Source organism: Stenotrophomonas sp. BR163, from assembly GCF_047520985.2.
Taxonomy (GTDB): domain Bacteria; phylum Pseudomonadota; class Gammaproteobacteria; order Xanthomonadales; family Xanthomonadaceae; genus Stenotrophomonas; species Stenotrophomonas sepilia.
Map to the genome: position 1 here is coordinate 1 of NZ_JAXBRE020000016.1, position 53712 is coordinate 53712.

General features: G+C 67.5%; 55 protein-coding genes, 1 pseudogene and 1 riboswitch (1 of these 57 only partly in view). Of the genes and pseudogenes, 27 read left to right on the forward strand and 29 right to left on the reverse strand.

Annotated elements, in window-relative coordinates; translation table 11 throughout:
- Positions 1–109: 109 nt before the first annotated feature.
- Complete coding sequence (locus tag ACM0PY_RS13795; protein WP_111176809.1) at positions 110–997, reverse strand: hypothetical protein; 888 nt, start codon at positions 995–997, stop codon at positions 110–112.
- Positions 998–1090: 93 nt separating this feature from the next.
- On the opposite strand from ACM0PY_RS13795, the gene ACM0PY_RS13800 reads away from it, so the two are divergent.
- Entirely contained in the window at positions 1091–2386 is a 1296-nt protein-coding gene (locus tag ACM0PY_RS13800) for an acetyl-CoA C-acetyltransferase (protein ID WP_180884882.1), read from the forward strand.
- 113 nt (positions 2387–2499) lie between these two features.
- Here ACM0PY_RS13800 and ACM0PY_RS13805 read toward each other — a convergent pair whose 3' ends face one another.
- The 3 genes from ACM0PY_RS13805 to ACM0PY_RS13815 all read right to left on the reverse strand — a co-directional run bounded on the left by ACM0PY_RS13805 (position 2500) and on the right by ACM0PY_RS13815 (position 5690).
- Positions 2500–3795, reverse strand: a complete 1296-nt coding sequence (locus ACM0PY_RS13805) for a heme biosynthesis HemY N-terminal domain-containing protein (RefSeq protein WP_180884881.1) — start codon at positions 3793–3795, stop codon at positions 2500–2502.
- Between the two features lie 6 nt (positions 3796–3801).
- Positions 3802–4776 carry a uroporphyrinogen-III C-methyltransferase gene (locus tag ACM0PY_RS13810; RefSeq protein ID WP_180884879.1) on the reverse strand — a complete coding sequence of 325 codons (975 nt, stop codon included), beginning with the start codon at positions 4774–4776 and terminating at the stop codon, positions 3802–3804.
- A gap of 104 nt (positions 4777–4880) precedes the next feature.
- Complete coding sequence (locus ACM0PY_RS13815; RefSeq protein ID WP_111201243.1) at positions 4881–5690, reverse strand: uroporphyrinogen-III synthase; 810 nt, start codon at positions 5688–5690, stop codon at positions 4881–4883.
- A 35-nt stretch (positions 5691–5725) separates the two neighbouring features.
- On the opposite strand from ACM0PY_RS13815, the gene ACM0PY_RS13820 reads away from it, so the two are divergent.
- The 5 genes from ACM0PY_RS13820 to ACM0PY_RS13840 all read left to right on the forward strand — a co-directional run bounded on the left by ACM0PY_RS13820 (position 5726) and on the right by ACM0PY_RS13840 (position 8811).
- Complete coding sequence (locus ACM0PY_RS13820) at positions 5726–6193, forward strand: YiiD C-terminal domain-containing protein (protein WP_005407593.1); 468 nt, start codon at positions 5726–5728, stop codon at positions 6191–6193.
- 32 nt (positions 6194–6225) lie between these two features.
- A complete protein-coding gene (locus tag ACM0PY_RS13825; RefSeq protein WP_061479368.1) occupies positions 6226–6651 on the forward strand; it encodes a hypothetical protein in 426 nt (141 codons plus the stop codon).
- Between the two features lie 57 nt (positions 6652–6708).
- Positions 6709–7146, forward strand: coding sequence for a rhodanese-like domain-containing protein (locus ACM0PY_RS13830; protein ID WP_005420930.1), 438 nt, complete (start codon positions 6709–6711; stop codon positions 7144–7146).
- A gap of 100 nt (positions 7147–7246) precedes the next feature.
- Positions 7247–7765 (forward strand): protein-export chaperone SecB, encoded by a 519-nt coding sequence (gene secB / locus ACM0PY_RS13835; RefSeq protein WP_005407596.1) that lies wholly within the window; start codon positions 7247–7249, stop codon positions 7763–7765.
- Between the two features lie 20 nt (positions 7766–7785).
- Positions 7786–8811, forward strand: coding sequence for an NAD(P)H-dependent glycerol-3-phosphate dehydrogenase (locus tag ACM0PY_RS13840; protein WP_065195990.1), 1026 nt, complete (start codon positions 7786–7788; stop codon positions 8809–8811).
- A 122-nt stretch (positions 8812–8933) separates the two neighbouring features.
- Here ACM0PY_RS13840 and ACM0PY_RS13845 read toward each other — a convergent pair whose 3' ends face one another.
- Entirely contained in the window at positions 8934–9389 is a 456-nt protein-coding gene (locus ACM0PY_RS13845; protein ID WP_111201241.1) for a YybH family protein, read from the reverse strand.
- Between the two features lie 136 nt (positions 9390–9525).
- On the opposite strand from ACM0PY_RS13845, the gene ACM0PY_RS13850 reads away from it, so the two are divergent.
- Positions 9526–10200 carry an Ivy family c-type lysozyme inhibitor gene (locus ACM0PY_RS13850; protein WP_134972311.1) on the forward strand — a complete coding sequence of 225 codons (675 nt, stop codon included), beginning with the start codon at positions 9526–9528 and terminating at the stop codon, positions 10198–10200.
- A gap of 13 nt (positions 10201–10213) precedes the next feature.
- Here the strand turns inward: ACM0PY_RS13850 and ACM0PY_RS13855 are convergent, their stop codons facing one another.
- The 5 genes and pseudogenes from ACM0PY_RS13855 to ACM0PY_RS13875 all read right to left on the reverse strand — a co-directional run bounded on the left by ACM0PY_RS13855 (position 10214) and on the right by ACM0PY_RS13875 (position 13413).
- Entirely contained in the window at positions 10214–10588 is a 375-nt protein-coding gene (locus ACM0PY_RS13855) for a hypothetical protein (protein ID WP_134972316.1), read from the reverse strand.
- 489 nt (positions 10589–11077) lie between these two features.
- Positions 11078–12109, reverse strand: a complete 1032-nt coding sequence (arsB, locus tag ACM0PY_RS13860; protein ID WP_134972312.1) for an ACR3 family arsenite efflux transporter — start codon at positions 12107–12109, stop codon at positions 11078–11080.
- Positions 12110–12122: 13 nt separating this feature from the next.
- Positions 12123–12626 carry an arsenate reductase ArsC gene (locus ACM0PY_RS13865; RefSeq protein WP_043034987.1) on the reverse strand — a complete coding sequence of 168 codons (504 nt, stop codon included), beginning with the start codon at positions 12624–12626 and terminating at the stop codon, positions 12123–12125.
- 36 nt (positions 12627–12662) lie between these two features.
- Positions 12663–13124: pseudogene (gene arsN2 / locus ACM0PY_RS13870) on the reverse strand (arsenic resistance N-acetyltransferase ArsN2); the annotation flags it as partial.
- A complete protein-coding gene (locus ACM0PY_RS13875) occupies positions 13084–13413 on the reverse strand; it encodes an ArsR/SmtB family transcription factor (RefSeq protein ID WP_134968525.1) in 330 nt (109 codons plus the stop codon). The pseudogene arsN2 and the gene ACM0PY_RS13875, both read right to left, overlap by 41 nt.
- Before the next feature lie 17 nt (positions 13414–13430).
- Between ACM0PY_RS13875 and arsH the strand changes: the two genes are divergently transcribed.
- Positions 13431–14159: an arsenical resistance protein ArsH gene (gene arsH, locus ACM0PY_RS13880; protein ID WP_134968524.1), complete on the forward strand. Its 729-nt coding sequence runs from the start codon at positions 13431–13433 to the stop codon at positions 14157–14159.
- Between the two features lie 15 nt (positions 14160–14174).
- Here arsH and ACM0PY_RS13885 read toward each other — a convergent pair whose 3' ends face one another.
- The 3 genes from ACM0PY_RS13885 to ACM0PY_RS13895 all read right to left on the reverse strand — a co-directional run bounded on the left by ACM0PY_RS13885 (position 14175) and on the right by ACM0PY_RS13895 (position 16498).
- Positions 14175–14861 (reverse strand): L,D-transpeptidase family protein, encoded by a 687-nt coding sequence (locus ACM0PY_RS13885; RefSeq protein ID WP_134972315.1) that lies wholly within the window; start codon positions 14859–14861, stop codon positions 14175–14177.
- Between the two features lie 156 nt (positions 14862–15017).
- Positions 15018–15290, reverse strand: a complete 273-nt coding sequence (locus tag ACM0PY_RS13890; protein WP_005420910.1) for a hypothetical protein — start codon at positions 15288–15290, stop codon at positions 15018–15020.
- A gap of 218 nt (positions 15291–15508) precedes the next feature.
- Entirely contained in the window at positions 15509–16498 is a 990-nt protein-coding gene (locus ACM0PY_RS13895; RefSeq protein ID WP_235646827.1) for a DUF2268 domain-containing putative Zn-dependent protease, read from the reverse strand.
- A gap of 161 nt (positions 16499–16659) precedes the next feature.
- On the opposite strand from ACM0PY_RS13895, the gene ACM0PY_RS13900 reads away from it, so the two are divergent.
- The 3 genes from ACM0PY_RS13900 to ACM0PY_RS13910 all read left to right on the forward strand — a co-directional run bounded on the left by ACM0PY_RS13900 (position 16660) and on the right by ACM0PY_RS13910 (position 18981).
- Positions 16660–17235 carry an OmpO family porin gene (locus tag ACM0PY_RS13900; protein ID WP_414609421.1) on the forward strand — a complete coding sequence of 192 codons (576 nt, stop codon included), beginning with the start codon at positions 16660–16662 and terminating at the stop codon, positions 17233–17235.
- A 268-nt stretch (positions 17236–17503) separates the two neighbouring features.
- Positions 17504–18478 carry a Dyp-type peroxidase gene (locus tag ACM0PY_RS13905; RefSeq protein ID WP_180884877.1) on the forward strand — a complete coding sequence of 325 codons (975 nt, stop codon included), beginning with the start codon at positions 17504–17506 and terminating at the stop codon, positions 18476–18478.
- A gap of 86 nt (positions 18479–18564) precedes the next feature.
- Positions 18565–18981: a hypothetical protein gene (locus tag ACM0PY_RS13910; RefSeq protein WP_134972387.1), complete on the forward strand. Its 417-nt coding sequence runs from the start codon at positions 18565–18567 to the stop codon at positions 18979–18981.
- A 96-nt stretch (positions 18982–19077) separates the two neighbouring features.
- Here ACM0PY_RS13910 and pnuC read toward each other — a convergent pair whose 3' ends face one another.
- The 5 genes from pnuC to ACM0PY_RS13935 form a co-directional block, all read right to left on the reverse strand.
- Positions 19078–19650, reverse strand: a complete 573-nt coding sequence (gene pnuC, locus ACM0PY_RS13915) for a nicotinamide riboside transporter PnuC (RefSeq protein WP_134972386.1) — start codon at positions 19648–19650, stop codon at positions 19078–19080.
- 8 nt (positions 19651–19658) lie between these two features.
- Positions 19659–21848, reverse strand: a complete 2190-nt coding sequence (locus ACM0PY_RS13920) for a TonB-dependent receptor (RefSeq protein ID WP_134972385.1) — start codon at positions 21846–21848, stop codon at positions 19659–19661.
- A 69-nt stretch (positions 21849–21917) separates the two neighbouring features.
- Positions 21918–22013: riboswitch (TPP riboswitch) on the reverse strand.
- 98 nt (positions 22014–22111) lie between these two features.
- Positions 22112–23236: a phosphotransferase enzyme family protein gene (locus tag ACM0PY_RS13925; protein ID WP_180884875.1), complete on the reverse strand. Its 1125-nt coding sequence runs from the start codon at positions 23234–23236 to the stop codon at positions 22112–22114.
- A gap of 128 nt (positions 23237–23364) precedes the next feature.
- Positions 23365–23757 (reverse strand): glycine zipper 2TM domain-containing protein, encoded by a 393-nt coding sequence (locus tag ACM0PY_RS13930; protein WP_180884873.1) that lies wholly within the window; start codon positions 23755–23757, stop codon positions 23365–23367.
- A 466-nt stretch (positions 23758–24223) separates the two neighbouring features.
- Positions 24224–24862: a response regulator gene (locus ACM0PY_RS13935; protein ID WP_005420808.1), complete on the reverse strand. Its 639-nt coding sequence runs from the start codon at positions 24860–24862 to the stop codon at positions 24224–24226.
- A 75-nt stretch (positions 24863–24937) separates the two neighbouring features.
- Between ACM0PY_RS13935 and ACM0PY_RS13940 the strand changes: the two genes are divergently transcribed.
- Complete coding sequence (locus ACM0PY_RS13940; RefSeq protein ID WP_180884871.1) at positions 24938–28537, forward strand: ATP-binding protein; 3600 nt, start codon at positions 24938–24940, stop codon at positions 28535–28537.
- Here the strand turns inward: ACM0PY_RS13940 and ACM0PY_RS13945 are convergent.
- Positions 28531–28932, reverse strand: a complete 402-nt coding sequence (locus tag ACM0PY_RS13945; protein ID WP_053497753.1) for a c-type cytochrome — start codon at positions 28930–28932, stop codon at positions 28531–28533. The genes ACM0PY_RS13940 and ACM0PY_RS13945 overlap by 7 nt on opposite strands.
- A gap of 65 nt (positions 28933–28997) precedes the next feature.
- Positions 28998–30674 (reverse strand): electron transfer flavoprotein-ubiquinone oxidoreductase, encoded by a 1677-nt coding sequence (locus tag ACM0PY_RS13950; RefSeq protein WP_065195996.1) that lies wholly within the window; start codon positions 30672–30674, stop codon positions 28998–29000.
- A 257-nt stretch (positions 30675–30931) separates the two neighbouring features.
- Here ACM0PY_RS13950 and ACM0PY_RS13955 point away from each other — a divergent pair, with 257 nt between their 5' ends.
- On the forward strand, positions 30932–32095 hold the full coding sequence (locus tag ACM0PY_RS13955) for an acyl-CoA dehydrogenase family protein (protein WP_024956299.1): 1164 nt from the start codon (positions 30932–30934) through the stop codon (positions 32093–32095).
- Between the two features lie 334 nt (positions 32096–32429).
- On the opposite strand, the gene ACM0PY_RS13960 is transcribed toward ACM0PY_RS13955, so the two are convergent.
- On the reverse strand, positions 32430–32909 hold the full coding sequence (locus ACM0PY_RS13960) for a tRNA (cytidine(34)-2'-O)-methyltransferase (protein ID WP_134972445.1): 480 nt from the start codon (positions 32907–32909) through the stop codon (positions 32430–32432).
- Between the two features lie 69 nt (positions 32910–32978).
- Positions 32979–33455 carry an XAC0231 family protein gene (locus tag ACM0PY_RS13965; protein ID WP_180884869.1) on the reverse strand — a complete coding sequence of 159 codons (477 nt, stop codon included), beginning with the start codon at positions 33453–33455 and terminating at the stop codon, positions 32979–32981.
- Between the two features lie 416 nt (positions 33456–33871).
- On the opposite strand from ACM0PY_RS13965, the gene ACM0PY_RS13970 reads away from it, so the two are divergent.
- The 4 genes from ACM0PY_RS13970 (at position 33872) to ACM0PY_RS13985 (ending at position 39408) form a co-directional block, all read left to right on the forward strand.
- Positions 33872–36721, forward strand: coding sequence for a M16 family metallopeptidase (locus ACM0PY_RS13970; RefSeq protein ID WP_088496701.1), 2850 nt, complete (start codon positions 33872–33874; stop codon positions 36719–36721).
- A 219-nt stretch (positions 36722–36940) separates the two neighbouring features.
- A complete protein-coding gene (locus ACM0PY_RS13975; RefSeq protein WP_005407628.1) occupies positions 36941–37258 on the forward strand; it encodes a DUF4156 domain-containing protein in 318 nt (105 codons plus the stop codon).
- Between the two features lie 102 nt (positions 37259–37360).
- Complete coding sequence (locus ACM0PY_RS13980) at positions 37361–38377, forward strand: 3-oxoacyl-ACP synthase III (protein WP_005420782.1); 1017 nt, start codon at positions 37361–37363, stop codon at positions 38375–38377.
- Positions 38378–38517: 140 nt separating this feature from the next.
- A complete protein-coding gene (locus tag ACM0PY_RS13985) occupies positions 38518–39408 on the forward strand; it encodes an alpha/beta fold hydrolase (RefSeq protein WP_180884867.1) in 891 nt (296 codons plus the stop codon).
- Positions 39409–39484: 76 nt separating this feature from the next.
- Here the strand turns inward: ACM0PY_RS13985 and ACM0PY_RS13990 are convergent, their stop codons facing one another.
- Entirely contained in the window at positions 39485–39916 is a 432-nt protein-coding gene (locus ACM0PY_RS13990; RefSeq protein ID WP_029380125.1) for a YkgJ family cysteine cluster protein, read from the reverse strand.
- 104 nt (positions 39917–40020) lie between these two features.
- Here ACM0PY_RS13990 and oleC point away from each other — a divergent pair, with 104 nt between their 5' ends.
- The 3 genes from oleC to ACM0PY_RS14005 all read left to right on the forward strand — a co-directional run bounded on the left by oleC (position 40021) and on the right by ACM0PY_RS14005 (position 42905).
- Complete coding sequence (oleC, locus tag ACM0PY_RS13995; protein WP_180884865.1) at positions 40021–41679, forward strand: olefin beta-lactone synthetase; 1659 nt, start codon at positions 40021–40023, stop codon at positions 41677–41679.
- Entirely contained in the window at positions 41676–42668 is a 993-nt protein-coding gene (gene oleD, locus ACM0PY_RS14000; protein WP_414609481.1) for a 2-alkyl-3-oxoalkanoate reductase, read from the forward strand. Before oleC ends, oleD begins: the two co-directional genes overlap by 4 nt.
- An 81-nt stretch (positions 42669–42749) precedes the next feature.
- A complete protein-coding gene (locus tag ACM0PY_RS14005; protein WP_005407633.1) occupies positions 42750–42905 on the forward strand; it encodes a DUF1328 domain-containing protein in 156 nt (51 codons plus the stop codon).
- A gap of 76 nt (positions 42906–42981) precedes the next feature.
- On the opposite strand, the gene ddlA is transcribed toward ACM0PY_RS14005, so the two are convergent.
- A complete protein-coding gene (ddlA, locus tag ACM0PY_RS14010; protein WP_180884863.1) occupies positions 42982–44076 on the reverse strand; it encodes a D-alanine--D-alanine ligase in 1095 nt (364 codons plus the stop codon).
- A gap of 402 nt (positions 44077–44478) precedes the next feature.
- On the opposite strand from ddlA, the gene ACM0PY_RS14015 reads away from it, so the two are divergent.
- Positions 44479–45114 carry a ubiquinone biosynthesis accessory factor UbiJ gene (locus ACM0PY_RS14015; protein WP_134971951.1) on the forward strand — a complete coding sequence of 212 codons (636 nt, stop codon included), beginning with the start codon at positions 44479–44481 and terminating at the stop codon, positions 45112–45114.
- Complete coding sequence (ubiB, locus tag ACM0PY_RS14020; RefSeq protein WP_134971948.1) at positions 45111–46766, forward strand: ubiquinone biosynthesis regulatory protein kinase UbiB; 1656 nt, start codon at positions 45111–45113, stop codon at positions 46764–46766. Before ACM0PY_RS14015 ends, ubiB begins: the two co-directional genes overlap by 4 nt.
- Positions 46767–46818: 52 nt before the next feature.
- Here ubiB and ACM0PY_RS14025 read toward each other — a convergent pair whose 3' ends face one another.
- From ACM0PY_RS14025 to ACM0PY_RS14040, 4 genes are read right to left on the reverse strand one after another with little or no spacing between them, the layout of a single operon-like run.
- A complete protein-coding gene (locus ACM0PY_RS14025) occupies positions 46819–47604 on the reverse strand; it encodes a YaiO family outer membrane beta-barrel protein (protein ID WP_134971946.1) in 786 nt (261 codons plus the stop codon).
- A 4-nt stretch (positions 47605–47608) separates the two neighbouring features.
- Positions 47609–48214: an LbetaH domain-containing protein gene (locus ACM0PY_RS14030; RefSeq protein ID WP_069138105.1), complete on the reverse strand. Its 606-nt coding sequence runs from the start codon at positions 48212–48214 to the stop codon at positions 47609–47611.
- Complete coding sequence (locus ACM0PY_RS14035) at positions 48201–49340, reverse strand: glycosyltransferase family 2 protein (protein WP_180884861.1); 1140 nt, start codon at positions 49338–49340, stop codon at positions 48201–48203. The genes ACM0PY_RS14030 and ACM0PY_RS14035 overlap by 14 nt, the downstream gene beginning before the upstream one ends.
- Positions 49340–49951, reverse strand: coding sequence for a PIG-L deacetylase family protein (locus ACM0PY_RS14040; protein WP_049413625.1), 612 nt, complete (start codon positions 49949–49951; stop codon positions 49340–49342). The genes ACM0PY_RS14035 and ACM0PY_RS14040 overlap by 1 nt, the downstream gene beginning before the upstream one ends.
- 165 nt (positions 49952–50116) lie before the next feature.
- Here ACM0PY_RS14040 and ACM0PY_RS14045 point away from each other — a divergent pair, with 165 nt between their 5' ends.
- Both ACM0PY_RS14045 and ACM0PY_RS14050 read left to right on the forward strand, forming a co-directional pair.
- Complete coding sequence (locus tag ACM0PY_RS14045) at positions 50117–50704, forward strand: O-methyltransferase (protein ID WP_134971944.1); 588 nt, start codon at positions 50117–50119, stop codon at positions 50702–50704.
- A 107-nt stretch (positions 50705–50811) separates the two neighbouring features.
- Positions 50812–51579 carry a pseudouridine synthase gene (locus ACM0PY_RS14050; RefSeq protein ID WP_414609480.1) on the forward strand — a complete coding sequence of 256 codons (768 nt, stop codon included), beginning with the start codon at positions 50812–50814 and terminating at the stop codon, positions 51577–51579.
- Positions 51580–51654: 75 nt separating this feature from the next.
- Here ACM0PY_RS14050 and ACM0PY_RS14055 read toward each other — a convergent pair whose 3' ends face one another.
- Positions 51655–52188: a DUF2059 domain-containing protein gene (locus ACM0PY_RS14055; RefSeq protein ID WP_005420757.1), complete on the reverse strand. Its 534-nt coding sequence runs from the start codon at positions 52186–52188 to the stop codon at positions 51655–51657.
- Between the two features lie 133 nt (positions 52189–52321).
- On the opposite strand from ACM0PY_RS14055, the gene arfB reads away from it, so the two are divergent.
- The 3 genes from arfB to dcp all read left to right on the forward strand — a co-directional run.
- Positions 52322–52753: an alternative ribosome rescue aminoacyl-tRNA hydrolase ArfB gene (gene arfB, locus ACM0PY_RS14060; RefSeq protein ID WP_005420755.1), complete on the forward strand. Its 432-nt coding sequence runs from the start codon at positions 52322–52324 to the stop codon at positions 52751–52753.
- A gap of 4 nt (positions 52754–52757) precedes the next feature.
- Entirely contained in the window at positions 52758–53360 is a 603-nt protein-coding gene (locus ACM0PY_RS14065; protein WP_180884859.1) for a lysophospholipid acyltransferase family protein, read from the forward strand.
- A 111-nt stretch (positions 53361–53471) separates the two neighbouring features.
- Positions 53472–53712 carry the 5' end (the start) of a peptidyl-dipeptidase Dcp gene (gene dcp, locus ACM0PY_RS14070; RefSeq protein ID WP_134971942.1) on the forward strand. The gene runs 1916 nt beyond the window's last position, so 241 of the gene's 2157 nt are visible here — the first part of the coding sequence; it begins with the start codon at positions 53472–53474; its stop codon lies beyond the right edge, outside the window.

Below are 53712 nucleotides of genomic sequence, written 5' to 3' on the forward strand. Positions count from 1 at the left end.
AGGGCATCTACGAGCAGTTCCTGATGCGCCAGCGACAGATGGCCGCGGTGCTGGAAGCACATGGCGTGCCGGTACTGTTCGTGCACTGCGAGGCCGGCACTACCCGACTTCAGCGCGCCAGCAGCTCGCGTGCGTCCTGACCGGCCTCGCAGTGCACGAACAGTACCGGCACGCCATGTGCTTCCAGCACCGCGGCCATCTGTCGCTGGCGCATCAGGAACTGCTCGTAGATGCCCTTCAGGCGATCGCAGTCGTTCTTGCTGTGGCTGTAGTGCGCGCACCAACCGGCCGGGTCGAACAGCGCCATGCGTGCTTCGCCATGCGTATAACGCAGCAGCGGCTCGGGCGCGGCATTGAGCCACTCGTCCTCGCCCGGCGCCATGATCGCGGTCTCGATCAGCGGCCACAGTGCGGCCAGGCCCTGGTTGTCGTACTGCATCGACATCATCGCGGCCAGGTCGTTCACAGTGAAATAGCGCGCGTGCTCGATGCGGGCACCGAAGGTGTTCTGCGCCATCAGCGCGGTGTCGGCATGCGCCATGCCGTTGGCCAGCAAGGTTTCTTCCAGCGCATCGGCGACCGCGTTGGTGGTGGCCACATCGCTGCCGGTCAGCAGGAACGGCACCACGCGCAGGCCACCGCCCACCAGGGTGGCATCGGCCTGGAACGGCAGTGGCACGTCACCCTCGGCATCGGTACCGAAGGCCAGCAGGCGCGGGCCCTGGTTGCGGCCCGGGGCACGCATCTGCAGCTCTTCCAGGCGGCGATGGATCGGCCAGCCCGGGCGCAGCACTTCGGCCGGGTCGAAATGCGCGGCGGCGAACACCAGGTCCAGCTCGGCGACCTGCGGCACCAGCTTGGCCAGGTCACGGCCGACGCGTTCGGCCAGTTCACCGGCCTGTTCAGCGCTGAGCACGGCCTGGCGGGGGATTTCGCCGCCGGCCAGTTCCAGGGCCAGCACGCCAAGGGCATTCATCGCGGGGTCGGGTTTGCTCATGGTTCCACGGTTGGCCCATCACAGGGCGGCAGCTACACTTGGCTCCATTATGCCTGCTCCGTCGTGCAGGCCATGTTGCAGACACCCTCATCCATGCCAGGTATCTCCATGCCCAACGCTCGTCCCGTCGCCATCCTCGGTGGCGTCCGCATTCCGTTCTGCCGCCAGAACACCGCGTATTCGGATGTCGGCAACCTCGGCATGTCGGTCCGTACGCTGGGCGCGCTGGTCGAACGGTTCGGCCTGCATGGCCAGCAACTGGGTGAAGTGGCGATGGGCGCGGTGATCAAGCATTCCAGCGACTGGAACCTGGGCCGCGAAGCGACGCTGTCGTCCGGCCTGTCGCCGCTGACCCCGGGCATCACCCTGCAGCGTGCCTGCGGTACCTCGCTGGACAGCATCATCACCGTGGCCAACAAGATCGCACTGGGCCAGATCGAATCGGGCATCGGCGGTGGTTCGGACACCACCTCCGACGTGCCGATCGTCTACGGCAAGAAACTGCGTGCACGCCTGCTGGCGGCCAACCGCGCCAAGAGCACCGGCGACAAGATCCGTGCGCTCACCGCCGGCTTCAAGTTCTCCGAGCTCAAGCCCGAGTTCCCGGGCGTGGCCGAGCCGCGCACCGGCAAGAGCATGGGCGACCACTGCGAGGACATGGCGAAGGAGTGGAACATCTCGCGCGACTCGCAGGATGAGTGGGCGGTGTCGTCGCACAAGAAGCTGGCTGCCGCCTACGAGCGTGGCTTCTTCAACGACCTGATCGCACCGTTCCGTGGCGTCGAGCGCGACAACATCCTGCGCCCGGATACCTCGCTGGAAAAGCTGGCGACGCTGAAGCCCGCGTTCGACAAGGTTTCAGGGCGTGGCACGCTCACTGCCGCCAACTCCACCCCGCTGACCGACGGTGCCGCTGCGGTACTGCTGGCCAGCGAAGAGTGGGCACGCGCGCATGGCCATGAACCCCAGGCTTACCTGCGTGACGCGCACGTGGCCGCGGTGGACTTCGTGCACGGCGAAGGCCTGCTGATGGCACCGACCATCGCGGTGCCGGAGATGCTCAAGCGCAACGGCCTGACCCTGCAGGACTTCGACATCTACGAGATCCACGAAGCCTTTGCCGCGCAGGTGTTGTGCACCCTGCGTGCGTGGGAGAGCGAGGATTACTGCCGCAACCGTCTGGGCCTGGACGTGCCGCTGGGCCGCATCGACCCGGACAAGATCAACCTGCTGGGCTCGTCGCTGGCCACCGGCCACCCGTTCGCCGCTACCGGCGCACGCGTGATCGCCACGGCAGCCAAGCAGCTGGCCGAACGCGGCGGTGGCCGCGCACTGGTGTCGATCTGCACCGCCGGCGGCATGGGCGTGGTGGCGATCGTCGAACGCTGAGCATCACGGTAGTGCCGGCCGCTGGCCGGCAGCGCTGGTACGAAAACGCCGCCCAATGGGCGGCGTTTTTGTTGTTGCTCCGGTGGATGCCGGCCAGCGGCCGGCACTACCCATCAGGGCAACCGCGGGTTGCCGAACTCGTCGCGCTCTTCGTTGGCGTCATACACCGGCGGCTGTGCAACGATGGGCTGCTCCTCCACCGTGGCGCGCAGCGGCGTCTCGGTGCCATGCACCAGTTCCACGCTGTCCTCGCCGCGCTGCAGGCGCAGCGCATTGGCCAGGCACTGCGCGGCCAGCGCGTGTTCGCCACGCTGGGCGAACACTTCACCCAGCGCTTCCCACGCCGGTGCACCGGCGCCCGCGGCGATGGCCTCGTGCAGGAACGCATCGGCGGCATCCCATTGCTGCTGGCCCAGGGCCACGCGGCCCTGTGCCAGGCGCAGCGCGGCCGAGCCGTCATGCACGTTGCGCCAGCGCGCCAGATTGGCCTGGCGGGTGGCCAGGCGCTCGGCGGGCAGGCGGCCATACAGCGCCACCAGATCGTCATTCCAACGCTGGTCCAGTGCCTGTTCCAGCGCCAGCAGCGCCGGCTCATCCCAGTCCAGCGCCACCGCACGGCTGGCATAGGCGCCCACTACGTCCGGGGTGGGGCGCAGTGCCTTCGGCGTGGCCTCCCACTGTGCGGCCAGCGCGTTGACGTCGGCCGCTTCCAGTAGCGCCTGTGCGGCCAGGCGTGCTTCCAGTTCGCTGTTCGCGTCGGCCGGCAGCACCTTGCTCTGGCGCAGCGCACCCAGCTGGCCATACGCTTCGTGGGCGCGGCCGGCCTGTGCCAGCGCTTCGGTACGCAGCCACAGGCCGCGCGGCGGCAGCGGCTGGATCGCCGCTACGTCCAGCGCATTGATCGCATCGACCGGCAGATCGCGCGCCAGCAGCTGTTCGGCGCGCAGCAGCGCCTGCAGGGTGGCGTCGCTTTCACCCAGGCGCTGCAGCAGCGCCTCTCCGGCGGGGCCATCGGCCCGTGCCTGCGCGCTGCGCACGGCGGTGGTCAGTGCCACCGCGCTCACTTCCGGGTCCTTGGCGGCGCCGTCCAGCAGCTTCTCCGCACGCTGCCACTGGCCATGCTCGTAGGCCTGCAGGCCGTCGATCAGGCGCACCCGGCCCTGCTTGCGGCGGTAGCGGCCCCAGGCACGGAACGGTGCAGCGATCAGGCTCCACAGCAGCCACAGCACCAGCACCGTGATCACCGCCAGCAGCGCTACCTTCGGCAGGTTGCTGTGATAGTCGTAGCCGCCGTAGCGCAGGGTCACTTCGCCGAAGCGGTTCAGGTCATCGGCGCCGAGCCATTGCGCGGCGACCACGCCGATGGCCACGGCCAGCAACAGCACGACCAGGGATTGCAGGGGTTTCATGCGGGCTTACCTCCGGTCGGTCTGGGTGCGCAGTTGTTGCAGGGTGCTGCCAAGGACAGCGTCGTTGGCTTGCAGCGGCAGCTCGCGCAAGGCCTTCAGTTCAGCACGTTGCGCGCGCAGGGCCGGTGAATCCGGCCAGCGCCGCTGTGCCCACTGCTCCACGCGGTCCAGAGCGGTGTTGCGGCCCGCGCGGTCGCCGCGCTCGATCGCGGCGCGCGCCAAGGTCAGTTCCAGCTGCAGTGCATCATCGGCGTTGCGCTTTTCGGCGGCCGTCAGCGGGCCGTTCTGGCGGCTCGGGGTGATGTCCATGAACGGTGCCAGCGTGGCCTGCCACCAGGGCTTGGCGGTGCTGCTGCCGGTCGTGCCGGTGATCTGCGAGGGCAGGCCCTGCAGCGCCCGGGCCACAGCATCCAGGCGCTGCAGCGACTGCACGCGCGGGCCGCTGCCCAGCGCATCCAGTGCCTCGCGCTCCTGCACCAGCGCCTGGCGCAGGTTCAGGCCGTCGGCGTCGGGCAGATCGGCCAGCGCGGTGGCGGCCTGTGCATACAGGCGGCGTGCGCCGTCCACGTCGTCGGCGTAGTTCAGGCGCTGCGCAGCCTGGGTCAGCAGCAGCTCGGCCTCATCGCGCTGCACCGCCTGGCGGCCCTGGTTGGCACTGTCGGCCAGCTTGGCCACGTTCTCTTCCAGCAGCGCGCTGCGCTGTGAGAGTCCCAGCATCTCGTCGCGCAGCACGCGGTTGGTGGTCGCCGCATCCTGCAGGCGCTGGCTGGTCGCGCGCTGGTCACGGCGCAGCGCATCCAGCGTGGCCTCCAGGCCCTTCAGCTGTACGGCCGTGGTCTGTGCCTGCGCTTCCTGTTCGCGCTGTTGCTGCTGCCAGACGTACCAGCCGGCATAGCCGCCCGCGCCGAGCACGACCACGGCGGCCAGCGGCAGCAGCCAGCGCACGGGTCGATGGGGCGGGGATGGCGGAGTATCGTTCATCGGGCTTCCTTGTCGGCAACGTCGCCGGTCGGGGGCCGGCAGGCCGCGTTGTGCACAGCATCACCGTTGCCGACGACAGCGGCAAGCGTGACCCACGTCCCTGTTCAGGTCGCTGCCGGGACGGTGAGCGTGGCGTGTGCGGCCGCCACCAGCTGCGCAGCGGTGGGGCCGGCGCTGCGTGTGATGCGCTGCAGGCCGAGCGCTTGCGCCTGTTCGCCGAGGCGGTCACTGGCAACCACCACGCGGGCAGACGCCCGCAGGCGCTGCTGCCCGGCCGGCGGAAGCTGTTGCCAGAAATGCTGCAGCGCTTCGCCACTGCTCACGGCCAGTACCCACGGCTGTGCTGAATGCGCCAATCGCGCCAGCGTTCGCGGGGGCAGTCGCAGCAGGCGACGCTTGTAGACGTCGGCACGTTCGATCGTGGCGCCCGCCGCCTGCAGCTGCGCGGCAATCAGGCCACGCCCGCCGGGCGCGGTCACCAGTCCGATGCGCAGGCCCTGTACGTCGGCCAGCACCGGCAGCGCCAGCAGGCCTTCACTGTCCATCCGCTGCGGCGCGTGCACCTCGGTGATGCCATGTGCCTGCAATGCGCGCGCAGTGCCTTCGCCCACGGTCAGCCACGGGCTGCGCTGCACGCCGGCCAGCGGCAGCAGGGACGCGGCTGCGGCAACGGCGGCCGGGCTGGTGAACACCACCCGGTCGCAGTTCAGCGCGCGTTGCAGCTGGCGCACCACAGCCGTGCCCTGCAGGCGCTGCAGGCGCCAGGGCGCCAGGGCCAGGACATTCCCGCCCAGCCCGGCAACGGCGCGGCGCAGCGCCACGTTCTGGCCCCGCGGGCGCAGCGAGATCAGGGTCCAGCGCGGGCCGGAACGGGTGGCGCCAGTGGGTATCGTATGGTCGACCATTGCCTGCATTATGCGGGCCCTTCGTTGTCGTGGTCGCTGCTCCGATGTCCGTTGATGCCCTGACTTCCTCGTTGGCCGCCCTGCAGGACGTGCTGGACTGCATGCCGGCGGTCCGCGCCATGCAGATCCAGCTCGACGGCTATGCCGATGGCGTGCTGCGCATCACCGCGCCGCTGGCGGCCAACGTCAACGACAAGGGCAACGCCTTCGGCGGCAGCCTGGCCTCGGTGCTGACCCTGTCCGGCTGGGCGCTGGTCAGCCTGCGCCTGCGCCTGGCCGGCCACGATGCCGAGGTCTATGTGGCCGACAGCAACCTGCGCTATCTGGCGCCGGTCTATGAGGACCTGCACGCCCACGCCGAAGCGGCCGAAGCCACCGGCTGGGACGCCTTCCTGAATACCTTCCGGCAGCGCCGCAAGGCCCGCATCAGCATCATCGCCACCCAGCCCGGTGCCGATGGCAAGCCCGCGGCCGAATTCAGCGGTCGCTTTGTTGCCTTCGCCAAAGGGTAGGATGGCAGGCTGACGTTCTGGGGAAACCACCGATGCGCCGCCTCATCCAGTTCCTGATGTATTCCCTGCTGCTGGCCAGTGCCGTGGCCTCGGCCGACGACCTCAGCCGCAAGCAGCGCAAGCTGCTGGAAGAGACCCAGATCGCCTACGGGGCGACCATCCGCTGGGGCAGCATGGACGATGCCATCGGCTACCTCGACCCCAAGCTGCGCAAGGAAAAGCCGCCGACCGAGTTCGAGCTCAACCGTTACGCGCAGCTGCGCGTGTCGTCCTATCGCGAGCGCAGCAGCGCCTCGCTGGACGGTGGCCTGGTCGAGCGCCGGGTCGAAATCGGGGTGATCAACCAGAACACCCAGGCCGAGCGCACCGTGGTCGTGGTCGAGCGCTGGCGCTGGGACCCGGAGGCCAAGCGCTGGTGGCAGACCGCCGGCCTGCCGGACCTGTGGAAGGGGCAGTGACGGGCCGCGTCCGGCTTGTGCGACAATCGGCGCCCGCTTAATCGACCCGTGACCTGAGTGAATTACGAAGAGTTGCTGGCCTTTGCAGGCCGAAACCCGATGCTGTCCGCGGCCCTGGTCGGCCTGACCGTGGCCATCATCGTCACCGAGATCCGCCGCCTGTTCCGGGGCTTCAAGGGCATCAAGCCCGCCGAACTGACCCAGCTGATGAACGCGGGCGGCACGGTGGTGGTCGACCTGTCGGCCAGCGGTGACTTCGAGAAGGGCCACATTGCCGGCAGCCGCAACGCCCAGGCCAGTGCCTTCGGACCGGAGCACAAGCTGGTGGCCAACGCCAAGCAGTCGCCGGTGGTGCTGGTGTGCCGCAGCGGCAACGCTTCGGAAACCGCCGCCAAGGCGCTGAAGAAGGCCGGTTTCGAGAAGGTCTACGTGCTCGACGGCGGCATCCCCGCCTGGCAGCAGGCCGAGCTGCCGCTGGTCAAGGGCCGCAACTGATTGTCGCAGGTGGCGGATCCGGCCTTGTCTGGGCCGGGTCCCGCCCCCATCGCAGTAGTTCGACCATCGTTTTCATTGCATTCACCTGGAGTTACTGGAAATGTCCGAAGAGATCACCAACGGCGCCGCTGCGCCGGTCGATGCCGCTACCGGCCCCGCTTTCACCGTCGAGAAGATCTACGTCAAGGACGTCTCCTTCGAGTCGCCGAACGCACCGACCATCTTCAATGACCAGGTGCAGCCGGAGCTGCAGCTGAACCTGAACCAGCAGGTGCAGCGCCTGGGTGAGAACGCCTTCGAAGTCGTGCTGGCCGTGACCCTGACCTGTCAGGCCGGTGAGCGCACCGCCTACGTGGCCGAAGTGAAGCAGGCCGGCGTGTTCGGCCTGGTCGGCCTGGACCCGCAGTCGATCGACGTGCTGCTCGGCACCCAGTGCCCGAACATCCTGTTCCCCTACGTGCGCCAGCTGATCAGCGACCTGATCCAGGCCGGCGGCTTCCCGCCGTTCTTCCTGCAGCCGATCAACTTCGAAGGCCTGTACGCAGAAACCCTGCGCCAGCGCCAGGAGCAGGGCGACGCACCGTCGCTGGCTGACTCCGAGCCGGCCGGCAACGCCTGATTCCTGCCGCGACGTCACGGATGAGCACTCCCGCTGACAAGATCGCCGTGCTCGGCGCCGGTTCCTGGGGAACCGCGCTGGCCAGCCTGCTCGCACGGCACGGTCACCCGACCGTGCTGTGGGGGCGCGATGCTGCCGTGGTCGAGGCCATCGACCAGCGCCACGAGAATCCGCGTTACCTGCCGGGCATCCCGCTGCCGGACAGCCTGCGTGCTACCACCGACCTGGCGTCGGCGGTGCAGGGCGCGGCCTGGATCCTGGTGGTGACCCCCTCGCATGCCTTCGGCGAGACCGTGCGTGCGCTGGCGCCGCTGCGTCCTGCCGGTGCCGGCGTGGCCTGGGCCACCAAGGGCTTCGAACCCGGTTCGGGCCGCTTCCTGCATGAAGTGGCGCGCGAAGTGCTGGGTGAGGACGTGCCGTTGGCCGTCGTCACCGGGCCGTCGTTCGCCAAGGAAGTCACCCAGGGCCTGCCGACCGCGATCACCGTGCACGGCGACGTGCCCGAGTTCGCGCAGACGGTGGCCGAGGCGATGCATGGCCCGGCGTTCCGCGCCTACACCGGCGACGACATGGTCGGTGCCGAGCTGGGCGGCGCGATGAAGAACGTGCTGGCCGTGGCCACCGGCGTGGCCGATGGCATGCAGCTGGGCCTCAACGCCCGTGCCGGCCTGATCACCCGTGGTCTGAACGAGATGCTGCGCCTGGCCGCTGCGATCGGCGCCAAGCCGGAAACGCTGATGGGCCTGGCCGGCCTGGGCGATCTGGTGCTGACCTGCACCGGCGACCTGTCGCGCAACCGCCGCCTGGGCCTGGCCCTGGGCCGCGGCCAGACGCTGCAGGATGCCGTGCGCGAGATCGGCCAGGTGGTCGAGTCGGTGCAGACCGCCGACGAAGTGATGCGACAGGCGCGCCGTCATGGCATCGACCTGCCGATCTCCGACGGTGTGCGTGCCGTGCTGCATGGCGAGCAGACCCCGGAAGAAGGCTTGCGCGCACTGCTGGCGCGGGAACAGAAACCGGAGTATCCGGACACGCTGTTCAAGTGAATCGAAAAACCCCGGCCTGGTGCCGGGGTTTTTTGTGCGCGCCCCATCCACGCATGGCGTGGATCTACGACGGACCCCGCTTCTGGTAGCGGCCAACCTTGGTTGGCGCCCGGCGGCAGCAATCACCGCGCCCGCGGCGGCGCGCTGGTGTTGTCCATGTCCGAAAAGATCAACCACGGCCCATCGTCCACGCGCTTCAACGTGAGCGTGAACTTGCCGGTATCGCCCACGTTGTTGCCGTAGCTGTACGCACCGATGATGTAACCCGTGTTCCCTTCCACCGCATACGCCAAGGCACGCAACCGCAACGGACTGCCGCCCTGTCCGGCATATGCAGCCTCGATCGCAGTGCGCCCGCGCACGGGTGGCTGGTTGCTCTGCAGCACAAAGCCATCCTCGGTGAAGAGCGCAGCCAGTGCCCTGGCATCACCCCCGCGCCACGCCTGCTCGTAGTTGCGCAGCACACGGTCCAGCGGTGCGGGCAGCGCTGCGTCCGGGAGAGGCTGCACAGGCTTCGCGTTTTCTGCATCGTGGGCAATCGCCGGCGATGCCAGCAGCAGAGCACTGCAGAAGATCATGGCGAGTCGTGTGCGGCGCATGCGTCCAGGCCCTGGCGATGATGGGAAGACTTCAGACGCATCCTAGCGCGCCGCTGGTTAGAATCACGCGGCCGCCGATTCGGTGGATGCAGCGCAGATCAGACAAGGACACGCGATGAAGACGCGAATCACAGGGATGGCGATGATGGCCGCGCTGCTGGCAGCCTGCGGACAGGCACCGGAGAAGACTGGCGAGGCCGCGCCTGCTGCGGCGCCAGCACCAACCACCGAAGCTCCGGCCGCCACGGCCACGGTGGTCGAGAAGGAACCGTCCGCCGAAGACGGCGTGGCCCCCTCGGTGTGGGACAACGAAGGCGAACCGGAAGACCCGGGCGCCGGCGGCGAACTGACCTGCGCGGACAACCCGCTGGCGACCCACTTCTTCACCCTGGTCGGCGGCAGTACCGTGGACGACTGCGGCCGCAAGGACCCGAAGGTGCTGGCGGCCTTCAACAGCCTGATGAAGGGTACTTCGGCAGCCGAATCCAGCGACAAGGAGATTCCCTCGCTGCGCCAACGCCTGTTGAGCGGACCCAGCGGCCCTGGCGAGCTGGTAGTGCTGCAGGGCGAGCCGTGGTGGTTCTACACCGCCTGCCAGGTCCACGACTGCCCCGGCACCGCGTTGGCGATGCTGTACTCACCCACGCAGGCGAAGATGGTCGGCCGTCTTACCGCGCGCTGCCGTGTGTGGTGGCTGGGCGAGCCGACGGCGGAACAACGTGAGCAGATCGAACAGCGCCAGCCACTGCAGGATGCCGCGTTGAAGGAAGACAGCGCGCTCTGCGAGTGATGTGGCGCCGGCGTCACCCGTCCGGCTGCATGCGCGCGCTGGCCTGTGCGTTCATCGTCAGGCACGCCATGATCAGCCCTTCCATCACCCGGTCGCCCACGTACTCGGCCTCCGTGCCGTTCTGACGCACGCGCTCGGCCGCCAGCAGCAGCTCCAGCGTCACGCGTTGGCCGGCCAGCGCACAGTCCGCATCGGCCAGCGCCATGCAACGGCCCGGCATCTGGTGACGCTCCGGCCAGGGTTGGCCATCGGCGGCCGCGCCTTTGCCGATGCGGCGAAGCGTGGCGATGAAGGCATTCGGATCGGTCGCAGGCGCGTGCTCTGATGGCTCACCGTCAGTGGCGGATGTGCGATGCGGATGCAGGCGGGGGAAGTCCGGTGAGGTCATGGCAGTGCTCCGTGCAGGACAGACGGCAGCCGCCACGTAAAGGTGGCGGGCGGAGACGTGGCTCGAAAACCGGGAGATCACGAACAAGACCGGCAGGCGCAAGGCCTCCACGCTCCGCCCGCCATAGCCGGCAGACGGAATGCCAGCCGGCGCCACGCGGGGTGACGCCGGCTGGCAAGCGCAAACAACGTTCGTGATCTAACGGGTTTTCGAGGCCCGACCACCGATTTTCCGGTGGCCCGCCATCTGTACCGCTGTCGCTGCGCAACGCCAATCAGACGAGTTGCAAACAGCGTTTGATCGAAGACGCTTTCAGCATTCTTGCATGCTGCTAAGCCGTCGCTGACGCAGGTGCCGCAACGTCCGTAGCAGCATGGGGAATATGCGACATGGGTCGAAGTTGATGACGTGGCGTACGGGCACCCCACCAAGTCGATGACGACAGTGCGGGGCGAAGAACGCAATTCGACTCCCGCACACTTTGATCTGTCAGTGCTCTTCGCGTCTCTCGTACCAGGCTTGTGTACGGTTCACGATCCGCACCACGGACAGCATGACCGGTACCTCGATCAGCACACCCACCACGGTGGCCAGCGCCGCTCCCGAGTGCACGCCGAACAGTCCCACCGCTGTGGCCACAGCCAGTTCGAAGAAGTTGCTCGCACCAATCAGCGCTGACGGGCCGGCCACGCAATGCGCCACGCCCAGACGGCGGTTCAGAAGGTAGGCCAGGCCCGAAGTGAAATAGACCTGGATCAGGATCGGCACCGCAATCAGCGCGATCACCAGCGGTTGCTTCACGATCTGCTGGCCCTGGAACCCGAACAGCAGGACCAGCGTCAGCAGCAGCGCGGACAGGGACAGCGGGCCCAGCCGTCGAAGCGCGCGCTGCAGGCCCGCCTCGCCGCTGCGCGAAAGGATCCAGTGCCGCAGCACGGCGGCCACCAGCACGGGCACCACAATGTAGAGACCCACCGACAACAGCAGCGTGTCCCAGGGCACAGTGATCGCCGACAGGCCCAGCAACAGCGCAACCACCGGTGCGTATGCGACCACCATGATCGCGTCGTTCAAGGCCACCTGGCTCAGGGTGAAGTTGGCATCACCGCGGCACAGGTTGCTCCACACGAACACCATGGCGGTGCAGGGCGCGGCCGCCAGCAGGATCAAACCGGCGATGTAGCTGTCGATCTGTGCTGCGGGCAGCCAGTCCGCGAAGGCATGGCGCAGGAACAGCCAGCCCAGCAGCGCCATCGAGAACGGCTTCACGGCCCAGTTGATGAACAGCGTCACGCCGATGCCCTTCCAGTGCTGCTGCAACTGGCGCATCGCAGTGAAGTCGACCTTCAGCAGCATCGGGATGATCATCAGCCAGATCAGCACCGCAACCGGCAGGTTGACTTTGGCCACTTCGGCGGAGGCCAGCACCGCGAAGGCATCGGGCAGGACGTGGCCCAGCAGCGTGCCCATCGCAATGCACAGCACAACCCACAGCGTCAGGTGTCGCTCGAACAGACTCATGGCAGTGGCACCGTCACTGCGCGCCGTCGGTCGGCAGCAGCTGGCCGATCCGGTCCAGCGCGTGCTGCAGCGCTTCGCGTTCAGACCACACCGATTCGGGCAGTGCGAGCAGCGCACGCAGGCGCGTTTTCACGATGGCATGGGCCAGTGCGAAGGCCGCGGCCTTGTCGGCATCGCTGCCTGCCACGGCGGCCGGATCAGGCAGGCCCCAGTGGCTGCGGATGAAGTCACCGAACACCACAGGGCAGGCTTCGGCAGCGGCCGCGTCACACACGGTGATCACCAGATCCATCGGGGCTGCATCCACGAACTCATCCCACGACTTGCTGCGCAGCCCTTCAACGGGCATTCCTTCGGCCTGCAGCTGGGCGAGCGCGAAGGGATTGATCTGGCCAGTGGGCTGGCTGCCCGCACTGAATGCGCTGAAGTGATCGCCGCCCCAGGCGCGCAGGGTGGCTTCAGCCAGCACGCTGCGCGCGCTGTTGCCGGTGCAGAGGAACAAGACATTGCGGGTCATGTGGCTTCCGTGGTCAGTGAGTGGCTTGGACATGCACAGCGCGCTGGCCGGGCAGAGACTAGTGAACTCGGCAGAGCTGCGGATCGCCTCCGCTATCTGCGCGCGATCGCATCCGGCATAGCCGTGCCGCGCGAACCATGGGCCTGCCGACGTTGTCAGCAGCACCAGTTCCCTGACCTGCATGCGGCGGGCCATGTCCTCGGCCGCTGACAGCAACGCGCGCCCAAGGCCGGTATTGCGTCGGTCGTCGGACACCACCAGGGAGCGAAGCAGGGCCGACGCGCCGAAGATCTGCAATCCAACGGCACCCACGGGAACACCTTCGAGGTCTGCGACGAGAAACGCCACCTCGCTGCTTTCCAGATCGGCCACGGGCAACTGCGCCTGCCGCAGAAGGTCGCGGATGGAGCACAGGTCGTTGCGCGTGCCTGCACGAATCACCGGATCGGGTTTCATCTCAGCACCTGCATGCCGGTTCGGTGACCGCGCACCGCTCATCCGGGGAGCCCGCGCAGCAGTTGTGCGTCAGGTACTGGATCAAGCCGTTCATCGCATCGAAGTTGGCGCGGTAGCAGACGTGGCGGCCTTGGCTTTCGCTCTCCACCAGCCCGGCCTGCACCAGCTCCTTCAGGTGGAAGCTGAGCGTGGCGGGAGGCACCTGCAGGGCCGTGGCGATGTCGCCCGCCATCCGCCCTGCCGGGCCGGCCTCCACCAGCAGGCGGAAGGCAGCCAGGCGGGTGGCATGGCCGAGGGCGGTCAGGGCAGCGATTGCATTCGACGTTTCCATATTTCTAGAATAATCGAATGAATAAGCCAATCACAAGCCTGGACCTGCCCAACCTGGCGGAATCGTCATTGCCCCAGCCCAATCATCATCAGCTCGCCGCGGCAGATCTGGGGCCGCCACGCATTCTCCTGCTCTACGGCTCGCTGCGGCCCCAGTCGTTCAGCCGAAAGCTGGCGCTGGAAGCCGAGCGGCTGCTGCGCCACCTGGGGTGCGAAACCCGGGTGTTCGATCCGCATGCGCTGCCGATGCTGGACAGCGTTGACAGGAATCACCCCGAAGTGCAGCGACTGCGCGAATGGTCACAGTGGTCGGAAGGGCAGGTCTGGGTCAGCCCCGAGCGGCATGGCACGGTCACCGGCGTGTTCAAGAACCAGATCGACTGGTTGCCGCTGGAAGATGGCAGCGTGCGGCCCACGCAGGGCAGGACGCTGGCGGTGATGCAGGTGAGCGGCGGCTCGCAGTCGTTCAACACCGTCAACACGTTGCGCGTGCTCGGCCGCTGGATGCGCATGCTGACCATCCCCAACCAGTCGTCGGTGGCCAAGGCCTGGCAGGAATTCGATGACGACGGCCGGATGAAACCCTCGCCGTACTACGACCGGGTGGTGGACGTGATGGAGGAACTGGTGAAGTTCACGCTGCTGACGCGGGGCCGGTCGGACTACCTGGTGGACCGCTACAGCGAGCGGAAGGGCGACGCGCACGCCGCGGCATTGGCGCGGGCTGCAGGGGCTACGGCTTCCTGAGTTCCAGTAAGCGCGCTACCTGCTCGCGCGCTGCGCGCCCTTGCTGTTCTCGTCCTTTGCATCGCCACGGCTCTGCGCGAACGCCGGGAACGTCTTCGCGATCGAATCCTTGTCCGGCAGGATGTAGAACACGCCGCCCTTCTCGAACGTGGAGTGCACGATCTGCTCGTAGAACGCCGGCGAGACGTTGATGCAGCCGTGGGTGACGCGGTTGTCGTCCGGCGTCGGCGTCGCCAGTCGTTCGGCGCGCTTTTCCTTCGGGGTGCCCGGCGGCAGCGGATGCATTGACACGGCGGAATCATAGTCCACCCACAGCACGCGCCCGGCATCGTCGGAGGGGCCATAGGCGCCGATGAAGCGGCCCGCAGGCGTGGTGCGGTCGTGGCCGGGAATCGCGCTCAGGGCAAGCTTGGCGACGCCGGGTGCGGAATGATCGCCGATGGCCGAACCGAACAGCGCCGGCGCGGCGCCGCGCAGCTTGCCGTCGCCGCCGAAGACCAGGACCTGCGCCGCGGCCTTGTCCATGATCGCGAACGGATAACCCTGATTGTCCTTGCTGGCGACCACCCAGCCGGCCAGCTCGATCACTGTTTCGGAGACGCTCTGGTCTGGCGGAAGTTCATCAACGGCGGCCGCCGGTGCTGCGGGTGCGTCCTTGTCCCTGGCGTTGGCTACGCCGCTGCATGCAACGGCCAGTGCCATGGCCAGAGCGGCATGGAAGGCGCGGCGTGCAGGGGAGGAGAGGTTGCGAATGGGAAGGCTCCTGGCAATGCAATCCTGGTGGAAGGAGGCCAGTGGCCGGCGAGGGCCACTGGTTCCCGATACAGAGGTGGATCAATTCAAACGGTGAGGGAGCGATCAGCCGCGCGGCTTGCGTCCGACGGGTGCCCTTTCAAGCTGCTGCACGCGGCCTTCGATCTGGTCCAGGCGCTGGTTGGCCTGCTGTGCCGACTGGTTGGCGGACTCGGCACTCTGTGCAGCGCCCTGCACCTTTACATCGAGCTGATCGAGGCGCGAGTTGATGGTTGCGAACTCGTCCTTGTAGGTGGCACAAGCGCCAAGGCTCACGGTGGCGATGAGCGCTACAGCAAGTGCGCGGGCCGTCTTCATGTGTTGCGGGTTCAGGTTCATTGCACTCCCTCCTTCGTCTGGGGAAGCTGGAATATAGCGGCGTTTGTTCCCCACGCTGACAAGCGCTTTCAGCTGAAGTTGGAAGACGTGGAAGGGTTGTGAAATATGTTCATCAGCAAAGCTTAACGAGTGAGATCAGGCGAGCTGATGTGCACAGAGGCGATGGCCTTGCGGTTGCTCGAATCGCCCAATTCATCAGCCTGAAGACGGCTTCATTCCTACCCGTTTTCCACTGGCCCACACGCCGGGCGCCATTCACTTGCGGCGAACAATGCCGGCGCACTTTCCGGACGCACCGCTAGCAGCGTGGCGACGGCACCGGCTTTATCATCGGCGCGGGCAACGTAGTCAGCGGCAATGCGGTAGCCGATCCAGTAGCCAAGATCGCCGCGGCGCGTTTCGTCGCCGGCTCCGTTGTAGAGCCATTGCGTCAGATCAGTACCGGCGCTGTCCCGGGCGAACTGGCGTTCCAGGGCGCATTCGCGGCCCTGCGTCCAACGACGCAGATGCGCGTTGGCCGGTTGCCCCGAGATCAGTTCGCCCACGTACTCGGCGCCGCCTTCAAGCAACGTCTGATAGAGCAGGGTCGGCTGCGCGACATCGACGCTCGCACCGGGCTGCTGCACGTGCACGTACTCATGGGCGATCAGGTGCACGAAACGATCGCCGATGTCGGGCTGCATCCAGTCGGCGTTGCACAGCGCCTCCAGTCCGATCACCACGCCGTCGGGCGTGGTGACACCGCCGCTGTTTCCCCGACCCACCAGCACGGTGACCGGCGGAAAACGTGCGGAGGGAAGCAGCGTGCCCAACCGATCGAGTGCCTTGGCAACCCGCTCGCGGATCTCCGGCAGCGCCGTCGCACAGGTACGGGCTTTGGCAAACAGCGCAGGTCTGCGCTGGATCGCATCTGCAAGACGATCCATTGAGCCGATACGGCTGTCAGTGAAGCTGCGTAGTGCATCCGTACCCGCATGCAGATAGCCGCGCTGCAGATCGTCGGCATTCGGCTTCCCTCCGCTTGCATCCAGCACGCTGAAGAAGCGCGCGACATCGTCGGTTTGAATCACGATGCGCCCGGAAGGGCGGGTACGCTCGGCTGCGTTGGCTACCTGCAGCATCATCGGCAGGGCGAAGAGCAGCAAAGCCCGCACTGTGCGCCGGGCATGAAGCGGAAACAGCAGTGACGCGACTGATGCGTGCGGCATGAGGAGTTCCCTGAACGCCAGCCTTATTTATACACCAGTCAGTTCAATATTCAGGGTCGATTGGCCCCCCTAACGGATAATTCACACCTGTCGACCGCCTCCTCTCTCTCCCCCTCCCGGGAGGCGGCCGACGAAACCAAAATAATTAAAGGTGTGTCCCGATGAACAAGAATTCGCTGCTCGCCCTGGGTCTTCTGGCTGCCCTGCCGTTCGCTGCATCGGCAACCGATGGCCTGTCGTACAACTACGTTGAAGGCGGCTACGTGAACACCGATGCCAAGGGCGGCGACGCCGATGGCTGGAAGGTGAAGGGTTCCGTGGCGGTGCACCCGAACTTCCACATCTTCGGCGACTACAGCGCGCAGGAGACCGACACGTTCAAGAATGACGTCGACCAGTGGCGCATCGGTGCCGGCTACAACTACGGCATCGCACCGAACATCGACCTGGTGGCCCGTGTCGCCTACCAGAAGTTCGACATGAAGCACGGCCTGGACTTCAACGGCTACTCGACCGAAGTCGGCGTGCGGACCGCGTTCAACCCGTACGTGGAAGGCTACGTGATGGCCGGCTACGAGGACTACACCAAGAAGCACGGCATCAACCCGGACGGCGAGTTCTACGGCCGCGTCGGCGCCACCGCCAAGTTCAACCAGAACTGGGGCCTGAGTGGCGAAGTGAAGCTGGCCAAGGCCGGCGACCGCGAGTGGTTCGTGGGCCCGCGCTTCACCTGGTAACAAACGCCCGTCGTTAGAGCGTGTTGTGCTGGCGTGTGACTCTCTCTCTCTCTCCCACACGCCAACCGAAGCCCGGCCTCGCGCCGGGCTTCTTCTTTCTTGTGCATCCGGAGAGTGCAGGGCCGCAGCAGTTCCATGTAGCGCAGGAATGCACGGTGCTGCGCGCAGGACGGAACGAGAACCGCTCCGTCCCGGGCCAGGCGGTTCGGCTATGATCCCGGCACGTCGCCATTGACGATGCACCCGCCTCAAGCCAGCAGGAACTGCCGTGAATTCCCAGCCCGCGCCGATCACCGCCCTCAACCACACGCTCGACAACGAGCCGCAGCAGATCACCGCACCGCTTACCCATTCGGCGGCGTTTCTGGTGCTGAAGGTGAAGGATGACGAGGCGTCGATCGCCAAGGCACGCGAGGTGCTGGCGAGCACCGATGACCTGATCAAGAACACCGCCATCCGCGAGATCGAGCGCACCTTCACCTGCAACGTGGCCATCGGCCACCGCGTGTGGCAGCCGCTGGTGGGCTCCACGCCGCCACGCGAGCTGAAGCCGTTCCGCGAGATCAAGGGCGCGACCCACACCGCTGTGGCCACGCCCGGTGACCTGCTGTACCACATCCGCGCACGTACCATGGACCTGATCGTGGCGTTCGAGCGCAACCTGCTGATGACCTTCGGTGATGCGGTGGAAGCGGTCGATGACGTGGCCGGCTTCCGCTACTTCGATGGCCGCGATCTGCTCGACTTCGTCGACGGCACCGCCAACCCGGAAGGACTGTCGCTGCCGGAAGCCACCATTGTTGGCGATGAAGACCCGGAGCATGCCGGCGGCAGCTACGTGGTGGTGCAGAAGTACCTGCACAACCTCGATGCCTGGCGCGCGCAGAAGACCGAGGCGCAGGAGGCGATCATCGGCCGCACCAAGCACGACAACATCGAGCTGGATGATGCGCCGGCCGATGCGCAGAAATCGCACAAGACGCTGTGCACCATCGAAGACGCCGACGGCGAGCACGAAATCCTGCGCGACAACATGCCGTTCGCCAACCCGGGTCGCGGCGAGTACGGCACCTACTTCATCGGCTACACGCGCCGCCTGTGGGTGATCGAGAAGATGCTCGAGCGCATGTTCATCGGCAATCCCGCGCCGCTGCACGACCGCATCCTCGATTTCTCCACCGCCACCACCGGCGTGACCTTCTTCGCGCCCTCGCGCAAGGTGCTGGCCGACCTGGGCGAGTGATCGCGCCGGGCCATCACGGCCCGCCATCTGCCTGTCATCTATGGCGCCGACCATGGCCCGCTGGATGGGAGCGCAGGAGGCAGGCGATGGTCATGTCAGCAAACAGGACCGGCATGCGCCGCTGGTGGCGGCCACTGGCCGCGGTGCTCGGCGCACTGGCACTGGGGAGTGCCGCGGCGTCCGCACACGAAGCCCCTGCGCACTGGATGGCCTACGCCACCGCCGTGGGTGGCCAGCTGCAGCAGCGCCTGCAGCAGGAGCAGGACCCGCAGGCGCAGCGCGTGGTGGAGTGGTTGCGTGCGCACCCGGATACACCCACGCCGCTGCCGGTGAGTCTGTGGATTGCGGCGGACGGCCGCATCTCGAAACTGGAATTCGACAGCCTGGGTGACGCCCAGGTCGATGCCGACCTGCGCGCGACGTTGCAGGCAGCGCCGTTGCAGGCCGCACCGCCGGCCGACATGCGCCAACCGCTGCGATTGGGCCTGGTGCTTGACCGGTAGATCCACGCCATGCGTGGATGGGCCTACCGGTGACCCTTCAGCCACGCATGGCGTGGCTCTACTGTGGATGGCCAGCGCACAGCCCGGCCATCCGCATCAACGAACCGGCGCCACCTGCGGTTCGCGCGCGGCCGCGCTCCATGCACGCAGGCCGAACACGGCCAGGCCCAGGAAAAACACGTACAGCGCGGCAGTTACGTGCAGCGACTTGAACAGGTACGCACCCACATAGACTACGTCCACCGCGATCCACACCCACCAGCAGGCCACATGGCGGCGTGCCTGCCACCACTGGCCGACCAGGCTCAGCGCGGTCAGCATCGCATCCAGCCACGGCAGCGCGGCATCGGTGAAGGTGTGCATGGCCGCACCCAGCGCCACGCCACCGCACAGGCCGAAGGCCAGGTCGCGCAGCAGCTTGCCTCGCGCCAGTGGCACGATGCGGATGCTGCCCTCATCGGCGGCGTGCTGGCGCCAGTTGAGCCAGCCGTAAATCAGGAAGCCACCGAAGGCGACCTGCAGCAGGGTGTCCGAGTACAGCTTGGCCTCGGCGAACACCAGGCCATACAGCGTGACCGACAGCAGGCCCACCGGCCATGCAGACAACCGGCGGCGGGCCATCAGCCAGACGCCGAGGATGCTGCACAGCGCGGCGCTCCACTCGAGCATCACGCTGCTCACAGCGCGAACGTCACCGACAGGCGCGCCTGTCGCGGTGCGCCGGGGAACAGGTAGTAGTCACCGCCGCTGCTGCCGGTGTCACGCCAGTAGAAGCGGTTGAACACGTTGTCCACCGACAGGTTCCAGGTCACGGCGCGCTCGTGCAGGCGATGCTGGAAGCGCAGGCCGGCATCGAACACCGAGTAGTCCGGCGCGCGCACGGCGCCGTCGGCGCGTGCCACGTTGGCACCGGCATAGCGCCAGCCGCCAGTGACATCCAGGCCCTGCAGGAACGGCAGTGCATAGGCCACGTGCACGCTGGCACGCACCTTCGGCACGTTCACCAGCTGATGGCCCTCATAGGCCGGCGTGCCGGTGTCGCGCGCGCGCGCCTGCAGCACGCTGGCGCTGGCCACGATCTGCAGTGCATCGGTCAGCTGGCCGTTGGCGGTCAGCTCCAGGCCGGTGTGGGTCTGCGTGCCTTCCTCGACGAAGGTGTAACCCACGTCGCTGTTGTCGGGCTTGGCGTACTGGTACGGCTGCGAAATGCGGAACACCGCAGCGCCCAGGGTCAACGCCTCGACCGGCACGTACTTCACGCCCACTTCCAGCTGGCGCGACTGTACCGACGGCAGGAAGGTGTCGGCGTTGCTGGTCCAGAACGGCGCTTCCTGGCCCAGCGAAATGCCGCGCACGTAACTGGCGTAGGCGTTGAGCTGGTCGGTTGCTTTCCACACCACCGCAGTCTGTGGCAGGAAGCGCGACAGGCGGCTGTGCCGCTGCGGAATGCCGCGCTTGTCGTAGGCGCGCTCGTCCAGGCGCACGAAGCGGCCACCGGCCAGCCACTGCCAGTCATCACCAAAGCTCATCCGGTCCAGCGCGAAGAACGCGGTCTGGCGACTGTCCAGGCGCCGTGCGGAGGGGCCCGGCATCTTCGGCGACGGCGCGAATACCGGCACCGGTGCCTCGTGGATGTTGCTGGTGCCGACGTACTCGTTGACGCTCGGGCGCCTGTCCACGGTGCGGCGGAAGTAGTCGGCACCGAGGGTCAGCTGGTGGCCGATGCTGCCGGTCTCGAAGCGGCCACGCAGTTCGGCACGGGCCTGCTGGTTGCGGCGGGTGTCGTCCGGGCTGCGGTAGTCGTAGATGTCATAGTCGCCGTTGGGCGCGAAGTAGTTGCCCGGCACGCTGCCATCGGCACATTGCGCGGCGTAGTAGCAGCCGTAGGCGAAGGCGACGTTGTCGTCGATCACCGAGCGGCTGTGGCCGACCGAGACGCGCGACTGCCAGGTCTCATTGAAGTCGTAGGTGTGCAGCGCGGTGATGTTGGTGCTGGCGATATCCACCGGGCGCTGCCACGGCTGGTAGCCGAGCAGATGCTCGCGGTCGACACCGCGCGGCAGGTCACGCGCGCCCAGCAGCTGGTAGCCGGACACCGAGCGCTGCGAGCTGGTCTGGTAGTTGGCATCCACTTCCAGCTTGCCGCGCTCGCCGATCAGCCAGTCGGCGGCCAGCGAGTAGAAGTTGCGGCGGCCATCGGCATGCTCGACGTAGGAATTGCTGGAATCCCATGCGGCATTCAGGCGCAGGCCGAAGCGCGGGGTGATCCAGTGGCCGACATCGACGGCGACGTAGCGCGAGCCTTCCGAATCGGTGCCGAGCGTGGCGGTGCGCACTTCGGCCGGGCGCTTGCCGATGTAGTTGACGATGCCGCCCGGCGCCATCACCCCTGCCGCCAGGCCGGCTTCACCCTTGAGGATCTCCACCGACTGCACGTTCTCCAGCGCCAGGCGCTGTTCGCCGGCGATGGACAGGCCGTTGAAGCGGTAGCCGGTGGCGGCGTCCAGGGCGAAGCCGCGGATGGCGATGTTCTGGTAGTAGCCCACCGGCGCATAGGCATCACCCAGCGAGGCATCATTGCTGGCCAGCTCGGACAGCGAACGCAGCTGGCGGCGGTCGAGATAGTCGCGCTCGAGCACGTTCACCGAAGCCGGCGTGTCCTTCCACGAACCGCCACCGAAGGCGTTCACGCGCGAGGTATCGGCCTTCGGCTTGCCGGCCTGCACCCGCACCGCCGCCAGTTCGGTCGGCGAGCGCTCGGCGCCGGTGGCAGCCGCATCAGGGGATGCCTCGGCCTCGCTGGCGTGCAGTGGCAGCGCAGCGCAGAGGGCGAGGGAGAGCAGGGTGGGGCGCAGGCAGCGGTTCATTCGGTTCGTCTTCGGACAACAAGGGAGACGAAGCGACGGCGCGCAGGTGCACTGACCCATGACGGGGGGGGGCTGCGGCTCAAAGCTCCCTACGCCGGTGCAAACCGGATCAGGTTCCAAGGGACTCTCTCAGCCTGGCAGATCCAGGCACCCCCGCTTCAGGTGACCATTTCACTACAAATGGTACGGATTTGCGAGCGCCACCCAGGGTCAGATCCCTTTCCTGCGGAAAGGGATCTGACCCCAACGCTGCGTCAACCGGATCACGCGGCGGCGTGCAGGGCCTGCAGCAGTGCCTGCCCCGGGGCGGTATGGAACCACGCCGGATGGCCAAGCATGAAGGGCTGCCACGCCACGTCGGCATTGGCGGTCGAGCCGGTGACGCCCTCGAAATACTCCACTTCGGACAGTGCGAAGTCGAAATGCACCATCGGCAGCAGGTCGGCCAGCAGGTGCACGCGTGCCGCCGACAGCGGCAGCACCTCGCGGTAGCCATCGAGCAACGCCAGCGCGATATCGACGCGCACGGCCTCCATGCCGCGCGCCAGCTCCAGCCATGCCACGGCGTTGCGCTCGATGGCGGTGGCCAGGTCGAACAGTGCGCTGGTGGGCGAGGCCAGGCCGAAATCCAGCACGGTGCTGACCTGCCCGTCGCGCCACAGCAGGTTGGAGACATGCCAGTCGTTGTGCGCCCACAGCCGTGGTTCGTCGCGCAGGCGCTCGGCCAGGCCCGTGTGCCACGGCAGCACGTCACGCCGCAACTGCGCTTCCCACGGAATGCGCGCGAGATAGCGGGCCAGGCCGGGGCGCTCGTGCAGCCCTGCCTTGATTGCCGCCACCGGATCGTCGGCGCGGATCAGATCATCGCGCGCGACCAGCAGATGGGTGCTGCGCTGGGGCGCACGGTAGCCGTCGGCAGCACGGTGCAGCTGGGCCAGCATGCGTCCGGCTTCACGGGCCTGCGCGACGTCGGTCAGCAGCGACCACGACACCGCGTCGCGGTACAGGTCGTCGCCTACGCCGACGTCGTGCAGTTCAAACGTCCATTCGCCGTGTTCGACCGCGGTGTGACCATCGGTCGCTGCCAGCACCTGTGCCACCGGCACGCCAGCAGCGTCGAGATGGGCGATGAAGCGGTGCTCTTCCTCCAGGCAGGCCGCGTTGCGCACGCTGTGGTGATGGCGCTTGATGAACACCGCGCCGCGCGTGCCATCGACGATGGCGGCAGCCGACAGCGGTCGCGGGCTGTGCCAGCGCGGTTGGCTGCCGCTGTGCAGCTGCGGATAGCACTGCCGCAACCACGCGATGTCCGCCGCGCTGATCGGTGGCCAGTCGGCAGCGACCTCGTCGTTGTTGAGGCCCTGCACGCGGTGGGAGGAAGACGTCATGCCGCAGCCCGAGAGGGGAAAGTCACATCCAAGGCTGCGCATTCAACGCCATGCGCGCGGCCAACGCAAACGGGCGGGTCATCGACCCGCCCGTTTCTGCCATCGGCAGGGTAACGCCGCCGTGCCGCTTACCAGCCGCGATGGCGACCGCGGTCGTGGTAGTAGCGGTTGTCGTAGTAACGCTCGCGCTGCCAGCGGCGGTCGTCGCCACGGTTGTAGTAGCCGCTGCGGTGGTAGCCACGATCGTAACGGCGGTCGTAGCGATTGTCGTAATAACGACGGTCGCGGCGGTCGGAGGTGGTCAGATTGCCGATCGCGCCGCCGGCCACGGCACCACCGACGGTGGCGGCAGGATCACCGTTGGAGAGCAGGTTGCCGGCCACGCCACCGACCACGGCGCCGACCAGGGTGCGCTTGTCCTTCCTCGACATCGCGCTGGCATCGCTGACCACGGCGACACCGGCAACCAGCGCCAGAGCCATCGCCAGACCACGGAAGCTGAGTGTGGAAGTACTGAGCATGTTCGTTCTCCTGTGAGGTGCATGCCACGCTGGGCAGGGAGGGCGTGGGGCGCCCCGGCTGCCGTGATGTCCACGCTGGCGTTCCAACATTGCCGGAACATTGCCTGGTGCACCGAGCGGCTTGCGCATTCATCTAGCGGCAGGCGGCATGAAGCAAGGCTGAAAGCGGCTGCGGCCGCTCAGCTGGCGGAAAGGAAAAGGGCCGCGGAGGTGGCCCCTCCCTTCTCTGCCAAGGCGTTGGCATGTCCGACGCCCATCGCTTTCTGGGCCTGCCGCGCCTGCTCCTGCGGGGTCTCCTGCTGCGGCCGCAGCACGTCAGGCGCGCTCTGCACCGCACCGCGGCGAAGCGCCAGGCTCTGCCCGCTGGCGGCCCGCGTCTCCACGGTGACGCGGCTGGCGGCCGGACATGCGCCGGTCGATTCCTTCGACCTCGCATTGTTGCCGGTGCGATTATGTGAATCGCGTCTCAAATTTTCCCGTCACGCAGATAGTCGAACAATTCGGCATCGCCCTTCAGCCCCAGCTTGAGCATCGCATCGCCCTTCTGCCGGCTGATGGTGCTGACGCTCTTGTGCAGCAGCAGCGAAATCTCCTTTACCGTCATGCCGGTGCCGAGCAAGCGCAGCACCTCCACCTCGCGCGGGGACAGCGGCTTGCCGTCGCCCTCGCGCATGCGCCAGCTGCCGGCCGCCTCCACCCGTTCGCGCAGGCTGCGGCTGATGTAGGGCTGGCCGCGGTAGACCGACTGGATGGCCTGTGGTAGTTCGTCCATCGACGAACTCTTGTCGACCAGGCCGAGCACGCCGCTGTCGAGCACCATGCGCAGGATTGCCAGGTTGCTGGAGACGCTGAGCATCAGCACCGGCAGGTCGGGATGGCGGCGGCGGATCATGCCGATCATGGCGAAGCCGTCGGCCTGCGGGCTGCCCGGCATGGAGTAGTCGGTGACCAGCAGGTCACAGGGCTGGCTGGCGAGCAGGGTCATCAGCGCCTGCGCGCTGTCGGCCTCGCCGACCACGCGGCCGACGCCGCTCGACTCGATGACGGCGCGGGTACCGATACGGACCACGGGGTGATCGTCTGCGATGATGATGCGCAAGCTCATGCTCTAGTATGGCCATCGGGCACGCCGGACCGCGACCATCGCGGTCCCTGGCAGGATTCTAGGAGATCGACGCAGATGCGTAGGTGGGCTGTTCGCGGGCTGCTCCTGCTGCTGGCGGTGCTGGCGCTGCCCGTGGCCCAGGCACAGCCGGCCCCTGGCCTGCTGCCGCTCAGCCCGTTGCAGCGCGAATACCTGGTGGCGCATCCGACCATCGTTGTCGGGCAGTATGACAGCGGCTGGCCGCCCTTCGAGTCCCTCCGTGATGGCAAGCAGGTCGGGCTGGGACCGGACTACCTGTCGCATCTTGCTCGCCAGCTCAGTGTGAAGGTCGAGGCGCGCCGCTATCCGGACTGGACATCCGTGCTGGATGCGGCATGTCGTGGCGAGATCGACGTGGTGATGAATGTCGGCCTCAGTGCCGACCGCACCCGCTGCATGGTCTATACCGCCGCCTACAGTGAGGCGCCGCTCGCACTGGTGGGCCGGCCCGATGACCTGCGTGCCTCCGACATGCCGGACCTGGATGGGCTGAGGGTGGTGATCGAACAGGACTTCCTGACCGGTCCGCAGGTGCGCGCCCGATTCCCGCGTGCCCGCCAGCTTGTCGCAAACGACACGTTGAGCGCATTGCAGATGGTCAGAGACGACAAAGCGGACGTCTACATCGGCAATGCCTTCGTCGCCACCGAGCTGATTGCCAGCCGGCGCCTGCAGGGTGTGGCGCTGTTGCGGCCGAGCGACCTGCCCCCTGAACGGTTGCACTTCGGCATTCCCAACAACAAGCAACCCCTGGCCGAAGCCCTGGACCTGGCGCTGGCCGCGACCAGCCAGGCCCAGCGCGATGCCCTCGCACAACGCTGGTTGTCACCGCCGCACTGGTCGGCATCGGCGCAGCTGGCGCTGAGCCAGGCCGAGAAGCGTGTGCTGGAGCAGCCGCTGATGATCGGTTTCGCGCCGAATGCCGCGCCCCTGTCGTTCACCGGCGAGGATGGCCGGCCCAGTGGCCTGGCCAGCGAGTACCTGCAGCGCCTGATGCAGGCCGGCGCCAACCTGAAGGTCGAGAACAGCCACGACTGGTACGAGGTGCGTGAGAAGGCCCGCCGCGGTGAACTGCAGGCGGTGATGGGCATACCCGTTGATTCGCGCTACCTGGGCCCGGACTGGGTGTTCAGCCAGCCCTTCATCAGCGTGCCGAACGTGATTGTGGTCAGGAGCGATGGCGAATCGCTGCTGGGCCTGGCCGACCTGCAGGGCAAGCGCGTGCTGCTGTCCGACCCGGAGCGCGTGCGTGGCTATGTGCAGCAACAGGCGCCGCAGGCCCGGATCATTGCTGCGCGGAGTGCCGAGCAGGCGCTGCAGCGCCTGCTTGAGGGTGAAGCCGATGCCTATGTCGGCAACCTTGCCGTGGTCGATCACCTGCTGCGCAGCCGTTTCCCGGGGCGGATGCAGGTCGCGGCTCCGGCCGGTTTCAACGACCAGCTGGCGCTGGCAGTGGATCGCCGCCATGCGGCCCTGGCCACGACCTTCGATCGCCTGCTGCTGCAGATGACCCCACGCAAGCGCGAGGCGCTGCGCAGCGCCTGGCTGGCGGTGGAGTACCGCAATGGGGTCGACTGGAGCAATCTGCTGCGGTGGGGCGTGCCCGTGCTGATGGTGCTGCTGACCGCACTGCTGGTGCATGGCGTGGGCCATTGGCGGCTGCGCCGTGAGGTGGCAGGACGCCGCCAGCTGGAGCAGCGCCTGGCCGAGGTGACCGACAACCTGCCGGCGGTGGTCTACCAGGCCCGTCGCGATGCCGATGGCACGCTGAGCTTCCCGTTCATCGCCGGCGACCTGCCTGCGTTGTTCGGCATCACCCGGCAGCAGGCCGAACAGGATGCGAGGGTGTTGCTGGAACGCGTCGAGCAGGAGGACCGCGCGCACATCCTGCATTCCATCGAGCAGGCCGCGCACCAGTTCGCGCCGTTGATCCTGGAGTTCCGCCTGCGCAGCGACGGGGAAGGCGTGCGCTGGGTGCGCAGCCAGGCCCATCCCTACGCCGCCGAAGAAGGCGCGGTGATCTGGAGCGGGTACTGGGTGGATGTAAGCGAAGCCCGGATGCAGGCCGATGCACTGGCGGCGGCGAAGGCGGACGCCGAGCAGGCCGCTGAGGCCAAATCGCGTTTCCTGGCCACGATGAGCCACGAGATCCGTACGCCGATGAGCGGCGTGCTGGGCATGCTGGAGGTGCTGGCGCACTCACCGCTGGACAGCGAGCAGCAGCGCATCCTCGGCGTGATCGAGGATTCGGCGCAGATGCTGCGGCAGATCCTCGACGACATCCTCGATTACTCGCGGCTGGAAGCGGGTGCACTGCGCCTGGAGCCGGTGCCGCAACCGCTGCGGCCCCTGCTGGAAAGCGTGTGCCGGTTGATGTCGGCGCAGGCCAGTGCACGCGGGCTGGAGCTGCACGTGCAGATCGACCCCCAGCTGGCGGCAGCGCACGAAGTGGATGGCGTGCGCCTGCGCCAGATCGTGTTCAACCTGCTCAGCAATGCCATCAAGTTCACTGCACGCGGCGAAGTGCGGCTGCAGCTGGAGGTACTGGGCCCGACCGCCGAAGACGGCAGCCAGCCGCTGTGCCTGAGCGTCACCGACACCGGCACCGGGATCGCACCGGAACAGCTGCGGCACCTGTTTGCGCCGTTCACCCAGGCCGGTGCCTACATCCAGCGCGACCATGGTGGTACCGGCCTCGGCCTGAGCATCTGCCAGCGCCTGGTGCAGATGATGGGCGGCGAGCTGGAGTTGCACAGCACGCTGGGCGAGGGCACCCGCGCCGAGGTGCGGCTGGCGCTGGTGGAGGCAGGCAGGGGTGACGTTGAAGCGCTGGTTGCGGAGCAGGAGCAGGCGGCGCTGCTGCCGCCGGCGCTGCGCGAGGCACGCGTGCTGGTGATCGAGGATCACCCGACCAACCAGGCGATGATGGCGTGGCGGCTGCAGCAGCTGGGCGTACCCCATGTGCTGCTGGGCGATGGCCAGCAGGCACTGGACCGCTTGTCATCGGAGGCCTTCGATCTGGTCATTACCGACTGCCGCATGCCGGTACTGGACGGCTTCGGTTTCACCCGCCTGCTGCGCGAGCGCGAGGGCCGTACCGGCCAGCCGCGGCTGACGGTGCTGGCGCTGACCGCCAGCGTGCTGGACGACGATGCGCGCCGCTGCCGCGAGGCCGGCATGGACGAGGTGCTGGCCAAGCCGCTGTCGCTGGCCACGCTGCGCACCGCGCTGCTGCGCTGGCTGCCGCAGGCACAGGGCCAGTCGTTCGATGCGCCCGTGCAGGAGACTGTCGCCGACGACGCTGAAGTGCTGCCTGATCTGGCCACCCTGCAGCAGCGCTATGGCTCGCGCGTCGTGGCCGAGCAGCTGCGCGACAGCCTGCTGCAGGCCAGTGAAAGTGATCTGGCGGCGGTGCAACGCGCCGTGCGGGCCGGTGACCGCGAGACTGCGGCGCTCCACCTGCATCGCCAGGCGGGCGGTCTGGGGGCGATCGGGGCAAGCGCACTGGCCGGGCAGGCCAACGCGCTGGTCGAGCGCCTGCAGGATGCGACCGAGGCCGATCCGGCACCGGTGTTCGCCGCTGTAACGGCGTTCGTGGAGCGCCTGCAGCACCAGCTGCAGCGACTGGGTCACTGAGCCGACTGCTGTTGCAGGTAGGCGATCACCAGTGCGCGGCGTTCGGCGCTGGGAAAGGCGTTGTACATGCGCGTGCCGGGCACCACGTGGGTGGGCGACTGCAGGAACGCGTCCAGGGTCTGCGCGCTCCAGGTGATGTCGGCGCGGCGCATACCGTCGGAATAGCCGTAATCTGGCAGGCTGCCGGCGCGACGGCCGATCACGCCGTGCAGGTTGGGGCCGAAGCGGTGGATGCCGCCAGGCTGCACGGTGTGGCAGCCGGCGCACAGTTCGAACGCGCGCTGCATGGCCTGCTGCCGGGCCTGTTCGGGCGTGGCCGGCGCCGCAGGCGGGCGCTGGCAGGCCGTGGCAAGCAGGGCCACGGCAACGGTGGTGAGCAGGCGGGAGGCACGCATGGGCGGGCAGGATAGCGGTGCGGTGGAGCGACCGGGCTGCGACACGCGGTCGCAGCCCGGGGCGATCACATGCCCGAGTAGTTCGGGCCGCCGCCGCCCTGCGGGGTCACCCAGACGATGTTCTGGGTCGGATCCTTGATGTCGCAGGTCTTGCAGTGCACGCAGTTCTGCGCGTTGATCTGCAGGCGCGCGTTGTCGGCGTCGCCGACAAACTCGTACACGCCGGCCGGGCAGTAACGTGCTTCGGGACCGGCGTACTCGGCCAGATTCACCTTCACCGGAATGCTCGGATCCTTCAGCGTCAGGTGGCTGGGCTGGTTCTCGTCGTGGTTGGTGCTGCTCAGGAACACCGAGCTGAGACGATCGAAGGTCAGCACGCCGTCGGGCTTGGGGTAGGCGATGCGGGTGTGCTGGGACGCCGGCTCCAGGCAGGCGTGGTCCGGCTGGGTGCGGTGCAGGGTCCACGGCGGGTTGCGCACGCCCAGCTTCGGCAGCAGCCACTGCTCCACGCCGGTCATCAGCGTGGCAACGGTCTGGCCCTTCTTGAACCACTGCTTGAAGTTCTTGGCCTGCTGCAGTTCGGTGAACAGCCAGCTGGCTTCAAACGCCTTCGGGTAGGCGCTCAGTTCATCGTGCTGGCGATCGGCGGCCAGCGCGTCGAACGCGGCGTCGGCGCACAGCATGCCGGTCTTGATCGCGGCATGACTGCCCTTGATGCGGCTGGCGTTGAGGTAGCCGGCCTCGCAGCCGACCAGCGCGCCCCCGGGGAACACCGTCTTCGGCAGCGAGAGCAGGCCGCCGGCGGTGATCGCACGGGCGCCGTAACCGATGCGGGTGCCGCCCTCCAGGTGCTTGCGGATGGAGGGATGGGTCTTGAAACGCTGGAACTCCTCGAACGGGCTCAGCCACGGGTTCCTGTAGTCCAGGCCGACCACGTAACCAATGGCGACCTTGCCGCCGTCGGCGTGGTACAGGAACGCGCCGCCGTAGGTGTCGCTGTCCAGCGGCCAGCCAGCCGCATGCACCACCAGGCCCGGCTCATGCCTGGCCGGGTCGATCTGCCACAGCTCCTTGATGCCGATGCCGTAGGCCTGCGGGTCCTTGCCTTCGTCCAGTTTGTAGCGGGCGATCAGCTGGCGGCCGAGGTGGCCGCGCGCACCTTCGGCGAAGATCGTGTACTTGGCGTGCAGCGCCATCCCACGCTCGAAGGCCGGGCCGATGCTGCCGTCCTTCTCGATGCCCATGTCGCCGGTGGCCACGCCGATCACCTCGCCGTCGTCGCCGTACAGCACTTCTGCAGCGGCGAAGCCCGGGAAGATCGCAACCTCCAGCGCCTCGGCCTGTTGCGCCAGCCAGCGGGTCACTTCGCCCAGGCTGATGATGTAGTTGCCTTCGTTGTGGAAGCACTCCGGCAGCAGCGCATTGGGGGTGCTGCGCGCGCCGGTCTCGCTGAGGAACAGGAATTCGTCGCGGGTGACCTTCTGCTTCAGCGGAGCGCCGCGCTCGGCCCAGTCCGGGAACAGCTCGGTCAGCGCGCGCGGATCCATCACCGCGCCGGACAGCACGTGCGCGCCCGGCTCGGAACCCTTCTCCAGCACGCATACCGACAGCTCGCGGCCGGCTTCGATCGCGCGCTGGCGCAGCCGGATCGCGGTGGCCAGGCCGGCGGGGCCGGCGCCGACGATCACCACGTCGAACTCCATTACTTCACGCGGGGGCAGGGCGTTGGCTTCAGCGCTCATCGATTGCATGACTCGTGGGTAGGGCCGGCATCGGGGCCACCGGCGGTGCCTGGGAATCGCGCGTGCGGCCACGGGCGAAACGGTTGTTTGAATGTGTCAGGGTACCGGGCCGCGCGTGATCGAGCTAGATAGACGCCGTTCACCGCACGATTGCTGCAGCGCAGCGTAGTGCCTCAGCCCTGGTGGGGGCCAACCCTGGTCCGCACGCTCTGCCCGGATGACCGACAATGGCCGGGTCCTGACTGCGTGTGAGTGCCATGGCTTTGCATCCGTACGATCTGTTCGATGTCCGTTCCCTGCTCAACGAGGAAGAGCGCGCAGTGCAGGAGAGCGTCGCCCGCTTCACCAACGAGCGCGTGCTGCCGATCATCGGCGATGCTTTCGACCAGGCCCGCTTCCCCGACGAACTGGTGCCGGAGATCGCCTCGTTGGGCCTGCTGGGCGCGACCCTGCCGACCGAGTACGGCGGCGGTGGTCTCGGCGCGGTCAGCTATGGCCTGATCTGCCAGGAGCTGGAGCGCGGCGATTCGGGCCTGCGCAGCTTCGTTTCGGTGCAGAGCTCGCTGTGCATGTATCCCATCTACGCGTACGGCAGCGAGGAACAGCGCCAGCAGTGGCTGCCGGCGATGGCGCGCGGCGAGCTGATCGGCTGCTTCGGCCTGACCGAGGCGCACGGTGGTTCCGACCCGGCCAGCATGAAGACCCGCGCGGTGCGCGACGGCAGCGACTGGCGCATCAGCGGCAGCAAGATGTGGATCACCAGCGGCCCGGTGGCCGACCTGGCCATCGTCTGGGCACAGACCGAAGACGGCATCCAGGGCTTCGTGCTGGAAAAGGGCATGGCCGGCTTCACGACGCAGGAGATCAAGCACAAGATGAGCCTGCGCGCGTCGCTGACCGGCGCGCTGTTCTTCGACGACGTGCGCGTACCCGACAGCCACCGCCTGCCGAACGTGAAGGGCCTGAAGGGCCCGCTGGGCTGCCTGACCCAGGCCCGTTACGGCATCAGCTGGGGGCCGATCGGTGCGGCGATTGCCTGCCTGGATGAAGCGCTGGGCTATGCCAAGGAGCGTGTGCTGTTTGGTCGTCCGCTGGCGGCCACGCAGAGCGCGCAGATCAAGCTGGCCGAGATGGCCCGCCGCATCACCACCGCGCAGCTGCTGGCCCTGCAGCTGGGCCGCCTGAAGGAAGCCGGCCAGCTGCAGCCGCAGCAGGTCAGCCTGGCCAAGTGGAACAACTGCCGCATGGCGATTGACATCGCCCGCGAGTGTCGCGATCTGCTCGGTGGGGCGGGCATCACCACCGAGCACGTGGCGATCCGTCATGCGCTGAACCTGGAATCGGTGATCACCTACGAGGGCACCGAGACCGTGCACCAGCTGGTGATCGGCCGCGAACTGACCGGCATCAACGCGTTCTGAGTGCACCGGTAGTGCCGGCCGCTGGCCGGCATTGCCGGGTAGGGTGCACGCGTTCCGGGCAACGCGATGGCGCGCGCCCCTGATTGATCCAGGCGGAAGGCATCCACGCATGGCGTGGATTTACCGCGCGGCTGTTGGGTCCGCCTTGAAGCGAGCCGAGCACCGCAGGTCCGGCGGGGGCGAAGAGGCGCGGGTGTCTGAGCGCAGCGAGTTCCGCGCCGTCCCCCGGCGGGCCGAGGAGCGCAGGGTACCGGTGCAGAGCACCGGCTCGCGGGCGGCGGCGCGTTTCTTTGGTTACTTTCTTTGCGCGAGCAAAGAAAGTGACACACGTGAGCTACGCCCCACCGGCAAACCCATGCTGCCGCCACGCCTCGTACATCACCACCGCAACGGTGTTGGAAAGATTGAGGCTACGGTTGTCCGGCCGCATCGGCAGGCGCAGGCGGCGGCCGTCGGGCAGGGCATCGAGCACCTCCTGCGGCAGGCCACGGCTTTCCGGCCCGAACAGGAATGCATCGCCCTCTTCAAAGGCCACGCTGTCGTAGCGCACGCTGGCGCGGGTACTGAGTGCGAACAACCGATTCGGTGCGATCCGCGCCAGCGCGGTGTCCAGGTCGGGGTGCACCTGCAGGCGCGAGTACTCGTGGTAGTCCAGCCCGGCGCGCTTGAGCTGCTTGTCTTCCAGTGCGAAGCCAAGCGGCTCGACCAGGTGCAGCTGCGCGCCGGTGTTGGCACAGAGCCGGATCACATTGCCCGTGTTGGGCGGGATTTCCGGTTGGAACAGGATCACGTGGAACTGGGGCGCGGCATTCATCGGCGCAGTGTACCTGCGACGACCGCCGCCTTTACGGCGCACGCCCTGCGCGGGGCAGGGCGGCACCGGTTACGGGCGCAGCAGGACCTGGGCGGTTTCGGTGGCCAGGGCCTGCAGGTCGGCGGCGCTCGGACGCACCTGCAGGGCCGGCAGGTTGACGATGACCGAGTTGGCGACGTTGGTGGCGGCGGCAGCCAGGCTCGCGGCGTAGCGCTGGGCTTCCAGTTCGGCGGCCAGGGCGACGCGCTGTTCCAGGCTCGGGCGCACTTCCACCGAGGCCAGCGTGGTGATCGGCATCGCGGCGGCGACCGGGGCGGCGACGTAGCCGTTGCGCTCAGCCAGCTGGTCGGCGCTGGGGCGCACTTCCACGGTGGCCAGGGTCGGGATGCCGCTGGCCTGTTCCCAGGCCTGCTGGGCCAGCTGGTCGGCGGCCGGGCGAACCTGCACGGTGGACAGGGTCTTGATGGATTCGGAGGCCTGCACCGACGAAACAACCGCGGTGCCGGCGATCAGGGCGATGGCGATGGCAATGGTCTTGGCGTTCATGACGGGGCCTGTTTAGTGTTGGTGAGCAGTGGTGTGGTAGTAAGGTAGTACACCAGTTCTGGGCATGCAAGAGAAATTTTCGATTTCCTGCATTTGTTCAGTCTTCAGTCAGCTTTTGTCTGAAGCCCTTCCTGGCGCAGGAAGTACCAAGCAATCCGCGTGCCAACTTTTAGTTGTTGATTTGCAAGGCTTTTATGTGGTCCCGAAAGTGTCCGGTGGGCGGACACCTGTCCATTCGATAAGCCGCGGACACTGTCCGGACGCCTTCAGCCGGCGTCTGTGACGTTTCAAGAGCGCCCGTGGGCGTCGGGCAGGATGACCATCTGGGCAAACACCCCCAGTGACTGGCGACCGATTCCGGCCGCCGCGCGCGCAGGCTAGGATCGGGGTTCACCTTCGTGACCAAGGATCCGGATATGTCTCTCGCCCTTCGCCCGCGCGCTGCACTGCTGGCTGTCGCCCTCAGCACCGCCCTGGGCACGCTTGTGCCTTCCCATGCGCTGGCGGCCAAGCCGGCCGCCCCGGCCAAGGTCGATATCCCGTACGAGCAGTTCACCCTGCCCAACGGCCTGCGCGTGATCGTGCATACCGATCGCAAGGCGCCGATCGTTGCGGTCAACGTCTGGTACCACGTGGGCAGCAAGGACGAGCCGGCTGGCCGTACCGGCTTCGCGCACCTGTTCGAACACCTGATGTTCCAGGGCAGCGAAAACCACGACGGCGAATTCTTCGAACCGTTCAAGCAGGTGGGTGCCACCAACCAGAACGGCACCACCAACACCGATCGCACCAACTATTTCGAAAACGTGCCGACCACCGCGCTGGACATGGCGCTGTGGATGGAATCGGACCGCATGGGCCATCTGGTCGGTGCGATCGACCAGGCCGCGCTGGACGAGCAGCGTGGCGTGGTGCAGAACGAGAAGCGCCAGGGCGAGAACCAGCCCTACGGCCAGGCCTGGGACCAGCTCAACAAGGCGCTGTACCCGGTGGGCCACCCGTACCACCACGGCGTGATCGGGTCGATGAACGATCTGAACGCGGCGTCGCTGGATGACGTGAAGACCTGGTTCCGGACCTGGTACGGCCCGAACAACGCGGTGCTGGTGCTGGCCGGCGACATCGACCTGGCCACCGCCAAGGAAAAGGTCGCCAGGTACTTCGGCAGCATCCCGGCCGGCCCGACCATGGCGCAGCCGGCGGTGAACGTGGCCAAGCGTAGTGCCGACACGCGCGAGACGATGACCGACAAGGTGCCGCAGGCGCGCATCTACCGCGCCTGGAACGTGCCGCAGGTCGGCACCACCGAGGTCGATCAGCTGCAGTTGTTCGCGCAGGTGCTGGGCGGTGCGAAGTCTTCGCGCCTGAGCCAGCGCCTGCAGCACCAGGACAAGCTGGTGGACAGCATCGCGTCGGGCCTGTCGACCTCGCAGTTGGGCTCGAACTTCGTGATCATGGCGACGGTCAAGCAGGGCCAGGACCCGGCCAAGGTCGAGAAGATCATCGACGAGGAACTGGACCGGCTGATCAAGCAGGGCCCGACCGCGGCCGAACTGGAGCGCGCCAAGACCGGTGCACGCGCCGGTTTCATCCGCGGCATCGAGCGCATCGGTGGCTTCGGCGGCAAGGCCGACGCACTGGCCGAGTGCGCGGTGTTCACAGGCGACCCGGGCTGCTTCCGCACCTCGCTGGCCAACATCGAGAAGGCCAGTGCTGCTGATCTGAGCCGGCTCGGCGCGCAGTGGCTGGACAAGGGCAGCCACACCCTGGTGATCGCACCGGGTGAGCGCGTGGCGCTGAAGGAAGATCCGAGCCAGGCGCCGAAGCCGTTCACCGTGCCGGCGGTGGACCCGAAGTACAGCACCCTGCCCGAGCAGGTCGACCGCAAGGCCGGCGTGCCGCAGACCCGCGAGTTCCCGCAGCTGAAGTTCCCGGCGCTGCAGCGCGCCACGCTGAAGAACGGCACCCAGGTGATCCTGGCCGAGCGCCACGAGATTCCGGTGGTGCAGTTCAGCTACCAGTTCCCGGGCGGCTTCAGTGCCGACCAGGGCCGCAAGCCGGGCACCGCCAACTTCACCATGAGCCTGATGACCGAAGGCGCCGGCAAGCTGGGCTCGCTGGCCTTCGCCGACGCCGCGGATGCGCTGGGCGCCAGCCTGGATGCTTCGGCCGGCCTGGACTCGATGAGCGTGGACCTGTCGGCGCTGAAGGAGAACCTGGTGCCGTCGCTGGCGCTGTACCGCGACCTGCTGCGCGAGCCGCGCTTCGAGCAGGGCGAGATCGACCGGGTCAAGGCGAGCTGGATCGCTGGCATCCAGCAGGAGAAGGTCAACCCGGGTGCGGTGGCGATGCGCGTGCTGCCCCCGCTGCTGTACGGCAAGGGCCACCCGTATGCCATTCCGTTCACCGGTAGCGGTGACGAGGCGGCGATCAACGGCCTGACCCGCGAGGACCTGGTCGACTTCCACCACGACTGGCTGCGCCCGCAGAACGGCACCCTGATCGTGGTCGGTGACACCACCCTGGCCGAGATCGTGCCGCTGCTGGACAAGCAGCTGGGCGACTGGAAGGCCAGTGGCGAGGCCCCGCAGGTGAAGGCGGCCACCGACGTAGCGCTGCCGAAGGGCCCGCGCGTGTTCCTGATCGACCAGCCGGGCGCGGTACAGGCCAACCTGTTTGCCGGCCAGGTGGTGGCACCTTCCAGCGCCACCAGTTCGACCCGCTTCGACATCGCCAACGGCGTGATCGGCGGCGACTTCACCTCGCGCCTGAACATGAACCTGCGCGAGGACAAGCACTGGTCCTACGGTGCGCGCAGCAGCGCGGTCAATTCGGTGGGCCAGCGCCCGTGGATGGCCAGCGCGCCGGTGCAGATCGACAAGACCGGCCCGGCACTGGCGGAAATGCGCAAGGAAATCGCCGCGTTCGCCGATGGCAGCAAGCCGGCCACCGCTGCCGAGGTCAACCGCATCCGCAACATCCAGACCCTGAGCCTGCCCGGTGCCTACGAGACCGCCAGTGCGGTGGCGTCGACCATCGGTTCGATCGTGCAGTTCAAGCGCCCGGACGATTACGTGCTGCGGCGCAAGGCCGAGATCGAAGCGATGACCCCGGCGCAAGTGCAGCAGGCCGCCGCCGAGATCAAGCCGCAGGCTCTGACCTGGGTGGTGGTGGGTGACCTCAAGCAGACCGAAGCGGCCGTGCGCGCGCTGAACCTGGGCGAGGTGACGGTGATCGACGCCGAAGGCAACCCGGTCAAGAAATAAGGGATGTGCCTGCCAGCCCCCGGCGGGCAGGCCTCCCCAGGGTGCCCGCCGCTGGCCGGCAACCCCGTCATGCATCCGGGGTCAGAGCCCCCTGCGGGGGATCCGACCCTTCTGCCGATCTGGGGTCGGATCCCCGCAGGGGGCTCTGACCCCGGCCCCGGCTACCCCCGATTCAGGCTGTTCAGGCAGAATCCCCCCATACCCTTCCAGGATCTGCCCATGCGCGTTCTGCTGCTTTCCTCCCTGCTGCTCACCGTCACCGCCTGTACCTGGGTGCCGATCGAACCGGCCGGCAAGGCAACCCGCGTGCTGCCGGCAGGGCCGGTTCCGGCCGGCTGCATCGCCAAGGGCGAGGTGGTGGTCACCGTGAAGAGCAAGGTCGGCTTCTACAACCGCAACCCGCTGCGGGTGCAGGAAGAGCTGGAAACCCTGGCCCGCAACGAGGCCCCGAGCGCCGGCGCCAATGCCGTCCAGGCCGCTGCGGCCCCCGCCGATGGCAGCCAGCGCTTCGCCGCGTTCCAGTGCCCGCCGCGCTGAACGCTTCACCATACGGCCGAGGCTGAATTCGTAAAGATGCGGTGAAAGCCCGGGGGTTATAGAATAGCGCCCCCTTTTGCCTGAGCCTTGGCGCTAACCTCGATGCTCTTCAAGAATGTCTCGATCGCCGGCCTGGCACACGTCGACGCACCGCATACGCTGACGACCAAGGAAATCAACGAACGCCTGCAGCCGACGTTGGATCGCCTGGGTATCCGCACCGATGTGCTCGGCGACATCGCCGGCATCCACGCCCGCCGCCTGTGGGACAACGGCGTGCTGGCGTCGGACGCCGCCACCATGGCCGGCCGCAAGGCACTGGAAGACGCGGGCATCACCGCGACCCAGGTCGGCCTGCTGGTCAACACCTCGGTCAGCCGCGACTACCTGGAGCCGTCCACGGCCTCCATCGTGTCGGGCAACCTCGGTGTCAGCGACGAATGCATGACCTTCGACGTCGCCAACGCCTGCCTGGCCTTCATCAACGGCATGGACATCGCGGCGCGCATGATCGAGCGCGGTGATATCGACTACGCGCTGGTGGTGGACGGCGAGACCGCCAACCTGGTGTACGAGAAGACCCTGGAGCGCATGACCGCCCCGGACGTCACCGCCGACGACTTCCGCAACGAGCTGGCCGCGCTGACCACCGGGTCGGGCGCCGCCGCGATGGTGATGGCGCGCGCGGAGCTGGTGCCGGACGCGCCGCGCTACAAGGGCGGCGTGACCCGCTCGGCCACCGAGTGGAACCAGCTGTGCCTGGGCAACCTGGACCGCATGGTCACCGACACCCGCCTGTTGCTGATCGAAGGCATCAAGCTGGCGCAGAAGACCTTCAGCGCCGCCAAGATCGCACTCGGCTGGGCCGTGGAGGAGCTGGACCAGTTCGTGATCCACCAGGTCAGCCAGCCGCACACCGCCGCGTTCATCAAGAACTTCGGCATCGACCCGAAGAAGGTCATGACCATCTTCGGCGAGCACGGCAACATCGGCCCGGCCTCGGTGCCGATCGTGCTGAGCAAGCTCAAGCAGCTGGGCAAGCTGAAGAAGGGCGATCGCATCGCGCTTCTGGGTATTGGCTCGGGCCTGAACTGTTCGATGGCTGAAGTGGTCTGGTAAGCAGCCCGTTGCCCGACCTCCTGTAGAGCCGAGCCATGCTCGGCTCACGCGCGCAGCGCGGCTCTTCCGCAGCGGACCGGAGAGCAGCCGAGCAACGGCTCGGCTCTACATTGCGCCGCGACTCTCCTTAGGTGCTCCGCATGCGCGATCTTCCCGGTTACCCCGCCCACCCGCAGCGCTTCGAGGTCCGCCCCGGCCTGTCGATGAACTATCTCGACGAGGGCCCGCGCGATGGCGAGGTGGTGGTGATGGTGCACGGCAACCCGTCGTGGAGCTATTACTGGCGCACGCTGGTGGCCGGCCTGTCGGACACCTACCGCTGCATCGTGCCGGACCACATCGGCATGGGCCTGTCGGACAAGCCCGATGACAGCCGCTATGAATACACGCTGCAGTCGCGCGTGGACGATCTTGATGCGCTGCTGAAGCACCTGGGCATCACCGGCCCGGTGACCCTGGCCGTGCATGACTGGGGCGGCATGATCGGGTTCGGCTGGGCGCTGTCGCACCACGACCAGGTGAAGCGCCTGGTCGTGCTCAACACCGCTGCCTTCCCGATGCCGGCGGCGAAGAAGATGCCGTGGCAGATCGCGCTGGGTCGCCACTGGAAGATCGGCGAGTGGATCATCCGCAGCTTCAACGCGTTCTCGTCCGGGGCCTCTTGGCTTGGCGTGGAGCGCAGGATGCCGGCCGATGTGCGCCGCGCCTACGTGTCGCCGTACAACAGCTGGGCCAACCGCATCAGCACCATCCGCTTCATGCAGGACATCCCGCTGTCGCCGGCTGACAAGGCCTGGTCGCTGCTGGAGCGTGCCGGCAAGGCACTGCCCTCGTTCGCCGACCGCCCGGCCTTCCTCGGCTGGGGCCTGCGTGACTTCGTGTTCGACCATCATTTCCTGAAGGGTTTCCAGGCCGCACTGCCGCAGGCCCAGGTGCATGCCTTCGAGGACGCCGGCCACTATGTGCTGGAAGACAAGCACGAAGTGCTGGTACCGGAGATCCGCGCGTTCCTGGACAAGAACCCGATCTGAGCGGTGTGCCGACCAACGGTCGGCACCCACAAGTGGAAGGTATGGGTGGGTGCCGACCGTTGGTCGGCACACCGGATTACGCGGCGACCGGTGCCTGCGGCGGCGAGGACGGGCTGTTGCCGTTGTCGTCCGGATGATCGTCGTCATTGTCGGCGTCATCGCGCCAGCGCCAGTCGGCCAGCGTCAGCGGATCCAGGCCATAGGCAATGCGCGCCTTGTCGCACTGCGGGCTGGCCTTGCCGTATTCCCACGATGCATCCACCTCACGGCACACGCTGGGCCGGTTGGGGTGGATCGTGCAGCGTGAATACACGCCGATCTGCGCATCCAGCGCGACGCAGCGCACCGGCTTGGAATGGGTGCCGCGCATGCACAGGCGATGCGGGTCCAGCACCTCGGTAAGCTGGTGCGGCACGCCGCCGGGGGTGACCTCGTCCGATTCCATCCAGTGGAAGGCCACGCGGTACTGGGTGCAGCAGGCGCCGCAGGTCATGCAGGGATGTTGCATGGGCAAGCCGCCTCGGGCGGCAGTTGGAATCGGGAACGAGGGTGCGGATTTTCCACGAAGTGGGCCGCCGCGCAAGAAATTCCGTAAGCGGCGACAATGAACGGATGAACCGACCCTGCAATATCGCGGCACGGCTGCCTGAACTGGCGCGTGAACGCCCCGACCAGATCGCCATCCGCTGCCCCGGCCACCGCGGCGCCGGCAACGGCATGGCCGCCTACGATGTCACCCTCGATTACCGTCAGCTGGACGCCCGCAGTGATGCCATGGCCGCCGGCCTGGCCGGCTACGGGATCGGCCGTGGCGTGCGCACGGTGGTGATGGTGCGGCCTTCTCCGGAGTTCTTCCTGCTGATGTTCGCGCTGTTCAAGCTGGGCGCAGTGCCGGTGCTGGTCGATCCGGGCATCGACCGGCGCGCGCTGAAGCAGTGCCTGGACGAGGCGCAGCCGCAGGCCTTCATCGGCATTCCGCTGGCGCATGTGGCGCGGCTGGTGCTGCGCTGGGCGCCGTCGGCCACCCGGCTGGTGACGGTCGGCCGCCGCCTCGGCTGGGGCGGCACCACGCTGGCCGCGCTGGAGCGCGCTGGCGCCAGCGCTGGGCCGATGCTGGCCGACACCGATGGCGAGGACATGGCGGCGATCCTGTTCACCAGCGGCTCCACCGGCGTGCCCAAGGGCGTGGTCTACCGCCACCGCCACTTCGTCGGCCAGATCCAGTTGCTGGGCAGTGCCTTCGGCATGGAAGCGGGTGGGGTGGACCTGCCGACCTTCCCACCGTTCGCGCTGTTCGATCCGGCGTTGGGCCTGACTTCGGTGATCCCGGACATGGACCCGACGCGGCCGGCGCAGGCCGACCCGGGACGCCTGCACGATGCCATCCAGCGCTTCGGCGTGACCCAGCTGTTCGGCTCGCCAGCGCTGATGCGGGTGCTGGCCCGGCACGGGCGGCCACTGCCGACGGTGACCCGGGTGACCTCGGCCGGGGCACCGGTGCCGCCGGACGTGGTCGCCACCATCCGCAGCCTGCTGCCGGCCGATGCGCAGTTCTGGACTCCCTATGGCGCCACCGAGTGCCTGCCGGTGGCGGTGGTCGAAGGCCGCGAACTGGAGCGCACCCGCGCGGCGACCGAGGCCGGTGCCGGCACCTGCGTGGGCAACGTGGTGGCCCCCAACGAGGTGCGCATCATCGCCATCGACGACGCACCGCTGCCGGACTGGTCACAGGCGCGGGTGCTGGGGGTGGGGGAAGTGGGGGAAATCACCGTGGCCGGGCCGACCGCCACCGACAGCTACTTCAACCGCCCGCAGGCCACTGCGGCGGCGAAGATCCGCGAGACGCTGGCCGATGGCAGCACCCGCGTGGTGCATCGCATGGGCGACGTCGGTTATTTCGATGTGCAGGGCCGCCTGTGGTTCTGCGGGCGCAAGACGCAGCGCGTGGAAACCGCGCACGGGCCGCTGTACACCGAGCAGGTCGAGCCGATGTTCAACACCGTGGACGGCGTGGCGCGCACTGCGCTGGTTGGCGTGGGTGCCGCCGGTGCGCAGGTGCCGGTGCTGTGCGTGGAGCTGCAGCGTGGCCGGTCCGACAGCCCGGCACTGCAGGAAGCGCTGCGTGCCAAGGCCGCCGCATGCCTGGCCGGAGCCGGGCTGGAGCACTTCCTGGTACACCCTTCGTTCCCCGTCGATATCCGTCACAACGCCAAGATCGGCCGCGAAAAGCTCGCCGTCTGGGCCAGCGCCGAACTGGAGAAGCGCGCATGAAGATCCTGGTCACCGGTGGCGGTGGTTTCCTTGGGCAGGCGCTGTGCCGCGGGCTGGTCGAGCGTGGCCACCAGGTGCTGGCGTTCAACCGCAGTCATTACCCGGAACTGCAGGCGATGGGCGTGGGCCAGATCCGCGGTGATCTGGCCGATGCGCAGGCGGTGCTGCATGCGGTGGCCGGCGTCGATGCGGTGTTCCACAACGGCGCCAAGGCCGGCGCATGGGGCAGCTATGACAGCTACCACCAGGCCAACGTGGTCGGCACCGACAACGTCCTCGCGGCCTGCCGCGTGCATGGCATCAACCGGCTGGTCTACACCTCCACGCCCAGCGTGACCCATCGTGCCACGCACCCGGTGGAAGGCCTCGGGGCTGACGAGGTGCCGTACGGCGAAGATTTCCAGGCGCCGTATGCGGCTACCAAGGCAATCGCCGAACAGCGCGTGCTGGCCGCCAACGATGCGCCGCTGGCGACGGTGGCACTGCGCCCGCGCCTGATCTGGGGCCCGGGCGACCAGCAGCTGGTGCCGAGGCTGGCCGAGCGTGCGCGGCAGGGCCGCCTGCGCCTGGTGGGGGATGGCAACAACAGGGTGGACACCACCTACATCGACAACGCCGCACTCGCGCACTTCCTCGCCTTCGAGGCACTGGCGCCGGGCGCTACGTGTGCGGGCAAGGCCTACTTCATCTCCAATGGCGAGCCGCTGCCGATGCGCGAGCTGGTCAACAAGCTGCTGGCCGCTGTTGGCGCGCCGACGGTGGACAAGGCGATCAGCTTCAAGACCGCGTACCGTGTCGGCGCCATCTGCGAGCGGCTGTGGCCGCTGCTGCGCCTGCGTGGCGAGCCGCCGCTGACCCGCTTCCTGGCCGAGCAGTTGTGCACGCCGCACTGGTACAGCATGGAACCGGCGCGCCGTGACTTCGGCTACGTGCCGCAGGTCAGCATCGAAGAGGGGCTGCGCAGGCTGAAGGCTTCATCTGCTGCATAGATCGCCGTCACTGGTTGCACACCGCAGGATCGGGAGGATGGACCCACGCCATCCAAGGCTCGACCACCCGCGAGGAGCGCCATGCTGCACTACGCCATCATCTTCTTTGTCATCGCCATCATCGCCGCCGTTCTGGGTTTCTCCGGAATCGCCGGCGCCGCAACCAACATCGCCTGGATCCTGTTCGTGGTGTTCCTGATCCTTGCGGTGATCTCGATGTTCCGCAAGCGAGGCTAGCTGGTAGTGCCGGCCGCTGGCCGGTATCACTTTCCGCAGAGTCGAGCCATGCTCGACTCTGCGGGCGATAACAACGCTATACAGCGCTCTGCAGTTCGCGATCAGCTTCATGGCGCTCCAGCGCCAGCTCGATCAGGCGGGTGATCAGCGTGGTGTAGTCCACGCCGCTGGCACCCCACAGCTTCGGGTACATGCTGATGCGGGTGAAGCCGGGCAGCGTGTTGACCTCGTTGATGATGATGTCGCCGCCCGCGGTGAGGAACACATCCACGCGCGCCATGCCGGCACACTCCAGCGCCTGGTAGGCCTGCAGCGCGATCTGCTGGATGCGGGCCTGGGTTGCAGCATCGATATCCGCGGGTACCACCACTTCGGCACCATCGGCGTTGATGTACTTGGTGTCGTAAGCATAGAAATCGTCGTGCACCACCACCTCGCCGCACAGGCTGGCCTGCGGATGTTCGTTGCCCAGCACCGCGCACTCGATCTCGCGGCCGATCACCGCCGATTCCACCAGCACCTTGTGGTCGTAGCGCAGCGCCATTGCCAGCGCTTCGGCGAAGCCCGCCGCATCCTTGACCTTGCTTACGCCTACCGACGAGCCCTGGTTGGCCGGCTTCACGAACAGCGGCAGGCCAAGCTGGGCGATCACCGCATCGACATCCACTTCCGCCACCTGGTGGCGGCGGATGCACAGCCACGGCGCCACCTGCAGCCCGGCGTCGCGCAGCAGACGCTTGGTCACGTCCTTGTCCATCGCCACTGCCGAGCCCAGTACCGGCGAACCGACGAAGGGCAGGTTGGCCATGCGCAGCAGCCCCTGCAGCGCACCGTCCTCGCCCAGCGGCCCGTGCACGATCGGCAGCACCACATCGATCTGGCCGAGCGCGCTGGCCGCATCGCACGGCTGCAGCTGCCCCTGCTCGGCGCCCGGGCGCACCGCCAGCGACGTGCCGGACCGATGCAGCGCGATGCGCGCGGGATCTTCGGCATTGATCAGGAACGTCTCCGGCTGGCTCAGGTGCCACTGCCCCTGCTTGTCGATGCCGACCAGCACCGGCTCGAAGCGCTCGCGATCAAGCGCATCGAGGATGTTCTTCGCCGACTGCAGCGAAACTTCGTGCTCGGAAGACTTGCCCCCGAAGATGATGCCGACCCGGGTCCGTGCCATGGGGAATGCGATGTCCTGTGCGTTGCGTGGCCTCATAGCATGAACCTTCATCGGCCCTCCGCGTGAGGCACAGATGAACCGGATATCCATCCACGCATGGCGTGGATCTGCCGTGTCGACCAAGGTCGACACCCACCAACAGCAACACAGAACGCCGTCCCGACAGATCGCAGCAAGCTGTCGAAGGCGGGGTGGGTCCGGTTGCGGGGGCGTGAGCGCCATGGATGGCGCGACCGAGCTTACATGGACGTACTTGCAGCGTCCCCCGCAACCGGACCCACCCCGCCATCCCACGGATAGCCAGCTTTTGATGTTGATCTTGCCGGCCAGCGGCCGGCACTACCACGGGTGCCGGGCGGCAGCCCGGCCCAAGCCCCCCACCCACGCAGGTAGAATGCGCCCATGGCTCTTTCCCTGCTCAAGTCCCTCAAGCCGGTCGCTGGCCGCGCCCTGCAGATCGCCCTGAACCGCGCGCTGGCGCTGGATCCGGATACCCGCCATGCCCTGGCCAGCCTCGATGGCCGGCACATCGACCTGACCCTGGAAGCGCCGTCGCTGGCGATGCGCATCAGCGTCGACGGCGACCAGCTGCGGGTCGGCCCGGTGGATGCGCAGGAAGCCGACCTGGCCGTGCGCAGCAGCCTGGCCGGCGTGCTGGCGCAGCTGCCGCTGCTGGCCAACGCACGGCGCGGCGAGTCCAACAACAAGGGCCGTGTACGCGTGGCCGGTGACGCCGAACTGGCGCGGCGCCTGCAGCAGCTGGCCAAGGGCTTCGACCCGGACTGGCAGCGGCCGTTCGTCAGCGTGTTTGGCGAGGTACTGGGCGTGCAGGTCGCCAACACCCTGCGCAGCGCCCTGCAGCACGCGCGCCAGGGTGCGATCGACCTGGCCCACAGCGCCGCCGAATTCATCACCGAGGAATCGCGCGACGTGGTGCCGCGCGCCGAACTGGATGCCTTCCACGATGACGTGGACGTGCTGCGCGATGACGTCGAGCGCCTCGGCGCGCGCGTGCAGCGCCTGCGGGGTGCCGCATGAAGGCCGTGCTGCGGGCGAGCCGCATCGGCCGGGTGATTCTGCGTTACCGCCTTGACGACCTGCTGCAGGGCACGCCGGCCGAGCGTTGGCTGCGCCTGGCCAAGCCGTTCGTGCCGCGTGCCTCGGCCGACATCGCCGCACAGTCGCGCGGTGCGCGCCTGCGCCTGGCGCTGCAGGACCTCGGCCCGATCTTCGTCAAGTTCGGCCAGATCCTGTCCACCCGCCGCGACCTGGTGCCGCCGGACGTGGCCAACGAACTGACTCTGCTGCAGGACCGGGTCAAGCCGTTCGACGGTGACACCGCGCGTCGCATTGTCGAGGAAGCGCTTGGCCTGCCGGTCAGCGAGGCCTTCGCCAGCTTCGATACCGAACCACTGGCCTCGGCTTCGATCGCGCAGGTGCATGCGGCCACGCTGGCCGATGGCCGCCAGGTGGTGGTCAAGGTGCTGCGCCCGGGCATCGAGAAGCAGATCGACGCCGACATCGCCCTGCTCAATTCGCTGGCCGCGCTGGTCGAGCGCACCCATCCGCGCGCCGACAAGATCCGTCCGCGCGAAGTGGTGGCCGAAGTCGAGAACACCCTGGCCGCCGAGCTGGATCTGCAGCGCGAAGGCGCCAATGCCAGCGTGCTGCGCCGCTTCTGGGAGAACAGCGACGACCTGTACGTGCCGGAAGTGATCTGGAGCCATACCGCCGAGCGTGCGCTGACCCTGGAGCGCGTGTGGGGCATCCCGTCCGACGACATCGCCGCGCTCGACAAGGCCGGCATCGACCGCAAGGCACTGGCCGCCAAGGGCGTGCGGGTCTTCTACACCCAGGTGTTCCGCGACAACTTCTTCCATGCCGATGCGCACGCCGGCAACATCTGGGTCGACACCGATCCAGCGCGCCGCGCCAATCCGCGATTCATCGCGCTGGACTTCGGCATCATGGGCCAGCTGTCGCAGGAGGATCAGTACTACCTGGCCGAGAACTTCATGGCCATCTTCAACCGCGATTACCGCCGCATCGCCGAACTGCACGTGCAGGCGCGCTGGATGCCGGACAACGTGCGCATCGATGATCTGGAAGCGGCCGTGCGTTCGGTGTGCGAGCCGTACTTCACCCGCCCGCTGTCGCAGATCTCGCTGGCCGAAGTGCTGATGAAGCTGTTCCGCGTGGCGCAGCGCTACCAGCTGACCCTGCAGCCGCAGCTGATCCTGCTGCAGAAGACCCTGCTGAACATCGAAGGTGTCGGCCGCCAGCTGGATCCGCAGATCGATATCTGGGCGGTGGCCAAGCCGGTGCTGGCGAAAATCCTGCGCGAGCGCTACAGCCCACGCCGGGTCGTGCGCGAGATCGGCAAGCGGTTGCCGGAAATCATGACCCACGCACCGGACATGCCGCGCCTCGTACACGCCTGGCTGACCCAGCAGGTGGAGGGGCGCCACGAGCTGGCGATGCGCTCGCGCGATCTGGTTGCGCTGGATGCCAGCGTGCAGCGCCTGCAGAAGCGCGCGGTCGGCGCGATCACCGGCGTCGGCCTGCTGGCCATCGCTGCGCTGATGTACGTGCTGCAGCCGCCGGGCTGGTACTGGGGCGACCTGCCGATGTGGAGCTGGGTGTCCGGTGCCGTTGGCGCGGCGGCGCTGGCGCGCGCGTGGTGGCGCTGATCCCTGTTTATCCACAGTCGGCGGCGTCACACGCCGCCGACCGGCCACGGCTCTACCAGTGATAGCCCAGGCCCAGGTGTGACTGCACGCTCTGGAAGCGGTCCAGGCGTGTCCTGTGCCAGGTCTTGCCGATGCCCATGTCCACCACCAGATGCTTACCCAGCGGCTGGCTGCGGCGCAGGAAGGCACGACGTGCATCGTGTTCGCGCAGCAGCAGCGGATCGGAATCGGCGGTGTAGCCGGAAGTACCGCTGCCCAGCCACAGCTGGGTCGAGCCACGGCCCTGCGCATCCTTCAGGCGCAGTGACAGCGTGGTGCCATGGCCGTCGGGCCCATTGGACTGGCGATGCCGCTCGTGGCGCAGTGAGGCGGTCACGCGCGGGAAGTAATGCGCTGCGCCCACCGACCAGCCGCTCACGTATGCACCGGCATGGTACTGGGCGTACTTGCCGCCTACGCTCAGCACGGTCTGCGGTGCCACGTGCCACTGCAGGTCCTGGTTGACCTGGCGGTTGACGAATACCGGGTCATCGTTGGAGGCAGTGAAGGCAGTGCGGGTCGAGACGCGAGGACTCCAGCGCTGGTGCAGCGAACCCTGCACGCGATTGCCGCCGAAGCGCTTGCTGCCGTAGTCGCGTTCGCCATGGGCCAGGCCCAGATGCCAACGGCTGTCACCGCTGCGGCCGGCCACGTCCATAGTCTGTACGTCGCGCTTGCCGAAGCCGTCGGTGTAGTCGGCATGGTCCAGTTGCACCGAGACCCGGTCGATGCCGGCGTGGGCGCTGGACACAGCCAGCAGCAGGGCACACGGCAGTGCGCCACGGATGATCAATCGCATGGGGTTACTCCAGGGGTTGGGAATGCAGCGACTGCAGCAGCCGGTAGCGACCGGGCGGCAGGTTTCGTTCCACGGTGATGCGCGGTCCGAACTGGCTGCCCGGCGCGACGATGCGACCGGGCAGGATGATCACGCCGACACCCAGCGCGGCGCCCTCACCGATCCAGGCGCCGAGCTTGTCGCGCTGGCTGTCGATGACGGTATTGCCGATGTGGACGGCGACCGTCGCACCATCCAGGCGATGGTTGCTGGTGCGTACCAGCGCGCCCAGGTAGGCACGGGCGTCGACGCGGCTGTCGGCGATGAAACATTGCGGGCCGATGCAGGCGCCGTCGCCGATCAGTGCGTTCTTCAGTTCACCTGCAAAGCCGATGCGCACGCCGTCACCGATACGCAGTGGGCCGCGCAGCAGCGCATTGTTGCCGATCAGGCAGTCGCGGCCGATCGATACCGGCCCCTGCAGCTGGGCGCCGTCGCAGATGCGGCTGCCGGCGCCGATCCTCACCTTGCCCTGCACCATCGCGCGCGGCGAAACCTGTGCAGTGGAATCGACGTGCGGTGGCAGCGTCGAAAGCGCGGCGGCCATCGCGGCCAGGTCATTCCACCACATGCGGATACCTGGTCGGTTTGTCGCGCAGCGGTTCGCGTCCGGTGAACAGCCCGGCCACGCCGTGCATCAACCAGATCGCGTAGGCGAGCAGCACGTACAACATCGAGAACGCGGCGGCGGGTACCAGCCACGCCCGGCGGTGGTGGATCGCACTGATCACCGCCAGCAACATGACGATGCCAATCCAGAACAGCGGCATCACAGACAGGGCGAGGCCACCCGGCCCATGCAGCTGGGCCGCACCGAACCAGACCTGTAGGGTCAGCACGATGCCGGCCAGCGCGAGCAGCATCATCGGCAGGATGCTGAACAGGCCGAAACGGGTCAGCAGCAGGCCGCGATGCAGGCGCATGCACACCGCATAGCCGACGATCCAGCGCCGCCAGCGCCGCCATTCCTCCACCAGCGTGTTGCATTCCTGCGGGTAGACCACGCAGCGCACGCTCTGGCGGACGCGGTACCCCTGCGCGACCAGCGACCAGGACATGTCCAGGTCTTCCACGCGGGTGCGGTCGGAGAAGCCGACCTTGCGCAGCACCGAGGTACGGAACAGGCCACACGAACCGGAGACAATGAAGGGGGCGCCGCCCAGCCACTGCTGGAAGCTGCGCTTGATGACGATCATCGGCAGCTTCAGGCTGGCGCGCACATGCGGCAGGAAGCCGGCACCCTGCAGGCTGGACGACGGCACGCCACCGACCGCATCGGCACCGCGCTCGATCTCGTCCAGCAGGTGGCCCAGGCCGTGGCCGCGCGGATCGATATGGGTGTCGGCGTCGGTCAGGAACACCTGCTCGGCGGTGGCGTGCTGCAGGCCATGCATCAGCGCGCCGCCCTTGCCGGTGTTGGACTGATGCACCGCCACCAGGCGCCCGGGCCAGTGCGCCTGCAGCGCATCGAGCACCTGCGCGGTGTTGTCGGTGGAACCATCGTTCACGCAGATCACCCGCGCCACGTAGGGGTTCTGCAGCAGGCTGGTCAACGAGCGCTCCAGGCAGGGGGCTTCGTTGTAGGCCGGCACGATCGCATCGATGCTGTACAGGCGCGTGCTGGGGCGGCGCAAGGCCTGCACACACACACGCACCAGGATGAAGGCACACATGGCCAGGAACAGCAGCGTTTTCATCACAGCACCAGCCGGTAGGGCACGAAGCCTTCACTGGGGCCGATGCCGATCTGCTGGCCGCGGAACTGCGCATGGCAGCGCAGGTGATCCTCCTGCATGTAGTGGCGATCGCCCTGGCTGGCATGCTCGCGCAAGGCATGGATCTTCAGGTCCAGCTGTGCGCTGATGTCCTCGAATACCTGCGGTGCGAACTGTGGCAACGTGCTGGGGCTCTCGTAGCAGAGGATCTGCGGGATGCTGCGGCAGGCGATGATCGACGCTTCGTGGACGGTGCGATGGTCCTGGTGATGGTCTTCGCCGCACATCGTGTAGACGCGATGCGGTGTGATCTGCGCGCAGGCCTGCTCGATCGCCGCGACGATGTCGTTGCGGCAGGCAGGAAAGCGGGTATCCGGGAAGTCTCGCTGGATCACCTCGGCCACACCCAGGCGCCGCAACGCGCGGTGCGATTCGTCGCCGCGGTCGATGCCGGCATGACAGCCACGGCCACCACGGCTGAGCACCAGCGCATGGATGCGTGCACCGGCGCGGGCCAGTTTGGCCAGGCTGCCGCCGCAACCGAGTTCGATGTCGTCGGGGTGGGCGCCGATTGCCAGAATGTCGAGAACCATGGCCGTGTCCTTGCGGAAACCAAGAGGGCAGCGGGCGGGTGCACCGTCCCGCGTGAAGAAGGCGGGAACTATCGCAACGTGAACGCGGCGCGGGGCTAGGAGGAATACGAAATGTGGCCGGACAGGCCACAATGCTTACCCTTGCTGCGGCAATTGAAAGAAGCGATGACGATGCGGCTTTCGGAATTGAAGAACGAACTGATGCACTTCGGTGCTGAAAACGACGCGCATGAAACCGAGCGCGCTCGGCGCATGCTCAACATCACGCCGGATACCGGTGAATTCCTGTCGGTGCTGGTGCGTTTCGGCACCGCGCGACGGGTACTGGAAATTGGCACCTCCAATGGCTACTCCACGCTGTGGCTGGCCGAAGCCGCCGCCGCCATCGACGGTCACGTGACCACGCTGGAATTCGCCGAGGACAAGGTGACGATGGCGCGCTCCACGTTCGCGCGCAGCGGGTTGGCCGCGCACATCACGCTGGTGCATGGCGATGCCGGGCAGTGGTTGGCAGGGGCCGCCGAAGGCAGCATCGACCTGCTGTTCCTCGATTCGGACCGCGGGCAGTACGCCGGCTGGTGGCCGCAGCTGCGCCGCGTGCTGCGACCGGGGGGCCTGCTGGTGGTGGACAACGCGACCTCGCACGCGGAAGAGATGGAACCCTTGTGCCTGCTGCTGGATGCCGATCCGGACTTCAGCACCAGCGTGGTGCCGGTGGGCAACGGCGAACTGCTGGCCGTGCGCAACGCCTGATTGCCACGCTGCCCGCGCGTGATCCGGTAGTGCCGGCTGCTGGCCGGCAGCCGCCGCAATCCAACTGCCCGGAGGCAGCCGGCCAGCGGCCGGCTCTACCCCATTCAGTGCCCAGCCCCGATAATCCCGCGGTGAGTACCGAACCTGACACCCTCGCCGCGGTCGAGACTGAAACCGCGCCCCTGCAGCTGCTGCACCTGGATGAGCGCCTGGCCGTGGTCAACAAGCCTGCCGGGCTGATGGTCCACGACAGCAAGCTGGCCCGTGGCGAAGATGATTTCCTGGCCGACCGCCTGCGTGAGCAGCTGGGGCGGTCGATCTTCCTCGTGCACCGCCTGGACCGGGCCACCAGTGGCTGCCTGCTGCTGGCCTTCGACCGCGAAACCGCCAGTTCGCTGGGCAAGGCACTGATGGGTGGCGAAGTGGCCAAGGACTACCTGACAGTCTGCCGAGGCTGGCCGGCCGAGCTGTCCTGGCGGGTGGACCATGATCTGGACGGCGGGCCGGGCAAGCCGGTGAAGAAGCCGGCGATCACCGATTTCCAGCGCCTGGCCACTGGCGAGCTGTCGGTGCCGGTGGGCGAGTTCAGCAGCTCGCGCTACGCGCTGCTGCGCTGCCAGCCGCAGACCGGGCGCTTCCGGCAGATCCGCCGTCATCTCAAGCACCTGTCGCATCACATGATCGGCGATACCAGCCACGGCGATGGGCGCCATAACCGCATCTTCCGCATGCAGGGCGTGCACCGCATGCTGCTGCACGCCGAGCGCCTGCGTTTTCCGCATCCGGAGGGCGGCAACGTGGATGTCAGTGCGCCGCTGGACCGCCAGTTCCAGAAGGCACTGGACCTGTTCGGCTGGCAGGTGGACGCAGTTTGACGGTAGTGCCGGCCGCTGGCCGGCAGCTGCGTGATTCCAGGTGTACTGGGGAGCCGGCCAGCGGCCGGCACTACCTCATTCTCGTTTCTTTTCCGGCTCGTTGACGATCGCTTCCAGGTCTTTCTGCAGGTCCGCAAACAGCGGCTGCATGCGCGCCTGGATGGCCACCATCACGTTCTGCATCAGTGCCGGGGTCTTGTCCAGCAGGCTCTGGCCTGCCGCGCTCTCGTAGAACTCGGCCATCGCCAGCACGTCTTCCTTGCTGAACGTCTTCTTGTACAGGTCCACGTACATCGGCCGCAGCTGCTGCCACGACATGGCCTGGCGCAGGGTCTGGCTGGTCCGCGCCTGGATCCGCTTCAGCTGTTCCTGCTGCTGGGCGGTGAGCTGGCGCTGTGCGGCCACCTGCTGGAACTGCTGCTGCTGCATGGCTTCGATCTGCGGCACCATGGTGTCGATCATGCTCTGCGCGCGCGAGGCCGACAGCAGGCGGTTGATGTCGCCGTCGGTCGGCGGGGCGGCCAGGGCCGGGACGCTGGCCGTGGCCAGTGCCAGCAGCAGGGCGGCGCGGCGCAGCAGGGACGGCAGGGCGGGTGCGAAGCGGGTCATGCGGGCTTCCTGCGGTACATGGGACCGCAAGCATACCTGCAGCCCAGGCGAAGGCGGCGTGTTCGGCGCCTGATCGGCGGCATACGGGGCGCGATGGCGCACTCCACCACGTGGCTACCGCTACAATGCGCGGATGGGCAGTGGACCGGTCACCATCAGCGCGCAGCTTGAAATCCCCGACGGCGAGATCGTCGAGCGGTTCGTGCGCGCCAGTGGCGCCGGCGGCCAGAACGTCAACAAGGTGTCCACTGCGGTGGAACTGCGTTTCGACGTGGCCAACTCGCCCTCGTTGCCCGAACCGTTGCGCGCGCGGCTGTTGGCGCGGCGTGACCGGCGCATGACCGGCGAAGGCGTGCTGGTCATCGACGCGCAACGTTTCCGCACCCAGGATCGCAATCGCGAGGATGCGCGCGAGCGGCTGGCGGCCTTCATCCAGGCCGGGCTGAGCGTGCCCAAACCGCGCAAGGCCACCAAGCCGACCCTCGGGTCGAAACTGCGTCGTCTGGACGCCAAACGCGGGCGCGCGCAGATCAAGCGCGGGCGCTCATCACGTGACTGGGAGTGATTGCTTGAACAACCCGACTTCGTTGCTGCCGGCCGTACCGCCGCGGATGCCGCAGGTCAAACCCAACGCCTTCCTGCGCTGGCTGGCGCGCTGCACCCTGCGCATGGGGGGCTGGAAGGTGACCGGCACCCTGCCTGACATCCCCAGGCTGGTCTTCATCATCGCCCCGCATTCGTCCAACTGGGACGGGCTGTGGGGCATGGCGGCGAAGATCGCGCTCGGCATGAAGGTGAAGGTGCTGGGCAAGGCGTCGCTGTTCTGGTGGCCGCTGGGCCCGTTGCTGCACCGGCTGGGCGTGATTCCGCTCGATCGCAGCTCGCCACAGGGTACGGTGGGCCAGGCGGTGGACCTGCTGCGCAACAACGAGAAGATGTGGTTCGCCATCACCCCCGAGGGCACCCGCAAGGCGGTGAAGGACTGGAAGGCCGGCTTCCTGAAGATCGCCCGGATGGCCGACGTGCCGATCCTGACTGCGTATTTCCACTATCCGGAAAAGACCATCGGCATCGGTCCGTTGTTCACCCCGAGCGGCGACGATGTGGCCGACATGGCTGCCATCCGCGAGTTCTACCGGCCCTGGATCGGCAAGACCCGCGGCACGGTCTGAGCCGGCCGCAGGGCGCCGCATAGACGCCACGTCCGGCACATGCCGGGCGAGCGCGACAGGAGTAGGGTGGAGGGCTGGTATCCATACCGTCTGCCCAAGGAGCGTTTTTACATGTCGCGTACCGTAGTCCTGGCCGCCGCCATCAGCCTGGCGCTGGCGGCCTGTTCCGGCAAGGAGTCCACCCCCGTGTCCGATGCCCAGAAGACCCCGGCCCAGCAGCCGGCCGAAGCCTCCACCAATCCGCTGCTGAGTGCCAGCACGCTGCCGTTCCAGGCCCCGCCGTTCGACAAGATCAAGGACAGCGACTACCTGCCGGCGTTCGAAGAAGGCATGCGCCAGCACCTAGCCGACG

What these genes read in the sequence shown, in the direction of transcription:
- ACM0PY_RS13795 (WP_111176809.1), bottom strand. Translation starts at nt 997, where the DNA reads ATGAGCAAACCCGACCCCGCGATGAATGCCCTTGGCGTGCTGGCCCTG.
- ACM0PY_RS13800 (WP_180884882.1), top strand. Translation starts at nt 1,091, where the DNA reads ATGCCAGGTATCTCCATGCCCAACGCTCGTCCCGTCGCCATCCTCGGT.
- ACM0PY_RS13805 (WP_180884881.1), bottom strand. Translation starts at nt 3,795, where the DNA reads ATGAAACCCCTGCAATCCCTGGTCGTGCTGTTGCTGGCCGTGGCCATC.
- ACM0PY_RS13810 (WP_180884879.1), bottom strand. Translation starts at nt 4,776, where the DNA reads ATGAACGATACTCCGCCATCCCCGCCCCATCGACCCGTGCGCTGGCTG.
- ACM0PY_RS13815 (WP_111201243.1), bottom strand. Translation starts at nt 5,690, where the DNA reads ATGCAGGCAATGGTCGACCATACGATACCCACTGGCGCCACCCGTTCC.
- ACM0PY_RS13820 (WP_005407593.1), top strand. Translation starts at nt 5,726, where the DNA reads ATGTCCGTTGATGCCCTGACTTCCTCGTTGGCCGCCCTGCAGGACGTG.
- ACM0PY_RS13825 (WP_061479368.1), top strand. Translation starts at nt 6,226, where the DNA reads ATGCGCCGCCTCATCCAGTTCCTGATGTATTCCCTGCTGCTGGCCAGT.
- secB (WP_005407596.1), top strand. Translation starts at nt 7,247, where the DNA reads ATGTCCGAAGAGATCACCAACGGCGCCGCTGCGCCGGTCGATGCCGCT.
- ACM0PY_RS13840 (WP_065195990.1), top strand. Translation starts at nt 7,786, where the DNA reads ATGAGCACTCCCGCTGACAAGATCGCCGTGCTCGGCGCCGGTTCCTGG.
- ACM0PY_RS13845 (WP_111201241.1), bottom strand. Translation starts at nt 9,389, where the DNA reads ATGATCTTCTGCAGTGCTCTGCTGCTGGCATCGCCGGCGATTGCCCAC.
- ACM0PY_RS13850 (WP_134972311.1), top strand. Translation starts at nt 9,526, where the DNA reads ATGAAGACGCGAATCACAGGGATGGCGATGATGGCCGCGCTGCTGGCA.
- ACM0PY_RS13855 (WP_134972316.1), bottom strand. Translation starts at nt 10,588, where the DNA reads ATGACCTCACCGGACTTCCCCCGCCTGCATCCGCATCGCACATCCGCC.
- arsB (WP_134972312.1), bottom strand. Translation starts at nt 12,109, where the DNA reads ATGAGTCTGTTCGAGCGACACCTGACGCTGTGGGTTGTGCTGTGCATT.
- ACM0PY_RS13865 (WP_043034987.1), bottom strand. Translation starts at nt 12,626, where the DNA reads ATGACCCGCAATGTCTTGTTCCTCTGCACCGGCAACAGCGCGCGCAGC.
- ACM0PY_RS13875 (WP_134968525.1), bottom strand. Translation starts at nt 13,413, where the DNA reads ATGGAAACGTCGAATGCAATCGCTGCCCTGACCGCCCTCGGCCATGCC.
- arsH (WP_134968524.1), top strand. Translation starts at nt 13,431, where the DNA reads ATGAATAAGCCAATCACAAGCCTGGACCTGCCCAACCTGGCGGAATCG.
- ACM0PY_RS13885 (WP_134972315.1), bottom strand. Translation starts at nt 14,861, where the DNA reads ATGGCACTGGCCGTTGCATGCAGCGGCGTAGCCAACGCCAGGGACAAG.
- ACM0PY_RS13890 (WP_005420910.1), bottom strand. Translation starts at nt 15,290, where the DNA reads ATGAACCTGAACCCGCAACACATGAAGACGGCCCGCGCACTTGCTGTA.
- ACM0PY_RS13895 (WP_235646827.1), bottom strand. Translation starts at nt 16,498, where the DNA reads ATGCCGCACGCATCAGTCGCGTCACTGCTGTTTCCGCTTCATGCCCGG.
- ACM0PY_RS13900 (WP_414609421.1), top strand. Translation starts at nt 16,660, where the DNA reads ATGAACAAGAATTCGCTGCTCGCCCTGGGTCTTCTGGCTGCCCTGCCG.
- ACM0PY_RS13910 (WP_134972387.1), top strand. Translation starts at nt 18,565, where the DNA reads ATGGTCATGTCAGCAAACAGGACCGGCATGCGCCGCTGGTGGCGGCCA.
- pnuC (WP_134972386.1), bottom strand. Translation starts at nt 19,650, where the DNA reads ATGCTCGAGTGGAGCGCCGCGCTGTGCAGCATCCTCGGCGTCTGGCTG.
- ACM0PY_RS13920 (WP_134972385.1), bottom strand. Translation starts at nt 21,848, where the DNA reads ATGAACCGCTGCCTGCGCCCCACCCTGCTCTCCCTCGCCCTCTGCGCT.
- ACM0PY_RS13925 (WP_180884875.1), bottom strand. Translation starts at nt 23,236, where the DNA reads ATGACGTCTTCCTCCCACCGCGTGCAGGGCCTCAACAACGACGAGGTC.
- ACM0PY_RS13930 (WP_180884873.1), bottom strand. Translation starts at nt 23,757, where the DNA reads ATGCTCAGTACTTCCACACTCAGCTTCCGTGGTCTGGCGATGGCTCTG.
- ACM0PY_RS13935 (WP_005420808.1), bottom strand. Translation starts at nt 24,862, where the DNA reads ATGAGCTTGCGCATCATCATCGCAGACGATCACCCCGTGGTCCGTATC.
- ACM0PY_RS13940 (WP_180884871.1), top strand. Translation starts at nt 24,938, where the DNA reads ATGCGTAGGTGGGCTGTTCGCGGGCTGCTCCTGCTGCTGGCGGTGCTG.
- ACM0PY_RS13945 (WP_053497753.1), bottom strand. Translation starts at nt 28,932, where the DNA reads ATGCGTGCCTCCCGCCTGCTCACCACCGTTGCCGTGGCCCTGCTTGCC.
- ACM0PY_RS13950 (WP_065195996.1), bottom strand. Translation starts at nt 30,674, where the DNA reads ATGAGCGCTGAAGCCAACGCCCTGCCCCCGCGTGAAGTAATGGAGTTC.
- ACM0PY_RS13955 (WP_024956299.1), top strand. Translation starts at nt 30,932, where the DNA reads ATGGCTTTGCATCCGTACGATCTGTTCGATGTCCGTTCCCTGCTCAAC.
- ACM0PY_RS13960 (WP_134972445.1), bottom strand. Translation starts at nt 32,909, where the DNA reads ATGAATGCCGCGCCCCAGTTCCACGTGATCCTGTTCCAACCGGAAATC.
- ACM0PY_RS13965 (WP_180884869.1), bottom strand. Translation starts at nt 33,455, where the DNA reads ATGAACGCCAAGACCATTGCCATCGCCATCGCCCTGATCGCCGGCACC.
- ACM0PY_RS13970 (WP_088496701.1), top strand. Translation starts at nt 33,872, where the DNA reads ATGTCTCTCGCCCTTCGCCCGCGCGCTGCACTGCTGGCTGTCGCCCTC.
- ACM0PY_RS13975 (WP_005407628.1), top strand. Translation starts at nt 36,941, where the DNA reads ATGCGCGTTCTGCTGCTTTCCTCCCTGCTGCTCACCGTCACCGCCTGT.
- ACM0PY_RS13980 (WP_005420782.1), top strand. Translation starts at nt 37,361, where the DNA reads ATGCTCTTCAAGAATGTCTCGATCGCCGGCCTGGCACACGTCGACGCA.
- ACM0PY_RS13985 (WP_180884867.1), top strand. Translation starts at nt 38,518, where the DNA reads ATGCGCGATCTTCCCGGTTACCCCGCCCACCCGCAGCGCTTCGAGGTC.
- ACM0PY_RS13990 (WP_029380125.1), bottom strand. Translation starts at nt 39,916, where the DNA reads ATGCAACATCCCTGCATGACCTGCGGCGCCTGCTGCACCCAGTACCGC.
- oleC (WP_180884865.1), top strand. Translation starts at nt 40,021, where the DNA reads ATGAACCGACCCTGCAATATCGCGGCACGGCTGCCTGAACTGGCGCGT.
- oleD (WP_414609481.1), top strand. Translation starts at nt 41,676, where the DNA reads ATGAAGATCCTGGTCACCGGTGGCGGTGGTTTCCTTGGGCAGGCGCTG.
- ACM0PY_RS14005 (WP_005407633.1), top strand. Translation starts at nt 42,750, where the DNA reads ATGCTGCACTACGCCATCATCTTCTTTGTCATCGCCATCATCGCCGCC.
- ddlA (WP_180884863.1), bottom strand. Translation starts at nt 44,076, where the DNA reads ATGGCACGGACCCGGGTCGGCATCATCTTCGGGGGCAAGTCTTCCGAG.
- ACM0PY_RS14015 (WP_134971951.1), top strand. Translation starts at nt 44,479, where the DNA reads ATGGCTCTTTCCCTGCTCAAGTCCCTCAAGCCGGTCGCTGGCCGCGCC.
- ubiB (WP_134971948.1), top strand. Translation starts at nt 45,111, where the DNA reads ATGAAGGCCGTGCTGCGGGCGAGCCGCATCGGCCGGGTGATTCTGCGT.
- ACM0PY_RS14025 (WP_134971946.1), bottom strand. Translation starts at nt 47,604, where the DNA reads ATGCGATTGATCATCCGTGGCGCACTGCCGTGTGCCCTGCTGCTGGCT.
- ACM0PY_RS14030 (WP_069138105.1), bottom strand. Translation starts at nt 48,214, where the DNA reads ATGTGGTGGAATGACCTGGCCGCGATGGCCGCCGCGCTTTCGACGCTG.
- ACM0PY_RS14035 (WP_180884861.1), bottom strand. Translation starts at nt 49,340, where the DNA reads ATGAAAACGCTGCTGTTCCTGGCCATGTGTGCCTTCATCCTGGTGCGT.
- ACM0PY_RS14040 (WP_049413625.1), bottom strand. Translation starts at nt 49,951, where the DNA reads ATGGTTCTCGACATTCTGGCAATCGGCGCCCACCCCGACGACATCGAA.
- ACM0PY_RS14045 (WP_134971944.1), top strand. Translation starts at nt 50,117, where the DNA reads ATGACGATGCGGCTTTCGGAATTGAAGAACGAACTGATGCACTTCGGT.
- ACM0PY_RS14055 (WP_005420757.1), bottom strand. Translation starts at nt 52,188, where the DNA reads ATGACCCGCTTCGCACCCGCCCTGCCGTCCCTGCTGCGCCGCGCCGCC.
- arfB (WP_005420755.1), top strand. Translation starts at nt 52,322, where the DNA reads ATGGGCAGTGGACCGGTCACCATCAGCGCGCAGCTTGAAATCCCCGAC.